This window comes from Pedobacter sp. CFBP9032, from assembly GCF_034045265.1.
Classification (GTDB): Bacteria; Bacteroidota; Bacteroidia; order Sphingobacteriales; family Sphingobacteriaceae; genus Pedobacter.
This window is the reverse complement of record NZ_JAXCWE010000018.1, coordinates 1-57,671: the sequence shown is the minus strand read 5'-3', so window position 1 is coordinate 57,671 and position 57,671 is coordinate 1. Positions and strand designations below refer to the sequence as shown.

The 57,671-nt window shown below is 39.4% G+C and carries 44 protein-coding genes (1 of these 44 running past the window's edge); 32 read left to right on the top strand and 12 right to left on the bottom strand.

Features of this window, described 5'->3' with window-relative positions; genetic code table 11:
- The 7 genes from SOM16_RS22075 to egtD form a co-directional block, all read left to right on the top strand.
- On the top strand, positions 1 to 177 hold the final stretch of the coding sequence (locus SOM16_RS22075) for an alpha/beta hydrolase (RefSeq protein WP_320466166.1). The gene continues 660 nt to the left of window position 1, outside the view; only the last 177 of its 837 coding nucleotides appear in the window; the start codon falls outside the window, past its left edge; it ends in the stop codon at positions 175 to 177.
- A 199-nt stretch (positions 178 to 376) separates the two neighbouring features.
- Positions 377 to 655, top strand: a complete 279-nt coding sequence (locus SOM16_RS22070; protein WP_320466165.1) for a SelT/SelW/SelH family protein — start codon at positions 377 to 379, stop codon at positions 653 to 655.
- A 182-nt stretch (positions 656 to 837) separates the two neighbouring features.
- On the top strand, positions 838 to 2,220 hold the full coding sequence (locus SOM16_RS22065; RefSeq protein WP_320466164.1) for a mercuric reductase: 1,383 nt from the start codon (positions 838 to 840) through the stop codon (positions 2,218 to 2,220).
- Between the two features lie 4 nt (positions 2,221 to 2,224).
- Positions 2,225 to 3,181 (top strand): ABC transporter ATP-binding protein, encoded by a 957-nt coding sequence (locus SOM16_RS22060; RefSeq protein WP_320466163.1) that lies wholly within the window; start codon positions 2,225 to 2,227, stop codon positions 3,179 to 3,181.
- Positions 3,174 to 4,745 carry an ABC transporter permease/substrate-binding protein gene (locus tag SOM16_RS22055; protein ID WP_320466162.1) on the top strand — a complete coding sequence of 524 codons (1,572 nt, stop codon included), beginning with the start codon at positions 3,174 to 3,176 and terminating at the stop codon, positions 4,743 to 4,745. Before SOM16_RS22060 ends, SOM16_RS22055 begins: the two co-directional genes overlap by 8 nt.
- Entirely contained in the window at positions 4,745 to 5,893 is a 1,149-nt protein-coding gene (gene egtB / locus SOM16_RS22050) for an ergothioneine biosynthesis protein EgtB (RefSeq protein WP_320466161.1), read from the top strand. Before SOM16_RS22055 ends, egtB begins: the two co-directional genes overlap by 1 nt.
- Positions 5,894 to 5,899: 6 nt before the next feature.
- Positions 5,900 to 6,877 (top strand): L-histidine N(alpha)-methyltransferase, encoded by a 978-nt coding sequence (gene egtD / locus SOM16_RS22045; RefSeq protein WP_320466160.1) that lies wholly within the window; start codon positions 5,900 to 5,902, stop codon positions 6,875 to 6,877.
- 78 nt (positions 6,878 to 6,955) lie between these two features.
- On the opposite strand, the gene SOM16_RS22040 is transcribed toward egtD, so the two are convergent.
- Complete coding sequence (locus SOM16_RS22040; RefSeq protein WP_320466159.1) at positions 6,956 to 8,038, bottom strand: aminotransferase class V-fold PLP-dependent enzyme; 1,083 nt, start codon at positions 8,036 to 8,038, stop codon at positions 6,956 to 6,958.
- Between the two features lie 102 nt (positions 8,039 to 8,140).
- On the opposite strand from SOM16_RS22040, the gene SOM16_RS22035 reads away from it, so the two are divergent.
- Positions 8,141 to 8,617, top strand: a complete 477-nt coding sequence (locus SOM16_RS22035) for a DinB family protein (RefSeq protein ID WP_320466158.1) — start codon at positions 8,141 to 8,143, stop codon at positions 8,615 to 8,617.
- Positions 8,618 to 8,696: 79 nt separating this feature from the next.
- Here SOM16_RS22035 and SOM16_RS22030 read toward each other — a convergent pair whose 3' ends face one another.
- Positions 8,697 to 9,893 (bottom strand): acetate/propionate family kinase, encoded by a 1,197-nt coding sequence (locus SOM16_RS22030; protein ID WP_320466157.1) that lies wholly within the window; start codon positions 9,891 to 9,893, stop codon positions 8,697 to 8,699.
- 6 nt (positions 9,894 to 9,899) lie between these two features.
- Positions 9,900 to 11,990, bottom strand: coding sequence for a phosphate acetyltransferase (gene pta / locus SOM16_RS22025; protein WP_320466156.1), 2,091 nt, complete (start codon positions 11,988 to 11,990; stop codon positions 9,900 to 9,902).
- Between the two features lie 310 nt (positions 11,991 to 12,300).
- Here pta and SOM16_RS22020 point away from each other — a divergent pair, with 310 nt between their 5' ends.
- Together SOM16_RS22020 and SOM16_RS22015 are read left to right on the top strand one after the other, a co-directional pair.
- Entirely contained in the window at positions 12,301 to 13,305 is a 1,005-nt protein-coding gene (locus tag SOM16_RS22020) for an LLM class flavin-dependent oxidoreductase (protein ID WP_320466155.1), read from the top strand.
- A gap of 85 nt (positions 13,306 to 13,390) precedes the next feature.
- Entirely contained in the window at positions 13,391 to 13,804 is a 414-nt protein-coding gene (locus tag SOM16_RS22015; RefSeq protein WP_320466154.1) for a hypothetical protein, read from the top strand.
- On the opposite strand, the gene SOM16_RS23295 is transcribed toward SOM16_RS22015, so the two are convergent.
- From SOM16_RS23295 to SOM16_RS22005, 3 genes are all read right to left on the bottom strand, one after another.
- Positions 13,759 to 13,977, bottom strand: coding sequence for a DUF6965 family protein (locus tag SOM16_RS23295; protein WP_414692287.1), 219 nt, complete (start codon positions 13,975 to 13,977; stop codon positions 13,759 to 13,761). The two genes, SOM16_RS22015 and SOM16_RS23295, sit on opposite strands and share 46 nt — an antisense overlap.
- Positions 13,978 to 14,063: 86 nt before the next feature.
- Entirely contained in the window at positions 14,064 to 14,756 is a 693-nt protein-coding gene (locus SOM16_RS22010) for a DUF421 domain-containing protein (RefSeq protein ID WP_320466153.1), read from the bottom strand.
- A gap of 170 nt (positions 14,757 to 14,926) precedes the next feature.
- Positions 14,927 to 15,127 carry a YtxH domain-containing protein gene (locus tag SOM16_RS22005; RefSeq protein ID WP_320466152.1) on the bottom strand — a complete coding sequence of 67 codons (201 nt, stop codon included), beginning with the start codon at positions 15,125 to 15,127 and terminating at the stop codon, positions 14,927 to 14,929.
- A 237-nt stretch (positions 15,128 to 15,364) separates the two neighbouring features.
- Here SOM16_RS22005 and SOM16_RS22000 point away from each other — a divergent pair, with 237 nt between their 5' ends.
- From SOM16_RS22000 to SOM16_RS21925, 16 genes are all read left to right on the top strand, one after another.
- Complete coding sequence (locus tag SOM16_RS22000) at positions 15,365 to 17,146, top strand: hypothetical protein (protein ID WP_320466151.1); 1,782 nt, start codon at positions 15,365 to 15,367, stop codon at positions 17,144 to 17,146.
- 30 nt (positions 17,147 to 17,176) lie between these two features.
- A complete protein-coding gene (locus SOM16_RS21995) occupies positions 17,177 to 18,364 on the top strand; it encodes a PAS domain-containing sensor histidine kinase (RefSeq protein ID WP_320466150.1) in 1,188 nt (395 codons plus the stop codon).
- 23 nt (positions 18,365 to 18,387) lie between these two features.
- Positions 18,388 to 19,422: a response regulator gene (locus SOM16_RS21990; protein WP_320466149.1), complete on the top strand. Its 1,035-nt coding sequence runs from the start codon at positions 18,388 to 18,390 to the stop codon at positions 19,420 to 19,422.
- Between the two features lie 110 nt (positions 19,423 to 19,532).
- Positions 19,533 to 19,961: a lactate dehydrogenase gene (locus SOM16_RS21985; RefSeq protein WP_320466148.1), complete on the top strand. Its 429-nt coding sequence runs from the start codon at positions 19,533 to 19,535 to the stop codon at positions 19,959 to 19,961.
- Complete coding sequence (gene hemN / locus SOM16_RS21980) at positions 19,961 to 21,307, top strand: oxygen-independent coproporphyrinogen III oxidase (protein WP_320466147.1); 1,347 nt, start codon at positions 19,961 to 19,963, stop codon at positions 21,305 to 21,307. The genes SOM16_RS21985 and hemN overlap by 1 nt, the downstream gene beginning before the upstream one ends.
- Positions 21,308 to 21,318: 11 nt before the next feature.
- Positions 21,319 to 23,709, top strand: a complete 2,391-nt coding sequence (locus SOM16_RS21975; RefSeq protein WP_320466146.1) for a heavy metal translocating P-type ATPase — start codon at positions 21,319 to 21,321, stop codon at positions 23,707 to 23,709.
- Between the two features lie 193 nt (positions 23,710 to 23,902).
- On the top strand, positions 23,903 to 24,082 hold the full coding sequence (gene ccoS, locus SOM16_RS21970; protein WP_154283014.1) for a cbb3-type cytochrome oxidase assembly protein CcoS: 180 nt from the start codon (positions 23,903 to 23,905) through the stop codon (positions 24,080 to 24,082).
- A gap of 71 nt (positions 24,083 to 24,153) precedes the next feature.
- On the top strand, positions 24,154 to 26,292 hold the full coding sequence (ccoN, locus tag SOM16_RS21965; protein ID WP_320466145.1) for a cytochrome-c oxidase, cbb3-type subunit I: 2,139 nt from the start codon (positions 24,154 to 24,156) through the stop codon (positions 26,290 to 26,292).
- 4 nt (positions 26,293 to 26,296) lie between these two features.
- A complete protein-coding gene (locus tag SOM16_RS21960) occupies positions 26,297 to 26,479 on the top strand; it encodes a hypothetical protein (protein ID WP_320466144.1) in 183 nt (60 codons plus the stop codon).
- Positions 26,466 to 27,437: a cbb3-type cytochrome c oxidase N-terminal domain-containing protein gene (locus tag SOM16_RS21955; protein WP_320466143.1), complete on the top strand. Its 972-nt coding sequence runs from the start codon at positions 26,466 to 26,468 to the stop codon at positions 27,435 to 27,437. Before SOM16_RS21960 ends, SOM16_RS21955 begins: the two co-directional genes overlap by 14 nt.
- Complete coding sequence (gene ccoG, locus SOM16_RS21950; protein ID WP_320466142.1) at positions 27,421 to 28,785, top strand: cytochrome c oxidase accessory protein CcoG; 1,365 nt, start codon at positions 27,421 to 27,423, stop codon at positions 28,783 to 28,785. The genes SOM16_RS21955 and ccoG overlap by 17 nt, the downstream gene beginning before the upstream one ends.
- Positions 28,786 to 28,797: 12 nt before the next feature.
- Positions 28,798 to 29,232, top strand: a complete 435-nt coding sequence (locus SOM16_RS21945) for a FixH family protein (protein ID WP_320466141.1) — start codon at positions 28,798 to 28,800, stop codon at positions 29,230 to 29,232.
- Positions 29,232 to 29,930, top strand: a complete 699-nt coding sequence (locus SOM16_RS21940; protein ID WP_320466140.1) for a sulfite exporter TauE/SafE family protein — start codon at positions 29,232 to 29,234, stop codon at positions 29,928 to 29,930. Before SOM16_RS21945 ends, SOM16_RS21940 begins: the two co-directional genes overlap by 1 nt.
- Positions 29,931 to 30,216: 286 nt before the next feature.
- On the top strand, positions 30,217 to 32,604 hold the full coding sequence (locus SOM16_RS21935; RefSeq protein WP_320466139.1) for a TonB-dependent receptor: 2,388 nt from the start codon (positions 30,217 to 30,219) through the stop codon (positions 32,602 to 32,604).
- Positions 32,605 to 32,622: 18 nt separating this feature from the next.
- Positions 32,623 to 33,864 carry a DUF4374 domain-containing protein gene (locus SOM16_RS21930; protein ID WP_320466138.1) on the top strand — a complete coding sequence of 414 codons (1,242 nt, stop codon included), beginning with the start codon at positions 32,623 to 32,625 and terminating at the stop codon, positions 33,862 to 33,864.
- Positions 33,865 to 33,894: 30 nt separating this feature from the next.
- On the top strand, positions 33,895 to 35,196 hold the full coding sequence (locus tag SOM16_RS21925; protein ID WP_320466137.1) for a PepSY-associated TM helix domain-containing protein: 1,302 nt from the start codon (positions 33,895 to 33,897) through the stop codon (positions 35,194 to 35,196).
- 115 nt (positions 35,197 to 35,311) lie between these two features.
- Here SOM16_RS21925 and SOM16_RS21920 read toward each other — a convergent pair whose 3' ends face one another.
- Positions 35,312 to 35,518, bottom strand: a complete 207-nt coding sequence (locus SOM16_RS21920) for a hypothetical protein (protein WP_320466136.1) — start codon at positions 35,516 to 35,518, stop codon at positions 35,312 to 35,314.
- Positions 35,519 to 35,836: 318 nt separating this feature from the next.
- Here SOM16_RS21920 and SOM16_RS21915 point away from each other — a divergent pair, with 318 nt between their 5' ends.
- The gene (locus SOM16_RS21915) at positions 35,837 to 36,469 is read left to right on the top strand and encodes a hypothetical protein (RefSeq protein ID WP_320466135.1); all 633 of its coding nucleotides are present in this window, start codon (positions 35,837 to 35,839) and stop codon (positions 36,467 to 36,469) included.
- A 4-nt stretch (positions 36,470 to 36,473) separates the two neighbouring features.
- Here the strand turns inward: SOM16_RS21915 and SOM16_RS21910 are convergent, their stop codons facing one another.
- Positions 36,474 to 37,163, bottom strand: coding sequence for a DUF481 domain-containing protein (locus tag SOM16_RS21910; protein ID WP_320466134.1), 690 nt, complete (start codon positions 37,161 to 37,163; stop codon positions 36,474 to 36,476).
- A gap of 177 nt (positions 37,164 to 37,340) precedes the next feature.
- Between SOM16_RS21910 and SOM16_RS21905 the strand changes: the two genes are divergently transcribed.
- The 4 genes from SOM16_RS21905 to SOM16_RS21890 all read left to right on the top strand — a co-directional run bounded on the left by SOM16_RS21905 (position 37,341) and on the right by SOM16_RS21890 (position 41,701).
- Positions 37,341 to 38,192 (top strand): SDR family oxidoreductase, encoded by an 852-nt coding sequence (locus SOM16_RS21905; RefSeq protein ID WP_320466133.1) that lies wholly within the window; start codon positions 37,341 to 37,343, stop codon positions 38,190 to 38,192.
- Between the two features lie 99 nt (positions 38,193 to 38,291).
- A complete protein-coding gene (locus tag SOM16_RS21900; protein WP_320466132.1) occupies positions 38,292 to 39,131 on the top strand; it encodes an ion transporter in 840 nt (279 codons plus the stop codon).
- Between the two features lie 120 nt (positions 39,132 to 39,251).
- Positions 39,252 to 39,929 carry a DUF4142 domain-containing protein gene (locus SOM16_RS21895; RefSeq protein ID WP_320466131.1) on the top strand — a complete coding sequence of 226 codons (678 nt, stop codon included), beginning with the start codon at positions 39,252 to 39,254 and terminating at the stop codon, positions 39,927 to 39,929.
- Between the two features lie 380 nt (positions 39,930 to 40,309).
- On the top strand, positions 40,310 to 41,701 hold the full coding sequence (locus SOM16_RS21890) for a DASH family cryptochrome (protein WP_320466130.1): 1,392 nt from the start codon (positions 40,310 to 40,312) through the stop codon (positions 41,699 to 41,701).
- A gap of 132 nt (positions 41,702 to 41,833) precedes the next feature.
- Here the strand turns inward: SOM16_RS21890 and SOM16_RS21885 are convergent, their stop codons facing one another.
- The 4 genes from SOM16_RS21885 to SOM16_RS21870 all read right to left on the bottom strand — a co-directional run bounded on the left by SOM16_RS21885 (position 41,834) and on the right by SOM16_RS21870 (position 51,526).
- Complete coding sequence (locus tag SOM16_RS21885) at positions 41,834 to 43,000, bottom strand: esterase (RefSeq protein WP_320466129.1); 1,167 nt, start codon at positions 42,998 to 43,000, stop codon at positions 41,834 to 41,836.
- A 2,309-nt stretch (positions 43,001 to 45,309) separates the two neighbouring features.
- Positions 45,310 to 49,650 (bottom strand): PAS domain S-box protein, encoded by a 4,341-nt coding sequence (locus SOM16_RS21880; protein WP_320466128.1) that lies wholly within the window; start codon positions 49,648 to 49,650, stop codon positions 45,310 to 45,312.
- A gap of 272 nt (positions 49,651 to 49,922) precedes the next feature.
- The gene (locus SOM16_RS21875; protein WP_320466127.1) at positions 49,923 to 51,122 is read right to left on the bottom strand and encodes a sugar transferase; all 1,200 of its coding nucleotides are present in this window, start codon (positions 51,120 to 51,122) and stop codon (positions 49,923 to 49,925) included.
- Complete coding sequence (locus SOM16_RS21870; protein WP_320466126.1) at positions 51,122 to 51,526, bottom strand: response regulator transcription factor; 405 nt, start codon at positions 51,524 to 51,526, stop codon at positions 51,122 to 51,124. Before SOM16_RS21870 ends, SOM16_RS21875 begins: the two co-directional genes overlap by 1 nt.
- Positions 51,527 to 52,152: 626 nt before the next feature.
- On the opposite strand from SOM16_RS21870, the gene SOM16_RS21865 reads away from it, so the two are divergent.
- Entirely contained in the window at positions 52,153 to 54,012 is a 1,860-nt protein-coding gene (locus SOM16_RS21865) for a response regulator (RefSeq protein WP_320466125.1), read from the top strand.
- Positions 54,013 to 57,671 lie beyond the last annotated feature (3,659 nt).

Below are 57,671 nucleotides of genomic sequence, written 5' to 3'. Positions count from 1 at the left end.
GGTTCAGGTGATTTTTTCTACAAGGTAAATGTTGCGCTACACGAAAAACTGTTGGATCGAAATATTCCACACGATTTTATTATTCGTCCGGGAATACACAATTTCGCCTATTGGGGAAATGCTATTGCTTATCAAATGCTCTATTTCAGCAAATATTTTAACCGGGATCAGCAATGAAAAAACTGGTAAAAGAAGAACGGGCCAAAGGTAAAACTACCTCCGGCCCGTATCTAAATTAACGCTCTCGAGACGAAAGTAGCAGTTTCATGATTACTTTCCAAATAAAATTTAAGTTTCAGAATTATCTTCATGCTTTCTTCATCTTAGCGATAGCTAATTTATAAAGCGAGAATCAATCACTCCAAAAATAACATAAATGATAAAGCCTTTGATATCAATAGAGTACTGCCCGCGTTGTGGATGGATGCTTCGGTCTGCATATATGGCACAAGAGCTTTTAACTACTTTTACAGAACAACTGAAGGGGGTAACTTTAATTCCAAGTGAGTTAAGCGGAACGTTTCTGATTTCAATAAATGATCAGATAATCTTTGACAGGAAAGAAGCAGGTCGCTTTCCAGAAATAAAAGAACTTAAAAAATTAGTGCGTGATCATATAGATCCGGAAATGAATCTCGGACACACCGATCGATAAATATCTTTTTCTTAAAGATTCCTGACTAAGCATATGATAAATAGCGTTAAAAATGCTGTTTTCTAATAAAGCATTCCTGAATTGAATCAGCTTCCGCAAACAATGATTTGATTTTGAAGTTATATCTCTGTTCAGGAATGGCTGTGAATGCAGTTTATTCCCGACGGGCTAAAACAATAAATATGAAACACTACGATGCGATCATCATTGGCGCTGGTCAGGCAGGGGTTCCACTTGCAAAAAAAATGGCTGAAGCTGGGAAAAAAACAGCAATAATAGAGAAACGATATGTTGGCGGTACCTGTATTAATGACGGATGTACACCTACAAAAGCAATGATCGCCTCTGCGAAAGCTGCATATCAGGCTAGAAAAGCTTCAGAACTTGGCGTAATGGTTGGTGATGTTACCGTTGATTTGAAAAAGATCAAAAAAAGAGCTGACGGTATTGTAGAAATTTTTAAAGAAAGCGCTGAAAATGGGATAGAAGAAACCAAAGGTTTGAAGTTATACATGGGTGAGGCAAGTTTTATCAGTGAAAAGGAGATTCTGGTAAGGTGCAAGGGTGGAACGGAAGAAAAGCTATCTGCAGATTTGATTTTCATCAACACCGGAGCCAAGACAATTATTCCAGATATTGAAGGGATTGATGATGTTGACTACTTAACCTCTACCACTATCCTTGATTTGGAAGAAGTTCCAGCGCATCTGGTAATTATCGGTGGAAATTATATTGGTTTGGAATTTGGCCAGATGTTTAGCCGTTTTGGTAGCAAAGTCACTATTTTAGAACAAGCACCTATGATCCTCTCGAAAGAAGATGATGACATTTCTAAAGCAGTTACTGAATTTTTGGAAGAAGAGAAGATAGATGTGATTACTGGTGTGAAGATTAATCATATCGGCTGGAAGGGCGATAACATTGAAATTTCGGAAACAACTGGTAAAAAAGATAAAAGGATAAAAGCGAGCCATTTGTTAGTTGCTGTTGGTCGGGCACCTCAAACGAAGGATTTAGGATTAGAAAATTGTGGGGTTGAAACAGATGAACATGGCCATATTTTAGTTAACGATAAACTAGAAACCAATATAAAGGGCATTTATGCGCTCGGAGATGTAAAAGGTGGACCTGCCTTTACACATATTGCTTATAATGATTATACAATTGTTTACCGCAATCTGATTGAGAACACAGATTTATCCACCAAAGACAGAGCGCTACCGTATTGTATGTTTACCGATCCGCAACTGGCCAGGGTAGGGCTTTCTGAAAAACAAGCTAAGGAACAGAAACTGGATTATGAAGTGGCAGTATTGCCGATGAAAAACGTAGCCAGAGGGATAGAAACCAACGAAACAATAGGATTGATGAAAGCAGTTGTAGATGCGAAAACAAATCAGATTCTTGGTGCTGGTATTCTCGCTTCAGAAGGTGGCGAAATTATGTCTGTGTTGCAAATGGCTATGGAAGGCGGAATAACTGCTGAACAAATCAGGTATGGTGTGTTTGCCCATCCAACTTATACAGAATCACTAAATAATTTGTTTATGAAAATCCATAAATAAGCATATGATCAGATTAGATCGGGTAAGCAAGTCTTTCAAAGATACAGTAGCGGTAAAATCAGTATCCTTTGAAGTGAATGAGGGCGAAAATCTCGTTCTTTTGGGTACCAGTGGGTGTGGCAAAACCACTACGCTAAAAATGATTAACCGGCTGATTGAACCCGATGCTGGCGAAATAACGATTAATGGAAAAAATATAGTCAGTGAAAATCAGGAAATCTTAAGAAGAGGAATTGGCTATGTGATGCAGAACAATGGTCTTTTTCCGCATTACACCGTAGGTGAAAACATTGCAACGGTTCCACAGTTGCTAAAATGGGATAATAAAAAGACACAGCAAAGAACAATTGAATTGCTGGGTAAACTTCATCTTCCTGCAGATTGCCTGAATCTTTTTCCACATGAGTTGAGTGGTGGGCAGCAGCAACGGGTAGGTTTGGCAAGAGCCTTAGTTGCAGATCCTTCTATTTTACTGATGGATGAGCCTTTTGGCGCTCTAGATAACGTAACCCGTGCCAGCATCAGAAAAGAATTTAAAGCATTAGAAGAATTAAATCGTAAAACCATTGTAATGGTAACACATGATGTTCAGGAAGCATTTGAATTGGCAAATCGTATTTGTTTAATGAATAAAGGTGAAATTATCCAGATTGGAACACCAAAAGAATTATTGTATCACCCGGTAAACGAATTTGTTAAGGATTTTATGGAGAGCGAACGCATCACGCTTGAATTCAAAATTACTACACTGAAAGATTTGTGGATGGAATTACCGGAAGAACAGTCGGAAGATGCCAAACCAGTTGATGGGAATTTAACTATCTGGGAAGCCTTAAGTTATTTTCGTTCTGGTATAAACAAAATGAAATTTTGTGATGAACCAGCTAAGCATAAATCAATTGATGTAAATACCCTGAATGCTGCATTTACCCGCTATCAAACTGCTCAGTTACATGGATGAAACTCAACAAAATTTATGGCAGTTCATGTCCGAACAGTCTGATAAGCTGCTGAATCAAACTTTTCAGCATCTTGGATTAACATTTATCTCGCTTTTCCTCGCAGTAGCTATAGGTTTGCCACTGGGGATACTAATTGCCAGGAAACGACAACTTTCTGCTTCAGTTTTAGCCTTTGCCGGGATTTTGCAAACCATTCCGAGCATCGCGTTATTGGGTTTTATGATTCCCTTACTCGGAATCGGTGCTAAACCTGCAATTGTGGCCTTATTAATTTATGCCTTATTACCCATTATCAGAAATACCTATACTGGAATTTCTGGTATAAGTGCCGAAGTCAAAGAAGCGGCCATGGCGATGGGCATGAGCAAAATGCAGATTTTATTTAAAGTAGAATTACCCATTGCCATGCCTGTAATTCTGGCTGGAATTCGTACGGCAACAGTGATCAATGTGGGTGTGGCTACCTTAGCATCCTATATTGCTGCAGGAGGATTAGGCGAATTTATTTTTGGTGGAATATCGCTTAATAACACTAACATGATTTTAGCAGGTGCAATTCCTGCGGCTTTGTTAGCCATTATTCTTGATGCTGTTTTGGCAATTATTCAAAAGGTGGATTTCAAAAAAATTAAGAGGTTTTTGTATGCAATTCCCGTTCTGTTTTTGATTTTAGGTGGTTTTTATTTGTTGCCAAGCGCTTATGGCAGTTCGCTTACCGCTGGCTTTACGCCAGAATTTATGGGAAGACAAGATGGGGATTTGGGTTTGAAAAAGGAATACGGATTAAAAATCCACACCATTGTAATTAGTGATGCGGTGATGTACAAAGCCGCTTTTGAAAAAGAACTGGATGTAATTAGTGGTTATTCCACCGATGGCCGTTTAAAAGCATTTGACCTCGTAATTTTAAAGGACGATAAAGGAATTTTTCCGCCATATTATGCGGCACCAATCGTTAGGGAAGCATCCTTGAAAAAGTTTCCTAAACTAGAAAACGTATTAAATCTATTGGCAGGGAAGATTACCGATTCGATTATGACAGATTTAAATTACCGAACAGATTACCTTAAGCAAACGCCTGAACGTGTGGCAAAAGATTTTCTAATTAAAAATGGCTTATATAAATCTCCTACAGGAGGCAAAAAAGGTGTAATCAGGATTGGCTCTAAAATTTTTGGAGAGCAATATATCCTGGCAGAAATGTATCGGATGTTAATTCAGGGGAACACCGATTATGGTGTAGCCACAAAAACCGGCTTGGGCGGTACGAAGATTTGTTTTGATGCCTTAACAAATGACCAGATTGATTTTTATCCGGAATATACGGGCACAGGTTTGTTGGTTCTCCTTAAGCCAGATCCAAAAGTTTTTAAAAATATTACGAAAGATAAAGACCGTACCTATCAATACGTAAGCAAAAAGTTTTCAGAAGAATTTAAAATTAAATGGCTTAAACCAATAGGTTTTAATAATTCCTACGCTTTAATGATGCGGAGAAAACAATCAAATGATCTTGCTGTTACTACTATAACAACATTACAGCAATATCTAGATAAAAATTAATGAATTTAATTGATCAATTCCTGAGCATCAGGAAATATACTGAATCAATTTGTGAGCCCTTGCAAACTGAAGATTATGTGGTTCAGCCGGTTGAGGATGTGAGCCCACCTAAATGGCATCTGGGCCATACTACCTGGTTCTTCGAAACTTTTATTCTCAAACCACATGCTGCAAATTATCGCGAATACAATCCTGAATATAATTTTGTATTCAACAGCTATTATGAAACGGTTGGAGCAAGGGTAATTCGCACTGATCGTGGAAATTTAAGTCGGCCGAGTGTAAACGAAATTTATCAATATCGACACTATGTTGATGAAGCGATGACTAATTTCTTAAGCCACTCAATAACTGAAGAAATAACCGAACTTTTAATTCTGGGCTTTAATCATGAACAGCAACATCAAGAGCTTCTGCTTACTGATATTAAATACATTTTAGGGAACAATCCGCTATTTCCTGTTTATTCTGCGGAATGGAAAGAACATGAGGAGATAAAAAATCAGGCCAATCTGATAACAATAAATGAAGGAGTTTATGAGATTGGTTTTAAGGGAGAGGGTTTCTGTTTTGATAACGAGTTAAACAAACATAAGGTTTATTTGCAGGATTATCAGATCAGCACAGAACCCGAAAATAACGGAACTTACTTAGATTTTATCAAAGCAGGGGGATATACGAATTTCAATTACTGGCATGCCGAGGGTTGGGATTGGGTGCAAAAGAACGGCATAAATGCACCAATGTATTGGCATGAAATCAATGGTGAGTGGTTTAATTACACCTACGCAGGCTTATTGCCAATAAATCCTGCTTATCCTGTAACACACATCAGCTACTATGAAGCCTATGCTTTTGCCAGTTGGAAAGGCATGCGCCTGCCAACTGAATTTGAGTGGGAGGTTGCTGCGCAGCAGTTTAACTGGGGTAAAAGATGGGAGTGGACGGAAAGTGCATACCTCCCGTATCCAGGTTTTAGTAAAGCGCCGGGAGCAATCGGCGAATACAATGGTAAGTTCATGGTAAACCAAAAAGTGCTTCGCGGTGCTTCAGTAGCCACCCCGAAAGGCCATGGACGCATTACCTACAGGAATTTTTTTCATCCACATTTAAGGTGGCAGTTTACAGGCATTCGATTAGCAAAATAGATTTTCATGAGTACGATTACTTCAACACCAATTACTTCGGCTACGTCACCATTTTTAAATGATGTTTTAAATGGGCTGATGGCCGAGAAAAAGTTTTTAAGTTCTAAATATTTTTATGATGAAACTGGGGATCGAATTTTCCAGCAGATTATGGAAATGGGAGAATATTACCTCACTGATGCGGAGATGGAAATTCTGCAGCATCAAACGGATGAACTAGCTAATGTAATGGTTTCAAATTCTGGTGCCTTCGATCTCATTGAATTAGGCGCTGGTGATGCGACTAAATCAGTTCATTTGTTAAAAACATTGCTCAACCGACAAATTGAATTTTCTTATCTGCCGATTGATATTTCTCAACACGTAATTGAAGACTTAGAAGAAAATCTTCCTAAAAAACTACCTGATTTAAAGGTACAAGGTTTAAACGGTGACTATTTTGCCATGGTTAAGAAAGCAAAAAGCTTATCAGGTCGTCGCAAGATATTGTTGTTTATGGGTGCAAATATTGGCAACATGGATGTTGCGGAAGCAAAGGAATTTTGTAAAGCGTTAAGGAATGAATTATCACCAGAAGACTTATTAATCATTGGCTTTGACCTGAAGAAAAATCCGCGTCAAATTTTAGCTGCTTATGATGATGCTGCTGGAATTACCAAGTCTTTTAATCTGAATTTACTAAGCCGTATCAACCGCGAACTTGATGGCGACTTCGAAGTTGATCAGTTCGATCATTACGCCAGTTACGATCCAGAAACTGGTGCATGTAAGAGTTACCTGGTTAGTTTAAAGAATCAGGTAGTCAATATTGGCGATGAAACTATAAGCTTTGCGGCGAATGAACACATCTACATGGAAATTTCGCAGAAATATTCACTGAAAGAAATCAATGATCTGGCTATGGAAACCGGATTTACACCAACTGCTGATTTTTTCGATCATCAGAAATATTTCGTCGATACGGTATGGAAGGTAGGCGAGTAATTGTTGATTGATATTAAGATCTACGGTTAAGGGGGAAGCGAATCTAAAATGTTGCATTTTAATTAAATAGTAATGATCTTAGATTTTCTTTCCATCCAGCACATCTAAAAGCTTTTGTAAGTCATCTTTAGTATTGTAAAAATGGAAAGAAATCCGGGTTCCTGCACCTCTTGGTGAACATAGAATATTTGCTGCGCCAAGTTTGTCGACCACTTCCTGTTTCAATGGCATACTCATAATGGTAGATGAATATTGTTGATCAACCAGGTAATCTGGCAGTAAGCCTCGATCATGAAGTTGTGTTCTGGCTAGTTTACAAAGTGCCTGCGTTTTCTCTTCTATCTCTATAATTCCGACTTTCCGAATAAAATTCAAACTTTCATGCAGCGAACCAAAATTCAGCGTATCTAAATGCCCGGGTTCGAAACAGAGCGCCAGGTGTGTTTTTCCCTTAAGAAATGGAGCGGTAGGCAGCTGGCTGTTTTTTTGCAATTGATAAAGTTGATTTGATAGTTGATCTGATAATAAAATAAAGCCATTTCCATAACCCGCTAAAAGCCATTTATAACCGCTGGAAATCAATGCATCCAATCCTGAATTTTTGAAGTTAAAATCAGTGGTACCGCAGAATTGTGTTCCATCTCCAATCAGCAATAGATCGGGATAGGTATGTTTTAATTTTCTGATAAACTCCGGATTTATACGGTAGCCACTAATATATTGTACTACACTAAAGGCGAAAACAGTTGGATGGTATTTTTCAATAGCGGCCAAAACATTGTCTTCCAGGTGCTCATCAATATCAACATTAAAGTGCTCAAAGCCACGACTGATAACCTGATAGTCTACAGAAGGATATTCATTGTTTAATAATAGAAAGCGATGTGTTTTTGGTAAGCCATTAAGCAAAGTATTAAAGCCCAATGAGAAATTCTGTGTAAGAAAAACGTTGGATTGATCTGCCTTGAAAAAATCTGCTATATTCGTTCGTAGTGCTTCGATAACTGGTGATTGCTCCATCCTGAAAGCGCTTCCCCCATTAACAAAAAGTTGGTCGTGATCAGTTCTCCATTGTGCAAGTTCAGTAGATAAAATACCGGAATTGGCAGTGTTTAGATAGGTGTATTTTTCGAAGATAGGAAAGGAAGCAGCTAGGTTCATACCCAAAAATAGAAGAAATATTTTGTTTTCAAAATGCTGCTCCTTTTTATGACAAACCTTAAAGTTTTAGGGTTGTTACTATAAAAAACAAATTCACAATTAATGGAAAAGCAAACGAAGTTTTTAATAGATGAACTCAAAAAACTACTAAATGGTGGCGGTGCCCATGTAGGTTTCAAAGATGCTGTTAAAGACTTGCCTTTTGAATCGCTTGGAGAAAGACCACATGGCTTGCCATACAGTATCTGGCAATTGGTAAGCCATATTAAAATAGCACAATGGGATATGCTCGAATTCAGTAAGGATGGTTCGCATCAATCGCCGGCATGGCCAGATGATTATTGGCCTAAAGAAACTGCACCTTCTAGTGAGCAGGAATGGGAAGAAACCCTGAAAGCTATAGATGAAGATTTACAAAACTTTCTTGCGCTGCTAGATTCGGCTGATATTTATGAAGCAATTCCCGAAGGTGATGGTCAGTCTGTGTTAAGAGAAGCCCTGCAAATTGCTGATCATAATGCCTACCACACTGCGGAAATTGTAGTCCTCAGAAGATTGTTGGGGATCTGGAAAAGTTAGCTTAGGATAATAGCGATCGCTGTTGATTCATAAATAATGCCTCAATAGCGATCGCAAAATAAATTTTAAAACTTTTTGTTTATTGCAGTAAACCATAACACTGGCTTGCAATTTCATACTCTTCATTTGTTGGGATAATCAGGATCTTCACTTTTGAATCATCTGTACTTACATCCATTAAGCCACCATTGTATTGTCTATTGCTATCAAGGCTCATTTCAATACCTAAAAATCCGAGTTCTGTACAAACCGCTTCGCGCATGTCCCTGTCGTTTTCACCAACGCCAGCGGTGAAGATAATGGCATCAATTCCATTTAATACGGCTGCATAAGCACCTATAAATTTTTTGATCCGGTAGGCATATAGTGCTAATGAAAGTAGTGCATTTTCATCTCCAGCAGTGGCCATTTTGCGAATATCCCGCATATCGCTGGAGCCGCCAACACCCAGCAGACCAGATTGTTTGTTAAATAGCGCGCTCAACTGTTCATGACTATAACCTGCATGCTCGATCAAATGAAAGATAACTGATGGGTCAATATCGCCAGATCTTGTACCCATTACTAATCCACTAAGCGGACCAAAACCCATACTTGTATCAATGGATTTTCCGTTTTTAATGGCTGTAATGCTGCAACCATTCCCAAGGTGAATGCTGATTAGTTTCGAATCTTTTTTATCGAGCCACTGAATGGCTTGTTCGCTCACATATTTATGGCTGGTGCCATGGAAACCATACACCCTGACTCCTTCTTCTTTATAATAGCGTTCAGGAATAGCGTAACGGAATGCTTGTTGGGGAATGCTTTGATGGAAAGCCGTATCAAATATTGCGACCTGTTCGGCATTTTGAAAAGTTTGTTCTGCTACTTCAATGCATTTTAAATTAACTGAATTGTGAAGCGGAGCGAGGGAGAAAAGTTTTCTAATCTGTTCCTTTACCTCTTCTGTAATTAGCGTAGGGCCAGAAAAATGTTCTCCGCCGTGCACAACCCGGTGGCCAACAGCATGGATATCATCTGGTGACTCAATCACAGCAAGTTCTCCTTCAGTTAATAAGGATAGTACCTGTTTTAAGCCTTCACCATGATCTGCTATAAAGGCAGATTTCTCTGTTACAAATTTTTCGTCTCCTTTGAAAACGGTATGTTTAATATAAGAGCCTTCGATACCAATCCGCTCAACCAACCCACTTGAAATGGGCGATTTTACGGGCATTTTAAAAAGTTGATATTTAAGAGAACTGCTTCCTGAATTAATTACTAAAGTATTCATGTATGCTTATTTTATATCCTGGCATTGTATTGCCGTAATCACAACGGTGTTAAAAATGTCGTCTACCGTACAGCCACGGCTTAAATCGTTAATTGGTTTGTTTAAACCTTGTAACATCGGCCCAATGGCCAGTGCACCTGTTTCTCTTTGTACCGCTTTATAAGTGTTGTTTCCTGTATTTAGATCTGGGAAAATCAGCACACTTGCACGTCCGGCCACTTCAGAGTTTGGCATTTTTTGCTTCCCAACTTTTGGATCTACCGCTGCATCGTACTGAATAGGACCTTCAATTTTGAGTTCCGGATAACGTTCCCGAACAATTGCTGTGGCTTCGCGTACGCGTTCTACATCTTCGCCCTCGCCTGATGTTCCGGAAGAATAGGATAACATGGCAATTCGGGGCTCGATCCCAAACTTTGCGCTACTCTCGGCAGAAGAGATGGCAATTTCTGCTAATTGCTGTGCAGTTGGATTTGGGTTTACTGCACAATCGCCAAATATAGCTACCCTTTCAGGCAAGCACATAAAGAAGATAGAGGATACCACTGAAACACCTGGCCTGGTTTTAACGAATTGTAAAGCTGGCCTGATGGTGTGCTGAGTGGTGTGTACCGCACCAGAAACCATTCCATCTGCATCTCCTTTATACACCATCATGGTGCCGAAATAGGAAACGTCGGTCATCATATCTCTTGCCATTTCCATGTTTACGTTTTTAGCCTTCCGAAGTTCATGTAAGGTTTCTACGTAGTTGTCATAATGTTCTGAATGCGCAGGATTATGAATATGGATTGAATTTACATCAAGATTTAGACCCAGACGCTTAATCGAAGTTCCAATCTCCACAGGATCTCCAAGTAAAGTTATTTCCACTATATCTTGTGCGATTAACTTTTCTACGGCTTTTAGAATTCTTTCATCATTTCCTTCTGGCAGTACAATGTGTTTTTTCTCCCGTTTAGCCCATTTCACCAATTGGTATTGGAACATGTGAGGGGTAATGCCCTGGTAACTGAAAGTGATTATCTTATCATCAAGTGCTTTCAGGTCGACGTGCCTTTCAAAAATATCAATTGCCAATTCAATCTTCTTTTTATTATCTATGGTGATTTTAGAATGAATAGAACCAATAGTGGTAGTCGTTTCGAAAGTGCCCTTTTGTACAGAAATAATTGGAATAATGGTCTGTAAACCTTCAATCAAGCGGATTACGGGTTCATCAGGCAAACTTCCTGCGGTGAGTACAATCCCGGCTATTTTAGGGTAATTTGCCGATAAGTTAGCTTGTAACGAACCAATAATAATATCGCCACGGTCACCCGGGGTAACGATAAGCAAGTTATCTTTAATGTGCCTCAAGAAGTTAGGCAACATCATTGCACCCGTAACAAAATTATCCACCTGGTTATCCATTAAATCGGCACCGAACAATACTTCAGCATCCAAAGCTGCTGTAATTTCCTTCATGGTAGGGCTTTGCAATCCGTTTTCAACTGGGATTACCGCAATCAGCAATTCTGATGGTAACTGATTGGTGAGTGCCTGCTTAATGCGTTCGGCTTCCTCTGGGTTAACCATATTGGCCACTACACCTAATACCTGAACATCGCGAAGCAAAAAGTTTTTATAGATATTAATGGCAGATTTAAACAGTTGACTGGCTGATTTACCTTTCCCTGAAACCACGATGAGAACCGGAGCACCAAGGTTTTTAGCCATTAAGGCGTTTGATTCAAATTCAAAAGCACTTCCCTCGCCCAGAAAATCACTACCTTCAATCACTGTAAAATCGTAATTATCTTCCAGTTTTTTATACTTGCTGATGATGGTGTTGAGCATGGCGCCGAGATCATCGGACTGCTGTAGCATATCTTGTCTGGTGAAGGCAAAGGCGTCTTCATACTTCACCGGAAGGGAGAAATAATCCAGCATGGCTTCCACATGTTCGTCACGCTTATCGGGATCTTCCTGTGCAATAATAGGTTTAAAATAACCAACCTTCTGCGTTTTGGCAAGCAGCATGTTAATCATACCGAACGCAATCACTGATTTTCCAGTGTAGGGTTCGGCAGATGCAATAAAGATATTTTTAGTCATATATAGAAAAGAAGGATCTGAACAATTAACGAAATTGTGCCAATATAGTTGGAAATTTTTTAAATAAATAAAATAGCCATCCAGTTTTAAAAGAATTGTGAAAGTTTTGATCCCCCAATCTCAACGCATTAAAATCTAACCTAAGTTATTGCGATTTAGCTGATGGGGGGTAGCCTTTAAAGACAATTGTTAACTGAAAATAAAAATTTCAGTTTGACCAATCACCCGTAAGTCATTTATGTTTTGTTAAACGGTTACTTGGTCTTTTTAAGAATACTTTTGTAACCTGATTAATTTAAAATCTATTGTAATGAATCATAATTCCCTTAAAAATATACCTTATTCCGTACTTGATCTGGCAACCGTGCTCGAAGGCCATCATGCTGCCGATACCTTTAAAACCAGTTTAGAAATTGCACAACAATCAGAAAGTTTAGGTTATAACCGCTATTGGTTTGCTGAGCACCATAACATGGCAGGTGTGGCCAGTTCGGCGACTGCCGTTCTTATTGGCTTTATCGCTGGCGGTACCAAGACCATTCGGGTGGGGTCTGGTGGTATTATGTTACCTAACCATGCACCATTAATAGTAGCAGAGCAATTTGGTACCTTGGCATCTCTGTATCCAAATCGAATTGATTTAGGACTGGGGAGGGCGCCAGGAACAGATCAGGTTACAGCCATGGCTATCCGGGGGGAGAACTTTAATGCTGCTCATAATTTTCCACGGGATATTGAACGCCTGCAACGATTGTTTTCTGCAGATAATAGCGGTTCTAATGTAAGGGCGATTCCGGGTGAAGGATTGGAGATTCCAATTTGGATTTTAGGTTCCAGCACAGATAGCGCCAGGCTAGCAGCCGAAAAAGGATTGCCTTATGCTTTTGCAAGCCATTTTGCCCCAACTTACTTTGAGCAGGCCATTTCTATTTATAAAAATAACTTTAAGCCATCTGCATTTTTGAAAGAACCCTATGTTATGGCTTGTGTAAATGTGGTTGCTGCAGATACGGATGAACAAGCAGATTTCTTATCCAGTTCAGTGAAACGCATGTTTCTAGGTGTAATCACAGGCAAGCGGGAGTTGTTAAAACCGGCATTTGAAAATATTAATGGTTATTGGGATCGGATGGAAAAGGAAGCGGTGGAACAAATGCTTTATTATTCATTTATCGGCAGTAAAGAAACAATTAAACTGAACCTGGAGGCTTTTGTTGAAAAATACGGTGTAAACGAGGTAATGAGTACTTCGCATATCTATGATCAGCAGGCTAAACTCCATTCTAATAAATTGTTTTCAGAGATCTTTAAATAGAGTAATAGCTGATTTAGTTCTTTTGCAGATATAAAACTATCCAAAACCTTATCTCTTTTTTTATTGTTGATTTTTTAAATGATCTATGATGAAAAGAAATACTGCTAATCGATTTGGAAAAGGAATTATGTTTGAGGGGATTAAGGCTGTTGGACATGGATTAGGCATTCACGCAACCAAGCCCGGCATTAAAAACACTGTCGCTAAAAATATGCGTCTGGTAGATGGATTAATGCGGATCGCATTTTCTCCAAGAAATACACCCGCTACAAAAAATAAAAGGGTAATAGAACTGGTTGGGATTGGAGCAATCGCTGCATATACTGTTTTTGAAGGCATTGAACGTAAAAACAAGTCATTGCTCATTCAGGGTATATTTTTAGGTACGGCATTGGTAGCGGCAAGTTTTGCATCAGGGAACTGGAGTAAGCGGATTACCAGGCAAAGGAATAATCAGGCGTTAGCTTCAACCAGCAGCTTCAGCATTTTTAGGCGATGAAGGAGCGGCTGATTGACTTTCGAATCTAAATTTTGTTTTAGTGGTAAAAAATGACTTTCCAAAAAATAATCATAATCGGTAATCACCGTAGCTTCGTTAAGATAGATGGGCACCTGTTGTTTGCCTGCATGAGTGAAAAAATCTTCCAGCTGCTGTAATTCTTGTAAGGTCATGCTGCAAATTTACAATTCGTGGGCGAGGTAATGATGAGCAGAGCTGATCTATTTTTTATTAGCTTAATTTTCAGCCAAGTAAAATACTAGCGTACTCTGCATCTGTTAATCGCCTTAACCCATTCCTGGTTTCTACATTTTTTGCAAGTGTGTTTGCCATTGGTTGCTATTTTGTCTACCGTTCCACAGAAGGAACAGGCATAATGATCTTCGGCTGTTATGAATTCAAGTCTTCTTTCAAAAAGATCCGGGAGGATGGGTAATCCGAATCTAACTTCTTCATCCGCATAAAAATATACACTCAATGTGCCGGAGGTTTCCAGTATGGCAGCTTCAATCTGGCCTAAGTGCGAAACACTCTGCTGCCGTAGCTCTGCGAAAAATTCGTCCTTTGCCAGTGCTTCTTTTTTAAAATCTTCTATATTAAATTTTCCATCCCGAACCAGGTATACGCTTTTCCCCTCTATTAAATCATCTATTTTTTCACTCTTTGCGGTTAAGTAGGTGGTAAGGCGATAGGAGCCGACGATAACGAGGAAGATTACAACTGGCGTAAGGAGTCCGATTTCCTTGTAAAACATAGGATCACCGGCTGCAGAGCCAAGACTGATAATTACAACCAGTTCGAAAACCGAAAGCTGCCGGATTCCGCGCTTTCCCAATAACCTCAATCCGAACAGGATGATGAAATACATGATCACCGTACGGAGTGCAATCTCAATTAAAAATTCAAACTTTTCTTCTCCAATTAGGAATTGTTTCCAGTCTATATCCAGCAATTTCTTTGATTTTAAATTTAAAGGTAAACAAAAACTGGCAAAGGCTTAATGAACATTTGTTCCTTAAATCTTTGCCAGTTATTCGGGTTTTGAAATCAAATCCCTTTTGTTGATGCCTACAGAAATAAATAACGATCTGTTGGGCGATCACGATCCCTGTAAGCAGACAGTCATCTGGTCAAATCGTTTTCTACGTTCTGGAACTTCGTTTCAAATTCTCTTTGATAACCTTTGGCCTTCTCTTTCCATTCAGGTGCCTTCTCTTTTAAATCATCCACTACCGATTTTCCGGTAATCGGATCCTTTTTGGTGATGTATTTAAAGCCTGCATAAACTGCAGCGCCTATCAATGCTGTTTTTAAAAATCCCATATCTTTTTCTTTTCATTTAAAAACAGCACCGTGCCTTAAAGGTTTTAGAAAATAATACAACTTTCTGATTTTAATTTTCGGGCTTTTTAAGTTTTAAATCTTAGTGGGTAATGGGGTGTTAAAGAAAATTTATCAAAGCTTAATTTGCAAAAAGTGATCCACATCATATTATAAGGTAATGAACATCTGCTACTGGTTTAGATGTATTAAATAGGTTTGTATATTAAAGAAATTACTATGCCACATACCTTTCATATCCCGGTTTTAGGTCTGGGATATTCTATAGACACTCCCTTAAAAGTTGCCCGATACGGTATTTCTTCTGTTTTGTCTATCGTAGATGATGAATTAATTGAGCGAATCAGGGAATACCATATGCGGAAGATGAATCTAAGTTTTTCGCCCATCCCAAAATCTTCAACCGATAGCAGGGCATCCAGGATTACCACTTATTTGAATTTTTTAAGCGATGCCATTGCAAGTCAGGTAGCGGAAATTAAAAAGCAGGCATTCGATGCCGGAAGCGACATCTGCAAGTATTTTGAACTGTTGCCCGAAGGATCCAGTTTAAAAAACGGATATGAACTGATGATGGATTATCCCGAAGGAGAACATAAAGCCAGGTTTCAGCACGTATTGCGGAATAAAATTAAATCTGGTGCCATAGACGTAAACATTATGGCCAAAGTAGACAAGATGAATTTCGTGGAAAATGAATTTGCAGGCGATGAAAATACGGATGCACTTGCCGCTTTACGCGGTTTTGCAAAAAGCGAACTTTCCTCATCGGTAATTTTATCTGCAGGAATGAACCCACGTTTATACAGCTACCTTGCACAGTTTGGAGATTTTTTTCCTGATGAATCAGGTAAGATGAAAAAGAAAATCATTCTGAAAGTAAGCGATTTTCGGTCGGCTTTAATTCAGGCAAAATTTTTAGCTAAAAAGGGTTTATGGGTTTCGGAATTTAGAATTGAATCTGGCTTAAACTGCGGTGGGCATGCTTTCGCTACTGAAGGCTATTTACTCGGACCAATTCTGGAAGAATTTAAAGTGAAGCGGGAAGAGATGCTGCAAGAACTTTTTGCGCTTTATCAACCTGCATTGCAGCAAAAAGATTTGAATTTGAAAGACCTGCCAAGGCAACGGATTACCGTGCAAGGCGGAATTGGTACTGCCGAAGAGAATCTGTTTTTGATCCACCATTATGGTCTGGATGCAACAGGATGGGGAAGTCCTTTTTTGTTAGTACCAGAAGTGACTAATGTTGATGACGTTACGTTAAATACACTAGCTAATGCAACTGAAAGAGATTTTTATTTAAGCAATTCTTCGCCATTGGGCATTCAATTTAACAATTTTAGAAGTAGCAGCATAGAAGGGCAACGGCTAGGTCGGATAGAAAAACACAGACCGGGAAGCCCCTGCACCAAAAAGTTACTTTGCAACAATACGGAGTTTACAGAGCAGGCCATTTGTACGGCATCCAGAAAATACCAGCATTTAAAGATCAAGCAGTTGGAATCTTTGGGTTTAACAGCGGAAGAATTTAAAGAACAATTTGAGGCTGTGACAGAAAAAATATGCTTGTGCGAAGGATTGTGTTCATCTACTTACCTTAAATATGAGATCAGTAAACCTAAAGAAAGTAAAGCAGTAGCAATATGCCCCGGACCTAATCTAGCGTATTTTTCGGGGATTTATTCTTTAGAAGAGATGGTAGGACATATCTATGGTCGGTTAAATTTGCTTGAAAAAATTGAGCGGCCACATTTTTTTGTAAAGGAACTGGGTTTGTATATTGACTATCTGCAAGGTGAGTTGCAACAAGTGTGCAACGATTTCACTGATAAAAAGAAGAAGCAACTCAATCATTTTAAATTGCAACTTTGTGAAGGGATTTCTTATTACAAAAGGCTTTTTAACGAAATCACAGATGATGCTGATCAAACCTTAGATTTGATTCAAACTCAGTTGAATATTTCAAAAGAGCGATTAGATTTGCTACGGATTGAATAAACTTATATTTATAGCCACACAAAAGGCAAAATGGACAGATCGAAATTTTTAGATGCAATTATAGAGAATGCAATTGATGGAATCATTACCATTGATGATAAGGGAATTATTGAACATTTAAATCCTGCCGCACTGATGCTTTTCGGCTATGACAGGGCAGAGTTAGTAGGAAAGAACGTGTCAGTGCTGATGCCTGCACCAGATAAACTTCGACATGATGGATACATCCATAATTATAATGAAACGGGGAAAAAACATATTATCGGGATTGGCAGGGAAGTGCATGGCCAAAAGAAAGACGGTTCTACTTTTCCTTTCAGGCTTGGGGTAAGTGAAGTAAAATTTAGCGATCGTAAAATTTATACTGGCTTTATTCATGATCTTTCGAAAGAAAAGGCTAATGAGGAACAGATTAAAAGCTACACCGAAAAACTGGAAGTGAAGATTAGAGAACGAACAAAAGATCTTGTTAAACTGGTTTCTGAACTGGAAATGGCCAAAGAAAATATGAGTGCACTGTTTGAGAAGGAGAAAGAATTAAACCAACTCAAAACACGTTTCGTTTCTATGGCTTCGCACGAATTTAGAACACCATTAAGTTCCATGCAATTATCAGCTTCGCTGATTGATAAATATACGGTAAAACAGGATGTCGCCAACGTAGAAAAACATACGGCCAAAATCAAAAATTCGATTAATAATCTCACAACCATTCTGAATGATTTCTTATCGCTCGAGAAACTCGAAGCCGGTAAGGTAGAGGCCACAGCACAGGTGTTTAATATCATTAGTTTTGCAGAAGAAATTGCCGAAGAGATGCAGTTAATGACCAAACAGAATCAGCACATCATTTACGAGCATACCGGCACCAGGGCCAATGTATTGCTTGATCAAAATTTACTTAAGAACTGTATAATCAATCTAATATCAAATGCAATAAAGTATTCTGGTGAAGATACTTTAATACAATTCAATACCATTTTGAAAGATGAAGAGCTGATTTTGGAAGTGAAGGATAACGGGATTGGGATCCCGGATGTTGATCAGCATAACCTTTTCGAGCCTTTCTTCAGGGCGCACAATACAGGAGATATTCCGGGAACTGGATTGGGACTAAACATTGTTAGGCGATATGTGAGCCTGATGGATGGTGTAGTGACCTGCAAAAGTGAACAACATTCAGGAACTGTTTTTACGCTTACCTTTCCATCTAAATAAACCAGCTATCATTTTATAATATTATGATGAGTAAAAAAGTACTAATTATAGAAGATAATGACGATATCCGGGAAGGGACAGCAGAAGTGCTTGATTTGGCTGGCTACGAAACTTATACGGCAAAGCACGGCAAAATTGGTGTAGACCTTGCCTTGAAGCACCTGCCTGATGTGATTCTTTGCGATATCATGATGCCTGAACTCGACGGTTACGGGGTGTTATATCTGATTAATAAAAATCCGCAAACAGCCAATATTCCTTTCATCTTCATCACCGCTAAAACCGAACGGGCAGACATGAGAAAAGGGATGGAAATGGGGGCTGATGATTATTTAACCAAGCCTTTTGATGATCTTGAGCTTTTTAAAGCTATTGAAAGCAGGTTTAAAAAGAAACAGCAATCTAAAACGATTGGTGCTTCTGTTGGAAGTGTAGAGGCTGTTTTGGCTGAACTTAAAGCAAAAGGTAAAGTAAGATCGGTTTCGCCAAAACAAATCATTTATGTAGAAGAAGATGAGCCGACGCATCTTTACTACCTTGTAAAAGGTCAGGTGAAGACTTATAAGCGATTTAAAGATGGCCGGGAATTATCATCTGGGTTATTTCATGATGGAGAGTTCTTTGGTTATGAAAGCCTTTGTAACGGTGTGCTTTATAATGAAAATGCAGCTACACTTGCCACATCAGAAATTATCCAGATTCCAAAAATAGATTTCCTGGAGTACCTGCTTAGTCATCAGGCCGTATCTAAAACATTTATTGCCTTGTTGTCTGAAAGCGTTCAGGATAAGGGAAAGCAAATGCTGCAATTGGCATATTCTTCTGTACGGAAACGTGTGGCAGAGGCATTATTACAGGTTGCCGAGAAATTCGGTGGTGCGGAAAGCGACAGCTGTACCATCAAAATCTCCAGAGATGATTTAGCGGCGCTGGTGGGTACAGCCAGCGAAACCATCAGCAGAATGCTCGCAGACTTTAAAGATGAAAAACTCATTGATAAGACCGGAAACGCGATCAATATCTTGTCGATTAGTAAATTACGGAATGTAAAACAGTGACATCATTATTCTATTTCTGATAAAAGTAATTAACGTCACTTTTTAGTCTAAGCAGCCTCATCCTATCTGGGTGATGGCTGCTTTATTTTTGTGTACAAGAAAATTTGTACATGAAAGCAATCGCATATAACATTAAAGCTGCCGAGAAAGAATGGCTGGTGCTCGCCAATTATAAAAAACATGATATTACGATAATTGCCAATAGTTTAACGATAGATACTTTATCTTTCGCTACAGGTAAGGAGGCGTTGCTCGTGTTTAATCAAGACGACTTGACTGCAGAGATGATAAACGGATTGAAAGCAATAGGCATCAAATATATTGCAACTTCATCCTCGGAAACCAATCACCTGGATTTGCTGGCGGCCGGTCGTGCTGGCATGAAGGTAGCCAATGTGCCCTTGCTTGATGGAAACCAGGATCCAAAATCCCGAATGGAACAGGTGATTAAAAATCTTGATCAGTGGTCGTCTGGAAAATGCGTCGGCAAAGCCTGTTGTTGTCAAAATAATTGTGCTGTGGTTAAAGTATTGAAATAATGGAAACAGCTGCCCTTTTAAAGAAATACAATGTTGCTGCACCGCGATACACCAGTTACCCAACTGTACCATATTGGGATCGCGAGAGTTTTAGCGCAGCTAAATGGCAGAAGTCTGTTCAGCAAATCTACGCTCAGCATCATGAAGAAGGGATAAGTCTTTATATTCATCTGCCATTTTGCGAAAGTTTATGTACTTACTGTGGATGCAATACCAGGATCACTAAAAATCATGCGGTAGAAATGCCATACATCGAAGCTGTTTTGGCAGAGTGGAAGATGTATTTGAACCTATTAGGGGAGCAACCGAAAATAAAGGAACTGCATTTAGGCGGTGGTACGCCAACTTTCTTTCACCCAGAAAATTTACACACTTTGATTGCAGGTATCCTAGACCATGCGGTGTTGACACCCGAATCTTCACTTTCCTTTGAAGCCCATCCAGCCAATACCACCTTGATCCATCTAGAAACTTTGTATGAGTTGGGTTTCAAAAGACTTAGTCTCGGGATTCAGGATTTTGATCCGAAAGTGCAATTGATGATTAATAGATTTCAAACGCCAAAGCAGGTTCTTACGGTTACGGAGCAAGCCAGGAAAATGGGTTACCTTTCTATAAATTTTGATTTGATTTATGGTTTACCTTTTCAGAATATCAGTGGATTAAGTAGTACACTTAAAGAAGTAATTCAGATGCGGCCAGACCGCATTGCCTTTTATAGTTATGCACATGTGCCCTGGCTCAAGCCCGGCCAACGACATTATACAGAAAAAGATCTTCCGGTTGGTGATGAGAAATTTGCGCTTTACCAATTGGGTAAAAGGATGTTGATGGATGTGGGCTATCACGATATTGGTATGGATCACTTTGGCCTTAATAATGATTCGCTTTGTATAGCCAGCCAGAAACATCAGCTACACAGAAATTTCATGGGCTACACCGATCAGCATACGCATTTATTAATTGGATTGGGTGTTTCTTCTATTAGCGACGGCTGGAATGCTTTTGCCCAAAACCCTAAAACAGTAGAAGCTTATCTGGAGCGTGTTAACGAAGGTGAATTGCCTGTTGAAAAAGGACATCTGCTGTCAAATGAGGATCTGGAGATCCGTCAGCACATTTTGAACGTGATGTGCCGGGAAATCACCTCCTATATTCATGAAATTCCAAAGCAAGTATATGAGAGGCTATCTCCGCTAATAGCAGATGGATTGGTTCAGGTAACCGACAAAGAAGTTCGTGTAACTCATGCTGGTAAATCATTTCTGAGAAATATCTGTATGGCTTTCGATGAAAAGCTATGGGCTAAACAACCTGCAACCAAAATATTCAGTGCTGCCATTTAAAGTTTTAAACCATGAAAGAACGACATGAAACCGCACTCCAATCTATCTGTTATCATTGTGGTGAGGATTTGCCTGAAGTAACTTATCAATTTGAAGATAAAGACTTTTGCTGTGCCGGATGCAAAGGCGTTTACCAGATCTTAGCAGAAAATAACCTTTGTAATTATTATGCGTATAACCAAAATCCTGGTCAGCGGTTTAAGCAGGAAGCCAGATTAGAATATCTGGATGAGCCATCCATTATTGCACAGTTAATTGATTATAAAGATAAAGATTCAAGTATTATAACTTTTTATATCCCAGCTATTCACTGCAGTTCATGTATCTGGTTACTTGAGCATTTATATAAAATTAATCCTGCAATATTCAGCTCGAGAATTGACTTCATCAGGAAGCAGGTAAGCATCACTTTTAATCATGAAGAAATCTCTTTACGACAACTGGTGGAAACATTAATACAGGTAGGTTATGAACCCTTGATTAGTCTTCAGGATGTGGTGAAAGAACACCAGAATGGATTAGATAAAACCCTGATTTTGAAAATTGCTGTTGCTGGCTTTTTAATGGGCAATGTGATGCTTTTTAGCTTTCCAGAATATTTTGGTTTGTCTGGCTTCGAAAAACAGTTTCAGAGTTTGTTTGGCTGGCTCAACCTAGCTTTCTCTATTCCGGCAGCTTTTTATTGCGGTAAAGATTATTTCCTATCCGCGATTACCAGTATCAAACATAAACACATTAACCTAGATACACCGCTGGCACTGATCATTACAGTATTGTTTTTAAGAACAGCATTTGAAGTCATTTTTAGTAGCGGGCCGGGTTTTGCTGATACACTTACAGGCTTGGTTTTCCTGCTCTTAATGGGGAAATGGCTGAAACAACGTACTTACAACCACATTTCTTTCGATCGGGATTATCGTTCATATTTTCCTATTGCGGTTACGACATTAAATGATGGAAAAGAAAAGCCAGTCTCTATTAATGATGTAAAAATTGGCGATCGGTTGTGGATCCGAAATGGCGAACTGGTTCCGGCTGATGCCATTTTAATGAAAGGTGATGCCTGGATGGATATGAGTTTTGTAACGGGCGAATCTGATCCGGTACACAAAGTTTTGGGCGAAATAATTTATGCTGGCGGTCGCCAAACGGGTGAGGCCATAGAACTGGAAGTGATCAAACCCGTTTCGCAAAGTTATTTAACCGGATTGTGGAATCACGAACATTATAAAAATGATGTTCTAAAGCAGAACTTTAACGATAGCATTGCGAAATATTTCAGTTTAGGCGTGTTCATACTTGCCTTTTCGGCTACTGCTTACTGGCTTTTTCAGCAAGACAGTCATAAGGCCTGGTCGGCCTTTACAGCAGTAATTATTGTAGCCTGCCCTTGTGTACTGGCATTGAGTACGCCTTTCACATTGTCTGCAATTTTATCCGTCTTTGATAAGAAAGGCTTTTATGTTAAAAATACAGACGCAGTGGAGCAGCTTGCGAAATGTGATACCATTGTTTTTGATAAGACTGGAACGCTGACCACCACGAAAAATGCTGCGGTTTCCTTCAATGGATCGATTAGTGATCTCGAGAAACAAATTTTGGCTTCTCTTTTTAGAAATTCCTCGCATCCATTGAGCCGGCATATCTTGAAGGAATTAAATATTAAAGAGTTTTTTTTGGTCAAAAACTATGTTGAAACTCCGGGAAAAGGCTTGTCTGGGATGATCAATGGAGCCAATGTTTATGCAGGAAGCCTGTCTTCTAATTTAAAAGCCGCCCGTCAGCAAGCTATTGGCAGTGTGCATGTAGTTATTGATGATCTTTATATCGGGAATTTTGTAATTGAACAGGAGTGGAGACCAGGATTAAATACATTGATGTATGCGTTAGGTCAGTCGTTTGATCTTCAGGTACGCTCTGGTGATACTGATAAAGATGAAAAAAAACTTGGTACAATTTTCCCTGAAAAAACCACCATTAGGTTAAGGCAAAGTCCACACCAAAAATTAGAGGCGATTTTGAATTTACAGGCCAAAGAAAAAACCGTAATGATGTTGGGTGATGGTTTGAACGACGCCGGGGCGCTGAAACAGAGTAATTTCGGAATTGCCATTACAGACGACATCAATAATTTTACGCCGGGCTGTGATGCCATTATAAAAGGCAATTCGCTCAGCTTATTGCCGAACTTTATTGGTTTAAGTAAAGATGGAATCAAGATCATCAAAGCCAGCTTCGTTATTGCCACGCTTTACAATAGCATCGGAATTTATTATGCTGTTCAGGGCACACTTTATCCTTTGGTTGCTGCGGTTTTAATGCCAATCAGTACGGTAACGATTATTTGCTTCACCACTTTCGCCACCCGGATTTTTGCCCGTAAAAACAAGTTATTTATCTGAGTTCGATAATATTTACTGCTTTTTATACCCCGGTCTGCAACCACCCTTCTGAAAGAGGGGAATTACGATCGCCTGTCTCGTCCTAAAAAAAGTGTCTCGTCCTTTAGAGTGGTGCCCAAAGGGCGGGGTGGTTAAAAACAAAAATAAACTGTTCAAACGGTATTCTAATACACATTACTAATCGAAAAGCTTTATGAATATTCTTTATTTTTTGGTAGGCTGCAGTGTTTTAATGGCACTCATCTTTCTCGGTGCTTTTATCTGGGCCGCTAAAACCGGGCAGAACGATGATGTTTACACGCCTGGTGTACGCATACTTTTTGATGATGAAGTAACAGAAGAAAAAAGTGAAGAAGATCACTTTTCCAGCTAAGCCGCATCATCCTTTACTTGCTCCGGGCAGGATACCTTTGAATTATAAATACAAACAAAACATTTCTGTTTATGCAATTAGAGCGATTTACTTACGATAACAAAATTGTCAGAAACTTCGGCATCGCCACCCTCGTTTGGGGGATTATCGGGATGACCGTAGGCTTGCTGGCCGCTATGCAGCTGTTCAAACCTGCAATGAATTTAGGCAACCAATACACCACCTTTGGGAGAATCAGACCCTTACACACCAATGCGGTAATTTTTGCCTTTGTGGGGAATGCTATTTTCATGGGCGTTTACTATTCCTTGCAACGCCTGCTAAAAGCCAGGATGTTTAGCGATATTTTAAGCAAAATTCATTTCTGGGGCTGGCAGCTAATTATAGTATCCGCAGTGATTACCCTTCCGCTTGGTTACACCACCTCACACGAATATGCCGAACTGGAATGGCCGATAGATATTGCCATTACTATAATCTGGGTTGTATTTGGTGTGAATATGTTCGGTACAATTTTTAAAAGGAGAGAACGCCATTTATACGTAGCCATCTGGTTTTACATTGCCACCTTCGTTACCATTGCGGTATTGCACATTGTAAATTCATTTGAATTGCCAATTTCTTTCCTGAAAAGCTATTATGTGTATGCAGGCGTTCAGGATGCGCTTGTACAATGGTGGTATGGACATAATGCAGTGGCCTTCTTTTTAACCACGCCTTATTTGGGCATGATGTATTACTTCCTGCCGAAAATGGCTGGAAGACCAGTGTATTCATATAAACTGAGTATTCTTCACTTCTGGTCGCTGATTTTTATTTACATCTGGGCAGGTCCACACCATTTATTGTACACCTCATTACCAGGTTGGGCGCAGTCTTTAGGCGTAGCCTTTTCCATTATGCTAATTGCGCCAAGCTGGGGCGGAATGATTAACGGTTTACTCACCCTTCGTGGTGCCTGGGACAAAGTGCGGGAAGATGTTACGCTGAAATTTATGGTAGTGGCCTTAACAGCCTACGGGATGGCAACTTTCGAAGGACCCATGCTTTCCCTGAAACAAATCAACGGTGTAGCACACTTTACCGATTGGATCGTGGCTCACGTACACGTAGGCGCATTAGGCTGGAACGGATTCTTAACTTTCGGCGTTTTGTATTGGTTAATCCCTAGAATTTACAAAACAGAGTTATATTCTAAAAAATTAGCAGGCTTTCATTTCTGGATTGGTACCCTGGGGATTCTTTTTTATGCCATCCCCATGTATTGGGCAGGTTTTACGCAGGGTTTAATGTGGAAAGAATTTACTGCAGAAGGCTTGTTAAAATATCCAAACTTCCTCGCTACCACTTTGCAAATTATCCCTATGCACATCTTACGGTCAATAGGGGGTGCCTTGTACCTGGCGGGTGTAATTGCCATGACTTATAACCTGGTGAAAACCATGAGGAGTGCAAAGCTGGTTGCTAATGAGCCAGCCGAAGCCATGCCTTTAACGAAAGAAATTGTAGATCATTCTGCTGCAGATAAAGCCTGGCACAGGGTGTTAGAGCGTAAGCCGATAAAGTTTATGGTGTTCTCATTGATCATTATCCTGATTGGCGGGATGGTGGAAATGATGCCTACATTTACCATTCAATCGAATGTGCCAACTATTGCTAGTGTAAAACCTTATTCGGCGCTAGAGCTACAGGGGAGAGATTTATACATCCGCGAAGGTTGTGTAAACTGTCATTCTCAAACCGTTCGCCCTTTCCGCTCAGAAACTGAACGGTATGGTGAATATAGCAAAGCTGGAGAATTTGTATATGATCACCCGTTTTTATGGGGCAGTAAGCGTACGGGGCCAGATTTGCACCGCATTGGAGGTAAATATTCTGATGCCTGGCATTTTAATCACCTGGTAGATCCGACATCAATGTCGCCAGGAAGTATTATGCCACCTTATCCTTGGTTAGTAGACCAGAAACTGGATATCAGCACCACTGCAAGCAAAATTAGAGCGATGCAAATGCTTGGTGTACCTTATGCAGCTGGTTATGATCAACAGGCAAATGAAGACCTTAACATTCAGGCTTTAAAGATTTCGGCCGAATTGAAGCAAAATAATATCAAGGTGAAAAGCGATCGGGAGATTGTGGCCATCATTGCTTATCTGCAACGTTTAGGTACTGATATTAAAGCAAATAAAGAGAAAATTCCAACCAATTAAATTTATGTTCAATCAAATAAAAGACCTGGCCGGAGGAGAGCTTTACCTCATCAGTTCGCTGATTATGTTTATGGTGTTTTTCATTATCGTAGGCATTTATCTTCTCAAATTAAATAAAAAACATATCGAAGTAATGAGCGAATTGCCGCTCACAGAAAATCAATCTACCGCGCATGAAGAAGATTAGCCTATTTACCTTATTATTAGTTATTCAGCTTGCTGTTTTTGCTGATGATAAGAAAACGATGGTCGAAACTGTTCAGTCCTCTGAACCCTCATTAGGATTATCGCAGACTGAAATGTTGATTGTTGTTCTGCTATTATTTCTTGTTGTTCTGGTCTTTGTATCGGTTACCTTACTCAATGCTTTCAAAGTAATGTACCAGGAACAACTCCACCCAACTCCTTATCAGGCGCCCCTTAAAGCTGAACCATTAAATTACGACGACTGGTTAAAAGGAAAGAAAAAAGGTGCCTCCATCTGGGAAAAGCTATTGAGTTTAAAACCAATGGAACAGGAGAAGGAATTGGAAATAGACCATGCTTACGATGGAATCAAGGAGCTGAATAATCCCGTTCCGGCTTGGTTTAACTACCTTTTCTTTGGAACGATGATTATCGCTTTTGCCTACCTGTTCTATTATCACATTGGTGGTTATGGCGATCTTCAGGATCAGGAATACGAAAATGAAATGGCGCAGGCAAAGATTGAAAAAGCTGCTTATCTTCAAAAGTCTGCAAATGCAATAGACGAGACAACAGTAAAAGTTGATAATACAGAGGCTGTTCTGGCGGAAGGTAAAAACATCTTCGAAGCAAACTGTAAGGTATGTCACGGCGACAAAGGCCAGGGACTTATTGGCCCGAACCTAACCGATGAATTCTGGCTTCATGGCGGTGGCATTAATAACGTGTTCAAAACCATAAAATACGGCGTGCCGGAAAAAGGAATGATTAGCTGGGAGAAAAACCTTAACCCTAAACAAATTAGCGCGGTAGCAAACTTTATTTTAACCCTGGCAGGAACAAATCCGGCAAGCGCGAAAGCAGCTCAGGGAGAAAAGTATGCAGAGAAAAATCCACAGGATAATGCCATGAAAGAACCGGCAGATAGTTTGAAAGCCAAAGATGCTACAGAAAGATAAAGACAATAGCAAGCGTTTTTTATACCCTAAAAAACCTTCAGGGAAACTGTATACTTACCGCAAGCGGGTAAGTTATGCTTTGCTATTGCTTTTATTCGCCTGTCCTTTCTTAAAAATGAATGGCGAACAGTGGGTATTGTTAAATTTTATAGCCCGTAAATTTGTATTCTTCGGACTTATTTTCACCCCACAAGATTTCTATCTCTTTGCCCTGGCGATGCTCATTTTTGTCATTTTTATTGTTTGCTTTACCGTTGTTCTGGGCAGGCTCTGGTGTGGTTGGGCCTGTCCGCAAACCATTTTTATGGAAATGGTTTTCCGGAGAATAGAATACTGGATTGAAGGTGATGCCCAGCATCAGAAAAAACTAAATGCGCAAAATTGGAATAAAGAAAAGATTTTTAAAAAGGGTGCTAAGCATTTTATTTTTCTGCTGATTTCCTTTGCCATTGCCAATACGTTCCTGGCCTACCTCATTGGTTCTGATCAACTTTTCAAAATTATTATAGAACCAGTTAATCAACATGTTTCCGGTTTCATTTCCATTTGGCTTTTTACCCTAATTTTTTACGGAGTCTTTGCTTATTTAAGGGAAGCTGTTTGTATCGTCATTTGCCCTTATGGACGGCTACAGGGCGTTTTATTGGATAATCAGAGCCTCATCGTGGCTTATGATTCTAATCGGGGAGAACCCAGGGGGAAAATCCAAAGGCATGTTGCTGCAGAAAAGAAAGGCGATTGTGTAGATTGTGGCTTGTGCGTTCAGGTCTGCCCAACGGGTATCGACATTAGAAAAGGAACGCAAATGGAATGCGTAAACTGCACTGCCTGTATTGATGCCTGTGATGAGGTAATGCTAAAAATGAATAAGCCCGAAAGGCTGATTGGATTTTATAATCAGGATTACATTAGCGCACAGAAGCCTTTTAAAATCGGGTTCAAAGCATATGGTTATGCCGCTGTACTGTTTGTGGTATTTATGGTTTTCTCTGCATTGATTTACAAACGGGAGGCGATAGAAACCACTGTTTTGAGAGCCAGTGGCACACTCTATCAAGGTAGAGGCGAGAACCAAACCAGTAATCTGTACAATGCAGAATTGATTAATAAAACCAATCAAAAAGTGCGGTTTACATTCAGGGCTAAAAATCATCAAGATAAAATTGAATTTATCCAGGCCGCCAATGTGCTTCCAAAGGATGGCTCTGCGCAGATTACTTTTTTTCTAATCAGGAATAATAAAAACATTACAGCATATAAAATGGATGCCGCCTTCGAGGTTGTGGTAGATGGGAAGGTATTAAGCATGGCCAATACGAACTTCTTCGCACAGCCAGATAATCATTAAAATAATCAACAGATGAATATGAATTGGGGAAGTAAGATTTTATTAGGAATGGGTTGTTTTATGCTGTTCATTATGGCCATGGTGGTTTATATGTTTATGAAACACGATGGTGATGCGTTGGTAGACGAAGATTATTATGAAAAGGGGATTACCTATAATTCAATTTATAACGCAGAACAAAATATGCTAAATGAAGATGCGCAACCCAAAATAGTGGTGAGCGAAGAACAATTAATCATCAGTATGAAAGATAGTGCCACTTATCATTTAGTTTTTATGCGCCCCTCAAACAAAGCAGCAGACCTGAAACTGGAAGGAAAAACCATCGGAGCGGAACATTTGATCTTGGTAGATAGGATCCATTTGCAAAAGGGGCTTTGGTTTCTCCAGATTCAGTGGCAAAGTAAAGAGAAAGATTTTTTCTATAAAACTAACCTCACGTTATAATGGATTTCCTGCCGCTTGCATTTTTAATGGGCCTGTTCGGCAGTTTGCACTGCGCTGTAATGTGCGGACCGATTATGCTAGGCATGCCTTTTCAAAAGCAAAATATTTCTGGTGCTGCCGTGCAGCTGCTTTTATATCAGTTTGGAAGAATTCTCATTTATAGTTTGCTCGGAATGTTAGTGGGAATTTTGGGAGGAACGATCACGGTATTTAGTAATCAGCAGACTTTAAGTACCATCATCGGTATTTTATTAATCACTTTCACATCGTTGCAATTTGTACCAAAATATGTAAAGCGGTTTTCTACCTTACAAAATCATTTACTACGCCCGATCAGCAAATTAATGGGTTATGTTTTTCAGTTGCCGCTCTGGGGCTTTTTCGCTGGCGCTTTAAATGGAATTATCCCTTGTGGAATGGTTTACCTGGCGCTGGCCACCGCCCTTAATACTGGAAACTTCACGGATGGCGGCATTTTTATGTTTCTATTCGGCATTGGCACCACGCCACTCTTGCTCATGGTTTCTCTGGGTGGAATTTTCATCAAAAGATATATTGCCTTTAATACCCAAAAACTTATACCCTGGTTCATGTTAGCCATGGGATTATTGCTTATTATCAGGTCTGCAAATCTTGGTATTCCATATATTTCTCCTGCGCCAACAGGCTTTTATGGAAAGGCAATAGATTGTAAGTGAGCTGCCGTTTTTGATTCCTTATTTTCTTTTACAAAAAAGTTTTGAAGAGCAGAAATGCATTTTAACTTTTTGCTTCAACTTGCCTGACCAACAGCTTGTTAATTTGGCAAGATCATATGCATCGACTTTGTTGCAGTACTAAAAGGATAAAGTACCCAAATTAATCAAATCTTATTTGGACTTGATCTAAATAGGGCTTATATTTGCGGGATCAAAAAAATGCCACACGGTTCAGACCCGTGTGGCTACCGGAAAACCGGGTAACCTTTAATCTCCATTAAAAGTCATGCAAATTAAGAAAATTTTGCTATTGGGCATACTATGTGCCTGTGTAATTTTTACCTTCGCTCAAAACCGGGTTTCCGGTATCTCAGGGCAAATCAAAAGTGCTTCTGGCGGGCCTGTTCCGGGCGCCACTATTAAAATCCAAAAAACTACTTACGGCACCGTAACGGACGAGAATGGAAGTTTTAGCATCGCTAACGTTAAAGCTGGAAATTATCAAATCCAGATATCTGCCGTTGGTTTCAAAACGATCAAAAAAGAAATAAATGTCGCTGAAAATCAAGACAACAAATTAAGCTTCAGTCTTGCCGAATCTTCAGAAGATATGGAAACGGTAAACGTGATTGGCAGAACAGCGAATCAGCAGGTAAACCGACAGGCTTTTAATGTGACCTCTATTGATGCCAAAAAGCTACATAACAGTACTTTAGATATCTCTCATGCACTGGATCGAGTATCTGGTGTTCGCGTGAGAGAGGCTGGGGGACTAGGTTCTAGAATGGATTTTTCTTTGAACGGGTTTACAGGACGGCAGGTAAAGTTTTTTATTGATGGTGTACCCATGGATAATTTTGGGTCATCGTTCCAGATCAACAATATTCCAATTAACCTGGCACAACGTGTAGAGGTATATAAAGGAGTGGTTCCGGTTTGGTTGGGCTCAGATGCATTGGGAGGAGCTATTAATATCGTAACCGATAATAGCACAGGTAGTTATGTAGATGCCTCTTATTCTTATGGTTCTTTTAATACGCATAAATCAGCCGTTAACGCGGGTTATACTTCAAAATCAGGTTTCAAAGTACAGTTAAATGCTTTTCAGAACTATTCCGATAACGATTATAAAGTGACTACAGATGTGGCTTCTTTTGATGGTAGATACTTTAGAAACCAGGTGGTTAAAAGGTTCAATGATACCTATCACAACGAAACCTTAATTGCAAGTGCCGGGGTGGTAAACAAATCATTCGCAGATCAGTTAATGTTTGGCTTAACGGTTGGAAAAAACTACTCGGAGGTGCAAACAGGCGCCAGGATGGTGAGCGTTTTCGGCGACTGGCATAGGAGGGGAAGCATTTTAATGCCAACTGTAAAATACCAAAAGAAAGATTTGTTTGTAAAAGGGCTTGATCTTCGCGTTAATGGTAACTTCAACTTTGGTACCGAACAAAATATTGATACAGTATATCGCCGTTACAACTGGTTCCAGGAATATAAAGAATATCCCGGAGCAGGAAGTGAGCGTGAGCGTTCGATGTATAAATTCCGTAACAACAATGGTCTGGCCACGGCAAACCTAACTTATACCATTAATGAGCAACATTCCTTCTCTTTAAATAATGTTTACAATTCATTTAACAGAAAAGGATCTGACGAGCTTTTTCCACAGAGCCAGAGTTATGAGCAGCCACGTAAAAACAATAAGAACGTTTTAGGTTTGGGTTACAAATTCAGTCCTTCAGAGAAATGGAATACCTCTGTTTTCGCCAAGCAATTTTATCAATCTAATAAATATGCACAAAGTTATAATCCAAGCGGCAACTGGGGCGATGTAGCGTATCTTCAGCAGGAAAACAGTTATAGCAAAACGGGTTACGGCATTGCATCAACTTATTTTATCGTACCTAACTTCCAGTTGAAGGCCTCTTTTGAGAAGAGTTACAGACTACCGGAAACTGACGAACTTTTTGGCGATTTATTAAACCTTGAAGGGAATATTAACCTGAAACCTGAGCAAAGTAACAACTATAACCTGGGTTTCAGCTATCAGGCGCAGCTAAATCAAATTCATCGTTTTAGCTTTGATGGTAACGTGATGTATCGCGATGCGAAAGACTTTATCAGGCCGCAATTAAATAATAATCAAACCAAGCAGGTAAATGGTAACCTGGCTGATGTAACCAATTTGGGTTTTGAATCTGAAGTGCGTTATTCTTACAAGCAGTTATTTACTGCAGGGGTGAATCTAACTTACCAGAACTTAAGAAACAATACCCGTTTTGAGCAGGGGCAAACCATGGAAAGTCCTTTGTACAAGGATCGCATTCCAAACATGCCTTATCTTTTTGGTAATGCAGATGCCTCACTTTTCTTTAATAACGTTGGCAAAAAAGGCAATACTTTAACCCTTGGCTATAATGTATTGTACGTTCATGCTTATTACCTTTCATGGCCAAGTCAGGGTACTGCCGATACGAAATATGATATTCCGAGACAATGGATGCAGGATGTTAATGCAGTTTATACATTAGGCGGTGGCAAATTCAACATTGGTTTGGAGTGCAAAAACCTCGTGAACAACCGCATCTATGATAACTTTTCTTTACAAAAACCAGGAAGGGCGTTTTATGCTAAAGTGAGGTATTTTTTCAGTAGCAACAAATCATAAATTTTAAGAAATACGAATATGAAAACTAAATATTTACTTCCATTTTTAGGTTTATCCTTCGTCGCTTTGTTTGCGGCTTGCGATAAAGAACTGGACTCTTCAGAAGTTGTAGACGTGGATAACGAGCTTACCGGAGCAACGAAATTTATCATCTCCGCAACACCAATTGGTACATCGGGCATTGCTGATTATCTTTTAACTGCAAATAGTTTAGATGAGGGTACGGTGACTACACAAGGAAATGGTATTGAGCAAGATGGTTCTTATCGTTACTATTTAACCCATAGAAACCGATTTTTCAGTTTGTTATACGGACAAGGAAATCCAGGAGCGGTAACCACATACCGACTGGATGCAACCGGAAAGCTAAATAAGCTAACCAATTTTCAAACGGAAACTGTTCAACTTTTCGCACCAGTTAAGGATGATATTTTCCTGGCTAAAATTCCGAGATCTGGAAATGAATTTTCTAGTTTTTTTAAAATTGATGCCCGGAAATACCAGATTGTAGGCGAGCAGCAAGTCAACATTGTAAAACTTGCCGGAAATGGTGAGCGCGCACATTTTACCTGGGCAACGCAGGTTGGCGAGAAGCTTTTTATGCCCTATATGAGCATTAAAGGTGCTGCACCTGATGCTTTTGGTACTGCCTATCCTGATAGTTCGTGGGTAGCGGTTTACAGCTATCCGGAATTAAAACTGGAAAAGGTAATTAAGGATAATCGTACCAGTTTTATTGGTGCGTATTTTACGAATGGCTTAGTCGAGATAGAAAATGGCGATGCATATGCCTTTTCTTATGCTTCTGCCACCAACTCCAGCAAGCCTACTTCCAAAAATCCATCTGCGGTGATTCGAATTAATAAAGGCACAACAGAATTTGATAAAAGCTATTTCTTTAATGTAGAAGAACTTTCTGGCGGACATCATATGGCCGGACAAAGCTATGTAGGCATGGGCAAGTTTGTGGTGCAAATGTATCCTCAGCCAAATTCATTAGAGGGCTTAGCTAGAAAATTTGCCATTGTAGATGTAATTAATAAAACATTTAAATGGGTAACAGGCGTGCCTAATGATATAACCAAAACAACCACGATAAATAATTATGCCCCAAGAGATGGTAGAACGGGTTATATCGGGATCACTACAGCGAGCGAAGGAAGTTATGTTTATGTTTTCGACGCAGATATTGCAGTGGCAAAAAAAGGCTTAAAGGTTGAGGGTGGTACAATCACTGCAATTAACGCACTTCAATATTAATTAAAGATTCTTATTTCGATCAACAAGACAATGGCAACAGTAAATAACACCAACCCGGCGAAGAAAAAAGGGAAAGATTCGCAATTTACCAGAATTAACAAATGGCTACACCTTTGGCTGGGACTGGCATCTGGTGTTATTGTTTTAATTGTTTGCTTAACCGGTTGCATTTGGGTTTTTAATGAAGAGATTACCGGGTTACTGGAACCTGAAACCAAAATTGAAAAACAAAATAAACCAGTAATTACACCTGGTCAGCTCACCGCTATTGCAGCCAGTGTGTTCCCCGATAAAATGCCAGTCTACGCCAACTATCAACAGGGAAGGGCCATTAACTTAAATTTGAAAGGTGCAAAGGAAGAAGGCCGCCGGGGGGGAGGAACAACGTTAACCATTAACCCTTACACGGGCGAAGTGATTAGTAAAGTGGTGCACAAGAAAGGCCAGGTAGATTTCTTTCGCTTTATCCTTAACGGTCACCGTTTTCTTTGGTTGCCTTTTGCCATTGGCCGACCAATTGTGAATTATGGCACGCTGATCTTTGTGGTTTTACTGATTACGGGTTTAATCTGGTGGTACCCTAAAAAATGGAACAAATCTACCCGCGATAAAAGTTTTAAAATTAAATGGGGTGCATCATTTAAACGTGTGAATTTGGATTTGCACAATGTACTTGGTTTTTATTCGCTTATATTCTTATTATTTATTGCCTTAACCGGAATGGTATATGGCATCAGGTGGTATAGTGAAGGTTTATATTGGGTAACCAGCGGTGGAGAAAAGTTAGGGGAGTTTGATCGCTTAGCATCTGATTCTTTACAAGTTGGGAAATTCTATACGCCAGCGAAAGCGATGGATTTAGCCTGGAACACTGTCATTAAAAAACATCCTAAATCGGAAGGTTTTTATTATACTTTTCCTGACACCTCTAAAGCAAAAGCTGTAATTAATGTAACCGTTTATCCTACTAAAGGTCAGTTCTATAACAATCAAAGTTATGCCTTTGATCAACATACGCTTCAGGAATTGAAAGGTAAAGGTGTGTATTCAGTGCCTTACGAGGATTCAGGTTTTGGCGGCAAGCTGAGAAAGATGAATTATGATATTCATGTAGGCAGTATCTTGGGTTTCCCGGGGAAAGTGCTCGCATTCCTGGCTTCCCTAATTGGAGCAAGTTTACCAATCACGGGTTTTCTAATCTGGTATGGCCGCAAGTTTAAGAAAAAAGGGAAGGCTAAGGAACCTTTAAAAACGGAAGGATCAAATCCTCCACAGAATGGTAAGCCAAGGGCTAAAATACCTGTAAGGAAAATGGAGAATGTAGTAAGTTAGGTATCCTGGATGGTCATCCTCAACTTGATTCAGAATCATTTCATTTTACAAAAAGAACATTATAAAGAAGGCTGCAAGATCGATCTAAATTGATCTTGCAGCCTTCTTTATTCTGTTACACTTGCTTTGCTTTCTTTGCCCGTCCACCTTCGGCTTTTTCTGGTTGTTGTATAGATAAGATCAAATCTATGCTTTCAGAATTAACTTCATATTCAGCTGCAATTTTTTCCCATTTTACTAATTCTGACTGCAGATTTTCAATCTCTTTACTTAAAGATTCTATCTTGGTTTGTATTGATTTTCTCACGTTTAAATTTGCCATAACACAAAATTATCATTTGAATATTAAATGAATAATGCTTTTATCAACAGCTTTTTACTAAATAGGTTTATTTGTTGATTTACAGCTGATTAGAATTTAAAAGAATTTTCAACATTTTTAAGATAATGAAGGTGGGTTATTTTTATCAGCTGTTATACAGTAGATAAGCACTTCGACTGAACAAAATCTACTTTTAAATGTCCTGTGCATTGCGGTAAAATGTTAAATTTGAGCTTTGCTTTGGTATTCAAAATATCCTGGCATAAACGAAACCGAACAACTATACTTTTGCAACTTTCTATATTATCTTTTCAGCAAGTGGAACATACGCCTATGCTCGATCTCCGGTATTTTGTTACTGAGGCGGCACATTATGTTATGGCGTTAAATTTTCAGCAGGAATTTGAACTTTTACATATAGATCTTCATCCAAAATCGGATGGTAAAAATGGTATCACCGGATTAAAATTTATTAGAGATGCTAAAAAAACCATGCATCCAAAGATCTATGATCACTTAGCCTTAATTGATATTTCTTCCGTTTGTGCAGCCAGTATTTATAAACATGGAAAGGAAATTATCGGCATAGAGAAGATTAATTTTCCTGCAGATGCGGCCATGATGGTTACCGAGGGTTGTGGCGAAGATTATGAACGTTTTAGCAAACACTTGCTTCCGGTTTCCAGGCACTTTTTACTTCGCCCGCTTCATACCCAATGGAACACCATTTTAAAAGCATTCGATTTTTTCCTGATGGATGGCGTTTGGGATACCGTAATTTTTATTGCAGAATTAATAGCCGAAAATAAAGGGTCCGGCGTTATTAGTCATGCTCAAATGGTAGAAAATCTAAGTAAAAATGCATGCTATCCAACATTTTGTGCTGCTATGGAAAGTTTCTTGTCAACACGATATCCCCTTACAAAGAAAAACCTCCAATTAGATAGCTAATTCATTAAAAATACTTGTCAATACTTAATCCATAAGTGAGGTTAAGATTCTCCCGATCGGTAATATTTAACCTGTTATAGTTTAGTGCAGTTGTCAGGCTAATCCATTTTCTTAACTTTAAACCTACGGAAGTTGCTGATCTGATAATATGATCACCTTTCCTGTCAAATGAGTTCTGCAAAAAGTGACTGCCGTCTATCACAATAATTTCTTTGATTTGAAAATGATATTGAAGCCTTAAGGAATTCCGGTAGGTATTGTAACTTTCGCCAACAATCAGGCTACTTTGATCAAACAAAATTCCATCACTCAGGTTTACGTACGCATTTGGACGATCCAGTATACTATAGGCAATTCCGCCGCCGGCAAGCAATTGGTTTTTTAGTTTTAAAGAATAACTTGTGTTGTAGTTTACTAATCCCCAGTAGTAAAAGTGGGGAAACGTTTTATAAAGATTGAAGTTTAGCGTACTGGAAAAATCATTGTTGCTCAGGCTGTTATTTTGTTTTCCATAAAGCCAGCTGGAAGATGAATTTAAAACGAATGCCTTCTTTTTCATTCCCAAATTCAGTGAATTGTTTAGCAGATAAGCTTTGTCTTCGTTGGTTCGGTTGATAGAGCCGGTAGAGGAAAGTAGGATATGATACTGTGTAGAATCGCTGTATTGTGCTTTCAGTTCGATGTGGAAAAGCATGCCTAAGATCAAAAGTAAAGTTAGCCGCATCTCATTCTAACAGCATTATGCATTCGATGTTTGAGATTTTTTTAAATGATTAATATTCGACACAACCACCAAACAAATTATAACCAAAACCATGTTTTCAATTTTCATGTTATTTTATTATCAAGATTAATTTAAAATCCGACATACATGAAAAAGCAAAAGACACCAGCAAAACAAGATAAGCAACCAGGAATCGAAGCGGAGATGAACCCGGCTCCGGAAGTAATCAGAGATAACTACAAAGGTTCAGGAAAACTGCAGGAAAAGGTAGCGCTCGTAACTGGCGGTGATAGTGGAATCGGCCGATCGGTTGCGGTACATTATGCCCGTGAAGGTGCAGATGTTGCCATTGTCTATCTAGATGAAGACATAGATGCCGAAAAAGCAAAAGAATTAATTGAACAGGAAGGCCGTAAATGCTTATTAATTAAAGGTGATGTAAAGAAACCTGAATTCTGCAATGAAGCGGTAGAGAAAACAGTTAAGGAATTTGGTAAGATCAATGTTCTGGTTAACAATGCGGGGATGCAGGTTCCTCAAAAAGATCCTGAAAAAATTGATGAGCAACAGCTCGAAGATACTTTTAGAACGAATATATTTGGCTATTTCTACTTTGCAAATGCAGCATTGAAATATCTTAAGGCAGGAGATTGTATCGTCAATACCACCTCTGTAACGGCATACCGATCCTCACCTAACTTAATTGATTATTCTTCAACAAAAGGGGCTATCACATCATTCACCCGGTCACTGGCTACCAACCTGGCGAAATCCGGAATCCGTGTAAACGCTGTTGCACCAGGTCCGGTTTGGACACCTTTAATCGTATCTACGTTTGATGAGGAAAAAATTAAATCTTTCGGCGCTGAAACAGCCATGGAAAGGGCGGGGCAGCCATCCGAACTCGGACCTGCCTACGTTTTCCTGGCCTGTCAAGATGCATCGTTTATTACCGGCCAGGTTATTCATGTAAATGGTGGAGAAGTGGTAAATGGCTAGGTTTATCCACAAAAAATAGGTATTATTATATCTGGGGGAACTTCCTGAAGGTTATTCCCCTTCTTTAAAACCTATTAAAAACCAAATTTCTATAATTAAGTGAGCGAGAAAAATAGTAATCCAGATCCGAACACCGATTGGCGTTTTAAACTTCATGAGATCATTTACGAATCAAACACACCTGCCGGAAAAGCTTTCGATGTCGGTTTGCTCATCGCTATCTTCACTAGCATCATTATTATTATGATGGATAGTGTGGCAGGCATCCATTTAAAATATGGACGATTGTTTAATACACTGGAGTGGATTTTTACCGCCTTATTTACCGTTGAATATATGCTTAGACTGGTAAGCATCAGAAAACCATTTCGGTTTGTATGGAGTCCGCTAGGCATAATTGATTTGATTTCGCTGCTCCCGTCATATCTCAGTATCTTTTTTGTTGGTGCTCAATCACTACTGGTGTTCAGGGCGCTGCGGTTGCTGCGGGTATTTAGAATTTTTAAACTTGGCCAATTCCTAACCGAGATTAATTTCTTAACTCATGCACTAAAAAATAGCTTAAGGAAAATAAGCATTTTTTTGCTCACCGTACTTACGATAACGGTAATTCTCGGTTCGATTATGTACCTGGTAGAAAAGAAGGAAAATGGCTTTTCCAACATTCCAGAAAGTATTTATTGGGCCATTGTAACCATTACTACTGTTGGTTATGGCGATATCTCTCCAATTACGCCTATGGGGAAATTTGTTGCATCTGTGGTGATGCTAATTGGCTATGCCATTATCGCTGTACCTACCGGAATTATTACACATGATATTGCGCTTGCAGCAAAACAAAAAAAGGAAATGCCAGAATCTTGTCCGAGTTGCAGCAGGGAAGGGCATGATAGTGACGCATTATTCTGCAAATTTTGCGGTTCCTCATTGTATCGGTAATTTAGGATTCGGTGTTACTGTTCGGCCTTTTTTATCGAATGGGAGCTATAATCTGGTTTACAATTGCTGAAACTTTTCTTAGCCGAATGTGGTTGTATCTTAAGATTAAAGAAAGCAATTATGAAAAATATCATCTCTACTCTAGCAAAAACTGCTGTTGTTCTATTATCCATTTCGAGTTTCGATCAAATAGCATTGGCCAGTGATAAACAGCCAGTTGTGCAGTATGCCGGAAAAGCAGATATTCCGTTAGAAGATTTTATCAGGCAGGCGAAATTAATGGGCATGAAAGAGGTGCAGTTAAGTGGTGTAGCTAACGAAAGATCTACAGATGCTAAAATAAAGGCTTATGCCAAAATGATTATTGATGATCATACTAAAGCAAATGAAGAGTTGAAGATGCTCGCTAAAGCTAAAAATGTTACTTTCCCGATGAGTACTTTGCCTGGCAATTTGCGGCCAGATGGACGTGTGGATTCTGCCCCTGAAAACATGAAAGATACCACCAGGAATCAAAATAAGCCAGAAGCTGCAGGCAACTCGAAAACTACCGGCATGGCAGGTACAGCTGTTAATGAAGAGGAAGCAACGTTGAGATTGGTAGAAGATTTAAGAAAAATGAATGGTTCTGCGTTAGATCAGGCCTATATCGTTGCAATGATTGCCGATCATCAGAAAGCTATTGCTTTATTTGAAGAGGCTGCAAAATCAGCTGATGCTGCGGTAAGAAAGTATGCATCGAAACAACTTCCTAAACTGAAAGCGCATCTTAAGCAGGCCAACACCTTTAATCAATAAGTTACCTAAAGGAAATTTATTTCTCACGAATTAGCTGCCGTTCATAGTCATGTTTAATACACACAACTTAGTATTTGGCATTTGCTTGAACGGTGGGTTAAAACGGTCGTCTTAAACTTGCTTCAGAATCTGCAATAAAACCTCGATATTGAAGTCTCTTTAGCTATAGAAAAATTAATAGATCGTATGCTGTTCAATACAAATACACTTATTTAGCGTAGCTAATGTTAAATGAACGTTGTAGAATCATTAGGATACGGTTTTTTATCCGCATCAGAAAAATACCATAAATGTATCTTCACTCTGCACTTTTATATCATTATTATTCATTCTAAATACCTGCAAAAAAATATCTCATAAATAGTTGTAAAGTTTTATAAATGGCGAAACGCGGATTGGTTTGGTTTAAGAATGATTTAAGACTACATGATAATGAGGCGTTATTTCGGGCTCAGGAAGAATGTGATGACCTGATTTTTTGTTTTTGTATTGAAAAAAAAGACTTTGATAAACAAGAACTTGGGTTTAGAAGGGTAGATGTTAACCGGTTTAAGTTTATGCAGCAGGCCATTCTCGATTTAAGAAAGCGCCTGGAAGCTGTTGGTGGTCATTTAGTTGTGGGTGAAATTTCTGCACTTGAAACTATACCAATGTTGATTGAGGAATATGATATCACAGATATTTATGCTGAAGAGGAATATGCGAGTTATGAAATTAACCTGGCTAACCAGGTGGTTAATACGCTTCCTGATATCAATTTTCATTTTTTCTGGGGTAAAACACTTTATCATAAAGATGACATCCCTTTTGAGATTGCTAAAATTCCGCTCACCAGTAAGGCCTATAGAATTCCTGTTGGTACCCATACCGAGCCCCGTACTGCTTTTAAAACGCCTACAAATCTAAATGGTGTAAAAAAAATTAAAACGAAAAAAATTCCAACCTATAGCGCTTACGGTTTTACTAAAGATGAGTATGGAAATTCAAAGCCACTTGTGGAGGGTGGCGAAACTGCGGCTTTGGAAAGATTGGAATATTATACTTTCAAATCTGAGCTTTTAACTGGGTACAGATGGAGTAGGAATAAATCGGATGGCTTAGACTACAGTTCAAAATTTTCACCATATCTGGCGTTAGGTTGTATTTCCGCACGCGAAATATACTCGAAGGTAAAAGATTACGAAGCAAAAATTAAAAAAAATCAAAGCACCTGGTGGTTGGTTTTCGAATTGGTATGGAGAGATTATTTTACATTTAAAGGCATGCGTTTTGGAAATGCTATCTTTAAAACAAAGGGCTACAAAAACAAGAATATCGAATGGGAAAATGATCCACTGAAGTTTGAAAAATGGTGTGAGGGTAATACAGGAATCCCTTTTATTGATGCGCACATGCGGCAATTGAACCAAACCGGCTATATGAGTAACCGTGGCCGGGTGAATTGTGCTAGCTATTTTGTGCATGATTTAAGAATAGACTGGACCTGGGGTGCCGCTTATTTTGAAGCTAAATTAATTGATTATGATGTTAGTTCGAACTGGATGAACTGGCATATGCAGGCATTTGAGATTTGGTATACCAATCCTGTGCATCAATCTAATAAATATAAGGCACAAGACTTTATTCGCAAGTGGATTCCTGAACTTTCGGATAGGAGTGATATTGAAGTTTTAGTACCGTGGGAATTCGACATTCCTGCTTATCCTACACCGATTGAGGTATATAAAAAGTGGAGTAGAGCCATTAACCTGATACAAAAAGTAGCCGTTTAATTGTTATCATCTATATTCTTCACTGACGGAGTATTAAATAAAATTGATTAAATAGCTGCAAATCAATTTGCAGTAAAAAATCCAAAATAATATTGTAAGTGCCCGGTCCGGGTGGCAGCTTCTGATTAAAACTTATAACTGGTTAAAAAGCTGAGGCACAAAGAGAACAAGATAATCGCGCCAGTTTGACCAGGTATGCCCACCTTCACTTTCTACGTAATTGTATTTAACCCCGAAACCATCGAGTTTTTTTCGGTAATCTTCTACTGTTTTATAAAGGAAATCGGTTTTACCTATGGCGATGTAATAAAGCTTTAAACCATTATTAAACTGATTTTTTAAGGTAACATCCAGGTTTTCATAAACAGGAGAAGTTGTTTTGCCGAATGGCATAATGGCTGGCGAAAAAAGGCCTACATAATCGAATGTTTTAGGGTAATATCTACTAATGTGCAGTGAATGGAAGCCACCCATAGATAAGCCTGCAATGGCGCGGTTTGTTTTATTAGCATTTACCCGGTAGTTTGCTTCTGTAAATTTAATAATGTCTGCAAATGTTTCTTCCATTTTACCATCCATTGTATTAGGGAGTTGCATGGTTGGTTTATATAATCCTTTCGAATCTTCGCCCGGGGCGGCTTGTTGCGCCACATTTCCATTGGGCATTACCACAATCATTGGTTTTGCTTTGCCTTGGGCAATCAGGTTATCTAAGATCTGAGCAGTTCTGCCTAAAGCCAGCCAGGCTTCTTCATCTCCACCCATTCCATGTAATAGATACAATACCGGGTATTTGTTTTTGCCTGCTTCATATCCTGGTGGTGTATAAATTGAAATTCTTCGCTGTTTATTATTGCCAGGAGATTGATACCATCTTTTAGCAACAGTGCCATGAGGTACATCGGCCACGAGGTAATAATCAGCCTTCCCACCCGGAACAATAACAACATTTACAACCGATGCAACGTCTCTGATCTGGTATACATTGTTGGCATCTCTTATTTTTAATCCATCTACAATAAAGGAATAACTGTATAATTCTGGTTTTAACGAAGACGTGGTGTAAGTCCAGATGCCATCGGCTTGCTTTTCCATTAGGGCAGTATTGGTTGCGCCCAACAAATCACCTTGAAGTTCTACCTTTTTAGCATTCGGGGCCATCAGGCGAAAAGTGATGCTTTTATCTGCATTAATTTCTGGGGAGGTAATTTCTTTTTTAGCATTAAAATCCAGATTTTCTTGTGCATGGCTGCTCAAAACACGGAGGAGTAATAATCCCAGTAACAATTTTTTCATCATCAGAAAATATTTTATTTAAATATGATTAAACTATAAGAAGCATTTTACTTTTATCGTAGCGGATAATAAAGATGCAGTTTTTTTATGTAAACGCAGCAAAAAAGAATGATCTGGTAGAAGGGTGGGATGGAGATTATTGAGGTGTACTTTAAGTTTAAGAGAACCGATATTAATTAAAAAGTTGGTTAGCAAAATGCGTATAAAATTTATACTTATTTTATAAAGATTCTTCGCCCGCTCTATGCCGCGGCGGCATGGTACTTTGGAGCGCCAAAGTACCCAAAGCGCTTTGTCAATCCAGCTATGAGCCTTTTACACTACCTCACACACATCAAAAAAACAGCGGCACTGCGTTTTGTGTTCAAAATTCTTTTAAAAATTGAATTCGTTGTTATGAATACAAAACCACTGCGTTTAAGGTTTGGTAGTGCAATATTTACTATTGTGCAACTGTTTTTTTGATTTCCCGGGCCCTTGGGATTGACGGCGTTCTTGGGTACAGACTGTGTTTTATTAAAGTTGGTTTAGCAAAATGAATAGAAAACCATTTCCGGAAAATGTTTTTACTCGATCGTCTTTAAAGGGGAATGGCGATCGCTATAACTACTTAGCAAGGCCAAACCACTGTTTCTTCGTTCTGCTTTTAGCCCGGCATGGTCAATTTTTCGGGATGGCACTGACCGAGCCTACCTACTGACTTAGATAGAAAAATTGCGAGCCGGCACTTTTGTTTCTTTTGGTGTCAAAAGAAAAAAGGCCAGTCCGGCTAGGACTAGATAAATCTCTTCGAATAAAGATGAAAAGATAAATTAATGCTGTATGGTGATCATCCCCAACTATCTGACATTCCTTCGACGGATTACCATGATTGCACCATTATTTTATAAAGATTCTTCGCCCGCTCTATGCCGCGGCGGCATGGTACTTTGGAGCGCCAAAGTACCCAAAGCGCTTTGTCAATCCAGCTATGGGCCTTTTACACCACCTCACACACATCAAAAAAACAGCGGCACTGCGTTTTGTGTTCAAAATTCTTTTAAAAATTGAATTCGTTGTGAACACAAAACCACTGCGTTTAAGGTTTGTTAGTGCTATTTGTACTGTTGTACAACTGTTTTTTTGATTTCCCGGGCCCTCGGGATTGACGGCGTTCTTCGGTACAGACTGTGTTTTATTAAAGTTGGTTTAGCAAAATGCATAGAAAAAACATATTCAAAAAAGGTGTCTGTATGATAGTCCTTTGAAAGTGAATTTACGATTGCTATAACTACTTAGCAAGCCCAAACCACCGTTTCTTCGTTCTGCTTTTGGACCGGCATGGTCAATTTTTCGGGATGGCAATAGTTAAGCCTACCTACTGACTTAGACAGAAAAATTGCGAGCCGGCACTTTTGTTTCTTTTGGTGTCAAAAGAAAAAGGCCAGTCCGGCTAGGACTAGATAAGTCTTTTTGAATAAAGATAATAAGATAAATTAATGCTGTAAGGTGATCATCCCCAACTATCTGGCATTCCTTCGAAGGATTGTCGTGATGACACCATTATTTTTGTAAAGATTCTTCGCCCGCTCTATGCCGCGGGGGCATGGTAATTGGAATGCGCCAATTACCCAAAGCGCTTTGTCAATCCAGCTATGGGCCTTTTACACCACCTCACACACATCAAAAAAACAGCGGCACTTAGTTTTGTGTTCAAATTTTTTTTTAAAATTCAATCCGCATTTATGAACACAAAACCACTGCGTTTCAGGTTTGGTAGTGCAATGTTAGACTATTGTGCAACTGTTTTTTTGATTTCCCCGGCCCTTGGGATTGACGGTGTTCTTCGGTATAGCCTGTTCTTTATTAAAGTTGGTTAGCAAAATGCATAGAAAACACATATTCAAAAGTGTAGTCCTTTGAAAGTGAGTTACGGTCGCTATAACTACTTAGCAAGGCCAAACCACCGTTTCTTCGTTCTGCTTTTGGACCGGCATGGTCAATTTTTCGGGATGGCAATAGTTAAGCCTACCTACTGACTTAGATAGAAAAATTGCGAGCCGGCACTTTTGTTTCTTTTGGTGTCAAAAGAAAAAAGGCCAGTCCGGCTAGGACTAGATAAATCTCTTTAAATAAAGATGACAAGATAAATACTGTATGGTGATCATCCCCAACTATCTGGCATTCCTTCAACGGATTATCGTGATAACACCATTATTTATAAAGATTCTCTTACCCGCTCTTTGCCCCAGGGCAAGGTAATTGGAAAGTGCCAATTACCCAAAGCGCGCTGTTAATCCTGGCTAGGGGCTTTCATACCATCTGCATGCGCATCAAAATTCTTCCTCATATTTCATTAATATTGGAATTAGTTGTTTAATCTCTTCTAAAAGCTCTTCGGCGCCCTTTTTTAAGGTAGAGTGTTCAGTAACATCAACTTTCTGCAACCTTCTGCTTACTTCTGCTAAAGTAATGAGACCTGCAGAGGTAGACATGCCGTACAGTTTGTGAGATAACGATAGCACCATTTGCGAATCTTCAGGTTGTATGTTTTTATCTAACTGAAGCTGGGCTTGATTAAGTTGATTCACTGTAATCCCAATAATTTTTTTCAGCTTAACCGAATCTTTACCAAAGTAAGCTTCTAGTTTTACCACATTAAAGTGCACCAGGTCTTTATCGGTTTCCTCATTTTGCCCCGATTCTACCTCGTTTGCCCGTACCAACCACTTGTTTAATATGGCTTCGATATTTTCTTCTAAAATGGGTTTTGTAATAAAATCATCCATACCTGCTGCAATACTTTTTTCTCTTTCGCCCTTTACATTGGCAGCAGTTAAGGCAATTATTGGTGTTTTTTTATCTTTCTCAATAGATCTGATTGTTCTCGAACATTCGTAACCATTCATTTCAGGCATCTGTATATCCATAAAAACGAGGCTAAATGGCATCTTTTGGAATTCTTCTATACCAATTACGCCATTCTCGGCTTCTATGATAATGCTCTGTGGGTAAAGTTTTTCGATGTACGAACGGGTTAAGAATCTGTTTACCTCATTATCTTCTACAACTAGAAATTTATAATCATGGTTTTGGTACGAGATAGGTGGTGCAACACTTTCGAGGTTTCGGGGAGCTGGCTCCTTCATTTTTAGCCTGGATAATGCATTGTAAAGCTTATCCATTTTTATAGGCTTAAGCAATCTGTTATCTATTTTTAACTCGTTGCAGGCCTTAATAATTGTGCCATCATCAGATGAGCTATGGAGCAGAATTACAGGAAGTTTTTCATCTTCATTCATGAAATTATTCCTGATTTTTGTTGCCGTTTCTATTCCATCCATGTACTGCATATGGTAATCCATTAAAATAGCATCGTAGTTTCTGCCTTCTGCTAAAAACTGCAGGGCTTCGAAGCCATTGCGTGCATGATCAGACTGGATATTTTTCAGTAGCAGCATATCCGTCAAAATATTTCTGTTATTATCATTATCGTCTACAATCAGCACATTATTAATGCTTTCCAAGCCAACCCATTCAATTGGATCTCCCTCTTCAGATTGCAGATTTAAGTCAAAGTAAAACATACTGCCTTCGCCAAGGGTGCTTTCCAGGTGAAGGCGGCTATCCATCATTTTTAATAATTTATTAGAGATGGTTAATCCTAATCCTGTACCGCCATATTTTTTGGTAGTGGAGGAGTCTTCTTGCGAAAATGCATTAAAAATTTTAGCTTGAGTTCCTTTGGCAATTCCAATTCCGGTATCGCGAACGCTAAACCTTAAGAGGTGATGATTTTCGCTTTCGCTTAGGGCTTGTATTTTTAGTTCAATTTCTCCCTTAGCTGTAAATTTTGCCGCGTTTCCTAATAGGTTAATTAATACCTGTTTCAGGCGAAGGGCATCTGCCCATATAAATCTAGGAAGGTTGGGCTGCACATTCAACAGCATTTCTAGTTTTTTAGTCTGGATCTGGTAGTTGGTAATGTCGCTGGCTTGCCCGGCAATTTCGTAAAGATCACACTTGTCTATATCGAGCTCAAATTTGCCAGCCTCAATTTTTGAAAAATCTAAAATATCATTTATAATGCTTAACAGCGTATTGGCAGATTGATTAACGATTTTAAGGTATTGCTGTTGTGTATGGTTGAGTTGGGTTTTTAATACCAGATCGGTGAAGCCTATTACCCCATTTAATGGTGTTCTGATCTCGTGGCTCATGTTTGCCAGAAATTCAGATTTCGCGGAGTTGGCCAGGTCTGCCCGTAATCTCGCTACGGTTAATTCTTCCCGGTGCTTAACGCTGGCAGAGATATTGTGTGTAAAAATCATCATGCCGCCTATAGATTTATCTGCTTTATACCAGGGCCTCATTTCCCAGGAGATATGATTTGGCATATTGGTTTTTACATCAACATATACATCTTCTTCTTTTTTTACCACTTGTCCTTTGAGTACCTTTTGGTGCACAGCTTTGCGTTCATCAGATAAATTTGGGAAGACATCGTAATAAGATAATCCCCTTATATCTCCACTAATCTGCGTGTAGTCTTTTAACCAGGTTTTGCTTGCAATTAGAAAATGCATATTCTCATCAACCATGGCTACAGATGCCGGTGCGTTTTCGATAAAGGCAATGAGTAATGCTTTTTCTGTGGCTAGCTCTTTTTCGAAGGTTTCTTTTTGGGTAACATCAACCGAAATACCTAAATAGCCAATTACCTTACCCTCGTTATCTTTTATGGAAGTGATTGATAAAGATACCCTTAAACGTTTGCCAGATTTGGTGATAAAAGTAAATGTTCTTTCTTTTTGAGGATGATCTGCACATTGTTTATAAAAACCAAACCCTGACACTTGCCGCCCTAGAGAAGAACTGAAATTTGTACAAAGTTCATCTACTTCTGTAGGATCGTGAAAGATGACTGGCGTTTGCTTTCCAATCATTTCTTCGGCAGTGTAGCCTAACAATTGCTCCGAGCCCTGGTTAAACACGGTGATGAATCCTTCTAAATTTGTAGCGATGATGCTCACCCCGGTAGCTGCAGAAAGTACATCATCCAATAGCTTTTTAGCGGCGATTACTTCCATCTGTGCACGTTTCTGGCTATCTATGTTTTGAAAGGTACCATAGAGGCGGCTCGGTACATTTTTTACAAATTGCGCATTACCTTTGGTACGTACCCATATTTCTTTACCGTTAAAATCTACGATTTGAAGTTCCAGATCCCAGTCTTTACCTGTACGCAGGCATTCTTCTACCGCTTCTGTAATTTTCCCTCTGCTTTCTCCGCTTTTATAAAATTGAATAGCGTTTTCTTTAGTGGGGATAAACCCATCTGGTACGGAATGAATTTCATGGGTAATGCTAGACCAGTAAACTTGCTCATCAACCAAGTTAAGTTCCCATCCACCTATTTTAGAGAGGTTGCTGGTTTCTTCTAATAAATTCTTGGTGTGAAGGAGATCTTTTTCTAACTTCTTTTGATCGGTAATATCTATTGCATTACCGATAATATAAGGTTCATCATTAAGATCATGCTGTAATATATTGGAATATAACCACAGCCGCTCTTCACCAGATTTACGTTTAACCACCATGTAGCCCTTAGAATAGCCATGTGTTGACACCTCGGCAAGATATTGACGTAGATGATCATGCCGCTCTTTAGGGATAATATCAAATAAGGTTTTGTTAAACAGTTCTGTTTTAGAAAAGCCTAATGTTGTTGCTCCGGATGGATTGAGTGAGATTAATTTTCCATGAATATCATGGGTACACATTAATCCTTGTGAACTCTCGAAAAATGCCTTTAATTTCTGTTCGCTAACTTTTAATGCCTGGTTTTTCTCAATTTCAATTGTTACATCTCTTCCAATTGCAAATATATTCTTATCTGTATTTTCGATTGTAGCGGTCCATTCAATCACCCGGAACCCACCAGTTTTTAAAGAAATTTGATGGGTGCTGTGTTCTACAGCAAGACCGTTTTTTAAATTATGCCAAAGTGTTTTGGCTTGATCTTGTTCTTCTACCGGCACAATATCAAAAATGGTTTTGAGCTGTAGTTCTTCCTCCGTCCAGCCGAGGCGTTTATTGAAGCATGGATTGGCCATCCTGAAATTCCAATCGGGACCTAAAATACAAATCAGGTCTTCAGAATCATTAATCAACCGACTGAAATTTTTGTACTCCTGCTTTTTTCTTCGTTCTACAATGGCCGAGATGGTTTCTTCTACCAGAAGTGATAATTGCTTTTTTTGTAATGTGCTTAATTTTTTTGGTTCTGTACTGATCACACAAAATGAGCCTAGCGTAAATCCATTCGGATCTACCAGTGGGAATCCGGCGTAGAACCGCACCTTAATTCCTTCCTGTACCATTGGATGCACACACCAGTGGTTATCATTAAGCGTATCTTCTACAATGAAGGGATTCTTAGATAATAAGGTACGTTCGCACATGGTAAACCCTCTCGGAACCTCTTCTACAGCAAGCCCCTTTGCTGATTTATACCAAACCCTGTCCTTATCAATGAAGGAAATTAGTGAGATTTCGCAACCTGCAATTAAGGAAGCAATTTCAGTAAGCCTGTCGAAATCGCGCTCTTTGTGAGAGTCTATAATTTCGTAACTGTAGAGCGCACGAAGGCGGGCTGATTCATTTTCTTGCATTTCAATTTATTTTGCATAGTGGTTAAGCACTATATGCCAGCTTATTTGAACTGTTTTGTATAACTGCAGGCTACCTTGCCTAGCACTGTCTTACAGATATTTAATGTTAATTAACCTAATTTAATACGATAATCTGCCAGGCGATGGTAAGGTAAAATAGGAGGTTTTTATTCTAATTTGAATAGGGAACAGCTTAATTAGGTGATTGGCTAAAATTATTTTGGTATAGGAAGTTTAAAAGTTAGTGATTTTCTATTACTTATCTCCCATGTTTATACACTTTCTTTTTGGAAAAGAGCGGGGATTGTTCTTAATATGAGTTTGATATCGTTAGTAAAACTTTGGTTTTTTGCGTAAGTATTATCCAGCGTTAATCGCTCTTCTTCACTCATTTTTCCTTTGCCGCGTTTCTCTACTTGCCACAGGCCCGTTAGCCCCGCAGGTGCAGCAAACCGGAGTACAGATTTATCTGTAGTAAGTTTCTCTGCTTCGTAAATGGGTAATGGGCGGTTACCCACAATGCTCATATCGCCAATTATTACATTCCAAAGCTGAGGCAATTCATCAATGCTTGTATTTCTAATAAAATTACCAACCTTCGTAATCCTGGGGTCGTTAGTGATCTTAAAAAAGGCAGATCCATTTTTAAGTGAATTAACGTAAACATCATCTTTTTCACACCACTTTGCCCCATCTGCATAAATAGGGTATTGGCATTTCCCTGTTTGCATACAAGCTTCGCAAAGTACTGCATCTTCTTGCTTAAGTTGCTCCTTTTTCTGATCTGCATTATATTGATTAAGGTGCATCAGGTCTTTTACTTTCTGATCTGCATTGATGTACATTGATCTGAATTTGTAAAATTTGAAGATCTTAAATCCAGTTCCTGTTCGTAAAGAGTAATAAAATGCAGGGCCTTTAGATTCCAGCCGGATGGCAAGCGCCACAAGAATAAGTAAAGGAAACAACATTAAAAGTGCTAGGCCCGCAAAGCATACATCGAAAATACGTTTAGCCAGGCCAGTTTGATAGACAGACCTGGTGTGAACCGGAAGTTCTTTCATGAGTGAAGACCAGTTCCGGATAAAGAAAAGTACCCGTTTTTCTAAGCGATCTTTTTCTACCGGAAGCCTGAAAACATCGGAAATGCCTGCGGTAAGTGCTAACTTTCTTAAATTGGAGTTAAGTTGCCTTAAAATTAAAAAGAAAGGTACCGATGGCATCTTCTTGTTTTTTAGGGTCTCTATTAAGGAAAGGCCACCATTAGATAATATTTCGCTATAGCAAATAATGGCTGCTATGGGTAGTTTTCTTGTTTCCCATTGTTGTGCCAGTATCAATCCGTTATCAAAATGAATAAGCTGCCTACCCTCAAAGTTGTACTGATCCATAAAGGAATGCAGGAAATCTTCATCAAAGCCTACAAGGGCAATGATTTGGCTATCAGCATTTATGCTAGCAGGATTTCCCATTAGCTTGTACTTTTTCCGGCCCGTCTTAACACCATCTTTATTCTGGCCTCTAATTCTGCAGGGTTAAAAGGTTTAACAACAAAATCATCTGCACCTGCATCAAGACATTTAATCCGTTTATCAGAACTTTCCTCTCCAGATAAGATCATGATTGGAAGAGAACTGAAAAAATCACTTACCTTAAGTTGCTCTATTAATTCCAGCCCGTTCATATTAGGGGTGTTCAAATCTGAAATAATCAGATCTGGAATGTTACCGCCCTGCAAAAAGGCCAATGCGCTTAAGCCATCGGGTTTTATATCTATGCGATAATTTACGTTAAGAATTTCGTCGAGTACGGCTTGCATAAACTCATCATCTTCTACAAGGAGGATATGGATTTTGGGATTGTTGTTTTTACTCATTGGGAAAGACGTATAATAGAGCTTTTTTTAATAGGTAAACAGCAAAAAGCTAAGTAAAAATAGTGATTAACACTAAGTTACACAAAACTGGTTTTAATGAACAGGATCAACTAAATGAGTAGTGTAAATAAATACATTTCAAATCCGGGAAATCCTATCAAATATTTACTGGCGACGTACAATAATAAGAAAAAAATAATCTTCAATGTCTGCCTTATTCCCTTAAGGAGTAATTATTTTAAATGTTTTCATTAGCATGACCTATCGGTAAAATCGAATAGCAATTACAAAGCTTAAAGTAATAGCTGTAGCATATACTTTAAACAAAATATTTTTAATCAGTATTTTTTAGAAGACATTATACAGCAACTTTTTGAAGATATAAATGTTGGTTGTTATTGCAAGAATATGGCTTGAAGCTTAGCAACGATCGAAAATAAAAGAATGAGCAGATAGGAATGAACAAAATGGTTTTTTAATATTTATTAAAGTCGCTGTTAAACTGTGGAAAGGTCTATGGCACTTTTATTACGCGAATAATAGAAGGATATTATTTTATTCTGCCTATTTAAGTTCTGATTTAATAGGTATTTTTATACATTTAGGTCTCTATAACCATCAATTTAATGGAAACCAATTTTTTATCGTTCAGTACTACACAGTTAAATAGGCTTTTTCCTTGTTTTATCTTAGTGGATACCCAAATGCAGATTACACAAATGGGCGAGGTGTTAAAAAGTATATGCGGAGATTGTATTGGAGACAATTTTTCTGATCATTTTGAGCGCTGCGATAAAAATGATAGTCTTGATCCAGAAATTTTGGGTCAGCACACGTACGTTAGTTTAAAAGTTAAAGATGGTTCGGTTAATGGGAAATGGGAGGAAATTGGCCAGGATGGAGCATTTTTATTTGCTGGAGAGCAGGTTGTACTAAAGGATAGCCCACTGCATAAGCCCATCGGCGTAGCAATAGCTACAGAAATTACTCCAGACCAAAAGGAACTGTTTTTGGTAAATATGAGCCACGAGATTAGAACGCCAATGAATGCCATTATTAGTATGGCCAATCAACTTTCCAGAACCGCACTCACTGATGAGCAGGATTATTTTACTCAAACCATCCAAACTGCCTCAAAAAACCTATTGGTAATTATAGACGATATTCTGGATCTCTCCAAAATGAATGCTGGAAAATTAGATTTGGAATATAGTGGCTTTGATCTTAAAATAGTTCTTGATGAAATGATGCAGTTAATGATGCATAAAGCCGAAAAAAAGGGCTTAGAGATCGACTATATTCTTCCGAGTGATATTCTTATTTCGCCGGTATTAATGGGTGATCCTCATCGAATTAATCAGGTAATCTCTAATTTAGTAAGCAACGCCATTAAATTTACAGATAAAGGATCTGTATTATTAACCGTTACTGTTTTAGGAGCGGACGTAGACAGCCAGGAAATTGAAATTTTAGTGAGGGATACAGGAATTGGAATGGACCCCGAATTTGTAAACCGTCTTTTTGTTGATTTTAGCCAGGAACATGAATCAACCTCACGTCAATATGGAGGGATTGGTTTGGGGATGAGTATTTCACAGAAACTGGTTGCGCAAATGGGCGGGCATTTTAAGGTGGATAGTGAAAAAGGCGTAGGCTCTGCAATTTCTTTTACCATTAAACTTAAAAAAGGATCGGATCAAGATCTTCCGAAAGCGGTCATTACAACTTACAATGAGGAGTTATTTGCAGGAAGAAAAATTCTTATTGTTGATGATAATGAAACAAACAGACTCGTGGCGAGTACTATCTTGCTGAGCTATGGCTCGCAGGTGTTAAATGCTGAGGATGGAGATATGGCACTGCAAATGGTGAAGGAAGATGCATATGACATCATTCTGATGGACATTCAAATGCCTGTGCTTGACGGATATGAAACGACCCGAATCTTAAGACAAAAAGGTTACACTGGCACAATCATCGCCCTTACTGCTTCTGTGGTTCCTGGAGAAAGGGAAAGGTGTATTGCTGCGGGCATGGATGATTACCTTACCAAACCTATTAACGAAGAACTTATTATCGAGGTAATAAATAGCTGGTTGAATAAAAAAGCCGTTCTTGTTCCAGCGCCTGAATTGACGCTGCCCTTATATAGTTTGGAAGGCCTTAGATTGATTAGTAAGGGGAGAGAAGATTTTGTGACTAAAATGATGGAGTTGTTCTGTGGACAGGTGCCCGATGCATTAACTCATCTTAATACTAGTTTCCAGGAGAATGATTTGCCTCAGGTTTCGAAATTGGCACATAAATTAAAATCAACGATAGATCATCTCGAAATCAAATCGATTCAACGCACCATCAGAAGCATTGAATCGTTAAGCGAGGAGGGAAGCAGGGCAGAACTGATTCCGATGGTGGATGAGGTTAATGATGTGCTTAACCAGGTAATGGAGGAACTTCGTTTAGAAATTGCAGAGAGAAATCAATAGGTTGAATTCATTTAGTGCCATTTATACTATTGTACAACTGTTTTTTTGATATCCCTGGCCCTTAAGATTGATGGCGCTCTTCGGTAGGGCCTAATTTTCTATTATCGTTGGTTAGCAAGATGCAGAGAAAACCATTCCGGGGAGATGTTTTTACTAGATAGTCTTTTAGGGGGAATGGCGATCGCTATAACTCCTTAGCAAGGCCAAACCACTGTTTCTTCGTTCTGCTTTTGGACTGGCATGGTCAATTTTTCGGGATGGCACAGACCGAACCTACCTATTGACTTAGATAGAAAAATTGCGAGCTGGCAACTTTGCTTTTTTGGTTGCCCAAAGAAGAGAGACAGTCCGGCTAGGACTAGATAAGATCCTTTTAAACCCGAAGTGTAAAAGACATTTTTTTGTAGCATTCATCTATCGGGCGGTGTCATCGCTTGCCGAAATCTTTTCCCGCTGCGCTGTCTTGCCTCGGCTAGCCGCCGAAGGGCTCTCTTCTTTTTCTTGGCAAAAAGAAGCAAAACCCAAGGCTTGGAACTGATGTCAGATAAATTCGTTAAAGCTTTTTTTCGGCAGCACAAGCACCCGATGAAGAATCGGGAGAGGACGCGCTGCCTTGGGTTGTGGTGGGTTGAAAGATTGTGTTTGAAGCTTTGACGTTTTCTCCTTCCATCATTTCCTAGGCCGGATAGCAGGGTGGCCATAGCATGATGAGAATTAAGATGCTAACTTAGGTTTAGAACAAGAATGGCGGTCGCTATCGCTACCCAACAAGGCCAAACTACCGTTTCTTCGTTCTGCTCTTAGACCGGCATGGTCAATTTTTTGGGATGGCACTGACCAAGCCCAGCTACTAACTTGGATAAAAAAATTGCGAGCCGGCAGTTTTGTTTCTTTTGCTGTCAAATGAAAAAAGCCCCGTCCGGCCAGGACACGATAAGATCCTTTAAACCCGAAGTGTAAAAGACATTTTTTTGTAGCATTCATCTATCGGGCGGTGTTATCGCTTGCCGAAATCTTTTCCCGCTGCGCTGTCTTGCCTCGGCTAGCCGCCGAAGGGCTCTCTTCTTTTTCTTGGCAAAAAGAAGCAAAACCCAAGGCTTGGAACTGATGTCAGATAAATTCGTTAAAGCTTTTTTTCGGCAGCACAAGCACCCGATGAAGGATCGGGAGAGGACGCGCTGCCTGGGGTTGTGGAGTACGAAAGATTGTGTTCGAAGCTTTAAACGTTTTCTCCTTCCATCATTTCCTAGGCCGGTTAGCAGGGTGGCCATAGCATGATGAGAAAGTATGATTTGAACTTTAATTTATAACAAGAATGGCGATCGCTATCACTACCCAACAGGGCCAAAGCACCGTTTCTTCGTTCTGCTCTTAGACCGGCATGGTCAATTTTTCGGGATGGCAATATCCAAGCCTACCCACTAACTTTAACAGAAAAATTGCGAGCCGGCGGTTTTGTTTCTTTTGCTGTCAAAAGAAAGAAGGCCTGTCCGGCCAGGACACAATAGAATCCTTTTAAACACGAAGCGTAAAAGAGTTTTTTTGTACCATTCATCTATCGGCTGGTGTCATCACTTGCCGTAAATTTTTCCCGATGCGCTGGCTTGCCTCGGCTAGCCGCCGAAGGGCTTTTACTTTTTTGCTTGATCAAAAAAGTAACAAAAAAATCAAGGCTTGGAACTGATGTCGGATAAATTCGTTAAAGCTTTTTTTCGGCAGCACAAGCACCCGATGAAGAATCGGGAGAGGACGCGCTGCCTTGGGTTGTGGTAGGTTGAAAGATTGTGGGGAAACTTTAACCTTTTCTCCTTCCATCATTTCCTAGGCCGGATAGCAGGGAGGCCATAGCATGATGAGAAAGTATGATTCGAACTTTAATTTATAACAAGAATGGCGATCGCTATCACTACCCAACAGGGCCAAACCACTGTTTCTTTGTTCTGCTTTTGGACCGGCATGGTCAATTTTTTGGGATGGTACAGACCGAGCCCAGCTACTGACTTAGATAGAAAAATTGCGAGCCGGCAACTTTGCTTCTTTGGTTGCCCAAAGAAGAGAGCCCGTCCGGCCAGGACAAAATAGAATCCTTTTTAACCCGAAGTGTAAAAGACATTTTTTTGTAGCATTCATCTATCGGGCGGTGTCATCACCTGCCGTAAACTTTTTCCCGCTGCGCTGGCTTGCCTCGGCTAGCCGCCGAAGGGCCCTTACTTTTTTGCTTGATCAAAAAAGTAACAAAAAAATCAAGGCTTGGAACTGATGTCGGATAAATTCGTTAAAGCTTTGTTTCGGCAGCACAAGCACCCGATGAAGAATCGGGAGAGGACGCGCTGCCTTGGGTTGTGGTGGGTTGAAAGATTGTGGTTGAAGCTTTAAACGTTTTCTCCTTTCATCATTTCCTAGGCCGGTTAGCAGGGTGGCAATAGCATGAGAGGAAATTAGGATGCAGACTTAGATTAATAATTAGTTGAAGCTTTAAACGTTTTTTCCTTCCATCATTTCCTAGGCCGGTTAGCAGGGTGGCCATAGCATGAGGAGAATTAGTATTAGACTTAGATTTAGAACAAGAATGGCGATCGCTATCACTACCCAACAGGGCCAAACCACCGTTTCTTCGTTCTGCTCTTAGACCGGCATGGTCAATTTTTCGGGATGGCACAGACCGAGCCTACCTACTGACTTAGATAGAAAAATTGCGAGCCGGCAGCTTTGTTTCTTTTGCTGTCAAAAGAAAAGAGGCCCGTCCGGCCAGGACAAATAGAATCCTTTTACTCGAAGCATAAAAGACATTTAAATTGTACCAGTCATCTATCAGCTGGTGTCATCACCTACCAAAAACTTATTTCCACTGCGCAGCCTTGCCTCGGCTAGCCGCCGAAGGGCTTCTACCTTTTTCTTGACAAAAAGAAGCAAAACCGAGCTTTTCTGCGAGCTCATGAATACCTATAAAAACATATACACCTGATGAATAACTCAAGGCCTGGAACTGATGTCGGATAAATTCGTTAAAGCTTTGAGGGCGGCAGCACAAGCACCCGATGAAGAATCGGGAGAGGACGCGCTGCCTTGGGTTGTTGAGTATGAAAGATTGTGGCAGAAGCTTTAACGTTTTCTCCTTCCATCATTTCCTAGGCCGGATAGCAGGGTGGCAATAGCAGGATGAGAAAATAGGATGCAGTCTTAGATTTATAAGTGGTTGAATCTGTAAACGTTTTCTCCTTCCATCATTTCCTAGGCCAGTTAGCAGGGTGGCAATAGCATGATTGGAAAATAGGATGCAACTTAGATTAATAACAAGAATGGCGATCGCTATCACTACCCAACAGGGCCAAACCACCGTTTCTTCGTTCTGCTCTTAGACCGGCATGGTCAATTTTTTGGGATGGCACTGACCTAGCCCAGCTACTGACTTGGATAAAAAAATTGCGAGCCGGCAGTTTTGTTTCTTTTGCTGTCAAAAGAAAAGAAGCCCGTCCGGCTTAGGACAAAACAGAATCCTTTTTCATCTATCAGCTAGTGTCATCAGCTGCCTAAAACTTTTTCCCACTACACTGGCTTGCCTCTGCTAGCCGCCGAAGGGCTTCTACCTTTTTCTTGATAAAAAGGTAGCCAAAAATCAAGGCTTGGACCTGATGTCGGATAAACTCGTTAAAGCTTTG

Excerpts from the sequence above, each read along its gene's own strand:
- pta (WP_320466156.1), bottom strand. The coding sequence starts at position 11,990 with ATGACTAAAAATATCTTTATTGCATCTGCCGAACCCTACACTGGAAAA.
- SOM16_RS22005 (WP_320466152.1), bottom strand. The coding sequence starts at position 15,127 with ATGGGATTTTTAAAAACAGCATTGATAGGCGCTGCAGTTTATGCAGGC.
- SOM16_RS21920 (WP_320466136.1), bottom strand. The coding sequence starts at position 35,518 with ATGGCAAATTTAAACGTGAGAAAATCAATACAAACCAAGATAGAATCT.
- SOM16_RS21890 (WP_320466130.1), top strand. The coding sequence starts at position 40,310 with ATGGCGAAACGCGGATTGGTTTGGTTTAAGAATGATTTAAGACTACAT.
- SOM16_RS22055 (WP_320466162.1), top strand. The coding sequence starts at position 3,174 with ATGGATGAAACTCAACAAAATTTATGGCAGTTCATGTCCGAACAGTCT.
- SOM16_RS22015 (WP_320466154.1), top strand. The coding sequence starts at position 13,391 with ATGATGAAAAGAAATACTGCTAATCGATTTGGAAAAGGAATTATGTTT.
- SOM16_RS22000 (WP_320466151.1), top strand. The coding sequence starts at position 15,365 with ATGCCACATACCTTTCATATCCCGGTTTTAGGTCTGGGATATTCTATA.
- ccoS (WP_154283014.1), top strand. The coding sequence starts at position 23,903 with ATGAATATTCTTTATTTTTTGGTAGGCTGCAGTGTTTTAATGGCACTC.
- SOM16_RS22030 (WP_320466157.1), bottom strand. The coding sequence starts at position 9,893 with ATGAATACTTTAGTAATTAATTCAGGAAGCAGTTCTCTTAAATATCAA.
- SOM16_RS22060 (WP_320466163.1), top strand. The coding sequence starts at position 2,225 with ATGATCAGATTAGATCGGGTAAGCAAGTCTTTCAAAGATACAGTAGCG.
- SOM16_RS21975 (WP_320466146.1), top strand. The coding sequence starts at position 21,319 with ATGAAAGAACGACATGAAACCGCACTCCAATCTATCTGTTATCATTGT.
- SOM16_RS21960 (WP_320466144.1), top strand. The coding sequence starts at position 26,297 with ATGTTCAATCAAATAAAAGACCTGGCCGGAGGAGAGCTTTACCTCATC.
- egtD (WP_320466160.1), top strand. The coding sequence starts at position 5,900 with ATGAGTACGATTACTTCAACACCAATTACTTCGGCTACGTCACCATTT.
- SOM16_RS21940 (WP_320466140.1), top strand. The coding sequence starts at position 29,232 with ATGGATTTCCTGCCGCTTGCATTTTTAATGGGCCTGTTCGGCAGTTTG.
- SOM16_RS21955 (WP_320466143.1), top strand. The coding sequence starts at position 26,466 with ATGAAGAAGATTAGCCTATTTACCTTATTATTAGTTATTCAGCTTGCT.
- SOM16_RS21905 (WP_320466133.1), top strand. The coding sequence starts at position 37,341 with ATGAAAAAGCAAAAGACACCAGCAAAACAAGATAAGCAACCAGGAATC.
- ccoG (WP_320466142.1), top strand. The coding sequence starts at position 27,421 with ATGCTACAGAAAGATAAAGACAATAGCAAGCGTTTTTTATACCCTAAA.
- SOM16_RS21925 (WP_320466137.1), top strand. The coding sequence starts at position 33,895 with ATGGCAACAGTAAATAACACCAACCCGGCGAAGAAAAAAGGGAAAGAT.
- SOM16_RS22040 (WP_320466159.1), bottom strand. The coding sequence starts at position 8,038 with ATGAACCTAGCTGCTTCCTTTCCTATCTTCGAAAAATACACCTATCTA.
- SOM16_RS22020 (WP_320466155.1), top strand. The coding sequence starts at position 12,301 with ATGAATCATAATTCCCTTAAAAATATACCTTATTCCGTACTTGATCTG.
- SOM16_RS21990 (WP_320466149.1), top strand. The coding sequence starts at position 18,388 with ATGATGAGTAAAAAAGTACTAATTATAGAAGATAATGACGATATCCGG.
- SOM16_RS21935 (WP_320466139.1), top strand. The coding sequence starts at position 30,217 with ATGCAAATTAAGAAAATTTTGCTATTGGGCATACTATGTGCCTGTGTA.
- SOM16_RS22070 (WP_320466165.1), top strand. The coding sequence starts at position 377 with ATGATAAAGCCTTTGATATCAATAGAGTACTGCCCGCGTTGTGGATGG.
- SOM16_RS21885 (WP_320466129.1), bottom strand. The coding sequence starts at position 43,000 with ATGATGAAAAAATTGTTACTGGGATTATTACTCCTCCGTGTTTTGAGC.
- SOM16_RS21875 (WP_320466127.1), bottom strand. The coding sequence starts at position 51,122 with ATGGGAAATCCTGCTAGCATAAATGCTGATAGCCAAATCATTGCCCTT.
- SOM16_RS21930 (WP_320466138.1), top strand. The coding sequence starts at position 32,623 with ATGAAAACTAAATATTTACTTCCATTTTTAGGTTTATCCTTCGTCGCT.
- SOM16_RS23295 (WP_414692287.1), bottom strand. The coding sequence starts at position 13,977 with ATGACCTTACAAGAATTACAGCAGCTGGAAGATTTTTTCACTCATGCA.
- SOM16_RS22035 (WP_320466158.1), top strand. The coding sequence starts at position 8,141 with ATGGAAAAGCAAACGAAGTTTTTAATAGATGAACTCAAAAAACTACTA.
- hemN (WP_320466147.1), top strand. The coding sequence starts at position 19,961 with ATGGAAACAGCTGCCCTTTTAAAGAAATACAATGTTGCTGCACCGCGA.
- SOM16_RS21910 (WP_320466134.1), bottom strand. The coding sequence starts at position 37,163 with ATGCTTTTCCACATCGAACTGAAAGCACAATACAGCGATTCTACACAG.
- SOM16_RS21995 (WP_320466150.1), top strand. The coding sequence starts at position 17,177 with ATGGACAGATCGAAATTTTTAGATGCAATTATAGAGAATGCAATTGAT.
- SOM16_RS21895 (WP_320466131.1), top strand. The coding sequence starts at position 39,252 with ATGAAAAATATCATCTCTACTCTAGCAAAAACTGCTGTTGTTCTATTA.
- SOM16_RS21945 (WP_320466141.1), top strand. The coding sequence starts at position 28,798 with ATGAATATGAATTGGGGAAGTAAGATTTTATTAGGAATGGGTTGTTTT.
- SOM16_RS21880 (WP_320466128.1), bottom strand. The coding sequence starts at position 49,650 with ATGCAAGAAAATGAATCAGCCCGCCTTCGTGCGCTCTACAGTTACGAA.
- ccoN (WP_320466145.1), top strand. The coding sequence starts at position 24,154 with ATGCAATTAGAGCGATTTACTTACGATAACAAAATTGTCAGAAACTTC.
- SOM16_RS22065 (WP_320466164.1), top strand. The coding sequence starts at position 838 with ATGAAACACTACGATGCGATCATCATTGGCGCTGGTCAGGCAGGGGTT.
- SOM16_RS21985 (WP_320466148.1), top strand. The coding sequence starts at position 19,533 with ATGAAAGCAATCGCATATAACATTAAAGCTGCCGAGAAAGAATGGCTG.
- SOM16_RS21870 (WP_320466126.1), bottom strand. The coding sequence starts at position 51,526 with ATGAGTAAAAACAACAATCCCAAAATCCATATCCTCCTTGTAGAAGAT.
- SOM16_RS21865 (WP_320466125.1), top strand. The coding sequence starts at position 52,153 with ATGGAAACCAATTTTTTATCGTTCAGTACTACACAGTTAAATAGGCTT.
- egtB (WP_320466161.1), top strand. The coding sequence starts at position 4,745 with ATGAATTTAATTGATCAATTCCTGAGCATCAGGAAATATACTGAATCA.